This window comes from Larkinella terrae (assembly GCF_009668025.1).
Lineage (GTDB): Bacteria > Bacteroidota > Bacteroidia > Cytophagales > Spirosomataceae > Larkinella > Larkinella terrae.
Genome location: NZ_WJXZ01000006.1, coordinates 282,851 through 340,521 on the forward strand (window position 1 = coordinate 282,851; position 57,671 = coordinate 340,521).

At 51.4% G+C, this 57,671-nt stretch carries 38 protein-coding genes (2 of these 38 running past the window's edge); 24 read left to right on the plus strand and 14 right to left on the minus strand.

All coding sequences use genetic code 11. The features are described 5' to 3' along the window. The 5 genes from GJJ30_RS11865 to GJJ30_RS11885 form a co-directional block, all read right to left on the minus strand. A protein-coding gene (locus GJJ30_RS11865; RefSeq protein ID WP_154175369.1) for a SusD/RagB family nutrient-binding outer membrane lipoprotein crosses the window boundary here: on the minus strand, nucleotides 1-389 show its start. It extends 1,252 nt beyond the left edge of the window; the window shows 389 of its 1,641 coding nt (coding positions 1-389); the start codon lies at nucleotides 387-389; its stop codon lies off the left edge, out of view. A gap of 21 nt (nucleotides 390-410) precedes the next feature. Then, complete coding sequence (locus tag GJJ30_RS11870) at nucleotides 411-4,061, minus strand: SusC/RagA family TonB-linked outer membrane protein (RefSeq protein WP_229313088.1); 3,651 nt, start codon at nucleotides 4,059-4,061, stop codon at nucleotides 411-413. 154 nt (nucleotides 4,062-4,215) lie between these two features. After that, nucleotides 4,216-5,256, minus strand: a complete 1,041-nt coding sequence (locus GJJ30_RS11875; RefSeq protein WP_154175371.1) for a FecR family protein — start codon at nucleotides 5,254-5,256, stop codon at nucleotides 4,216-4,218. Nucleotides 5,257-5,436: 180 nt separating this feature from the next. After that, nucleotides 5,437-5,976 (minus strand): RNA polymerase sigma factor, encoded by a 540-nt coding sequence (locus GJJ30_RS11880; RefSeq protein WP_154175372.1) that lies wholly within the window; start codon nucleotides 5,974-5,976, stop codon nucleotides 5,437-5,439. Between the two features lie 181 nt (nucleotides 5,977-6,157). Next, nucleotides 6,158-7,552, minus strand: coding sequence for a purple acid phosphatase family protein (locus tag GJJ30_RS11885; RefSeq protein WP_154175373.1), 1,395 nt, complete (start codon nucleotides 7,550-7,552; stop codon nucleotides 6,158-6,160). 264 nt (nucleotides 7,553-7,816) lie between these two features. Between GJJ30_RS11885 and GJJ30_RS11890 the strand changes: the two genes are divergently transcribed. From GJJ30_RS11890 to GJJ30_RS11965, 16 genes are all read left to right on the plus strand, one after another. Continuing rightward, nucleotides 7,817-10,063: a ligand-binding sensor domain-containing protein gene (locus tag GJJ30_RS11890; protein ID WP_154175374.1), complete on the plus strand. Its 2,247-nt coding sequence runs from the start codon at nucleotides 7,817-7,819 to the stop codon at nucleotides 10,061-10,063. A 119-nt stretch (nucleotides 10,064-10,182) separates the two neighbouring features. Further along, entirely contained in the window at nucleotides 10,183-11,238 is a 1,056-nt protein-coding gene (locus tag GJJ30_RS11895) for a polysaccharide deacetylase family protein (protein WP_154175375.1), read from the plus strand. Nucleotide 11,239: 1 nt separating this feature from the next. After that, a complete protein-coding gene (locus GJJ30_RS11900; protein ID WP_154175376.1) occupies nucleotides 11,240-12,418 on the plus strand; it encodes a sialidase family protein in 1,179 nt (392 codons plus the stop codon). A gap of 94 nt (nucleotides 12,419-12,512) precedes the next feature. Then, nucleotides 12,513-14,738: a hypothetical protein gene (locus GJJ30_RS11905; protein WP_154175377.1), complete on the plus strand. Its 2,226-nt coding sequence runs from the start codon at nucleotides 12,513-12,515 to the stop codon at nucleotides 14,736-14,738. A 285-nt stretch (nucleotides 14,739-15,023) separates the two neighbouring features. Beyond that, nucleotides 15,024-17,243 carry a hypothetical protein gene (locus tag GJJ30_RS11910; protein WP_154175378.1) on the plus strand — a complete coding sequence of 740 codons (2,220 nt, stop codon included), beginning with the start codon at nucleotides 15,024-15,026 and terminating at the stop codon, nucleotides 17,241-17,243. 208 nt (nucleotides 17,244-17,451) lie between these two features. Continuing rightward, nucleotides 17,452-18,090 carry an RNA polymerase sigma factor gene (locus GJJ30_RS11915; protein ID WP_154175379.1) on the plus strand — a complete coding sequence of 213 codons (639 nt, stop codon included), beginning with the start codon at nucleotides 17,452-17,454 and terminating at the stop codon, nucleotides 18,088-18,090. Next, a complete protein-coding gene (locus GJJ30_RS11920) occupies nucleotides 18,087-19,160 on the plus strand; it encodes a FecR family protein (protein ID WP_154175380.1) in 1,074 nt (357 codons plus the stop codon). Before GJJ30_RS11915 ends, GJJ30_RS11920 begins: the two co-directional genes overlap by 4 nt. Nucleotides 19,161-19,405: 245 nt before the next feature. Further along, nucleotides 19,406-22,699 (plus strand): TonB-dependent receptor, encoded by a 3,294-nt coding sequence (locus tag GJJ30_RS11925; RefSeq protein WP_154175566.1) that lies wholly within the window; start codon nucleotides 19,406-19,408, stop codon nucleotides 22,697-22,699. Between the two features lie 31 nt (nucleotides 22,700-22,730). Continuing rightward, entirely contained in the window at nucleotides 22,731-24,386 is a 1,656-nt protein-coding gene (locus tag GJJ30_RS11930; RefSeq protein ID WP_154175381.1) for a RagB/SusD family nutrient uptake outer membrane protein, read from the plus strand. A 301-nt stretch (nucleotides 24,387-24,687) separates the two neighbouring features. Beyond that, a complete protein-coding gene (locus GJJ30_RS11935; RefSeq protein ID WP_154175382.1) occupies nucleotides 24,688-25,881 on the plus strand; it encodes a sialidase family protein in 1,194 nt (397 codons plus the stop codon). Between the two features lie 89 nt (nucleotides 25,882-25,970). After that, on the plus strand, nucleotides 25,971-26,660 hold the full coding sequence (locus tag GJJ30_RS11940) for a 3-keto-disaccharide hydrolase (protein ID WP_154175383.1): 690 nt from the start codon (nucleotides 25,971-25,973) through the stop codon (nucleotides 26,658-26,660). Between the two features lie 763 nt (nucleotides 26,661-27,423). After that, nucleotides 27,424-30,591 carry a WD40 repeat domain-containing protein gene (locus GJJ30_RS11945; protein ID WP_154175384.1) on the plus strand — a complete coding sequence of 1,056 codons (3,168 nt, stop codon included), beginning with the start codon at nucleotides 27,424-27,426 and terminating at the stop codon, nucleotides 30,589-30,591. 6 nt (nucleotides 30,592-30,597) lie between these two features. Continuing rightward, nucleotides 30,598-33,255 carry a TonB-dependent receptor plug domain-containing protein gene (locus GJJ30_RS11950; RefSeq protein WP_154175385.1) on the plus strand — a complete coding sequence of 886 codons (2,658 nt, stop codon included), beginning with the start codon at nucleotides 30,598-30,600 and terminating at the stop codon, nucleotides 33,253-33,255. Continuing rightward, nucleotides 33,243-33,824, plus strand: coding sequence for a GNAT family N-acetyltransferase (locus GJJ30_RS11955; RefSeq protein ID WP_154175386.1), 582 nt, complete (start codon nucleotides 33,243-33,245; stop codon nucleotides 33,822-33,824). The genes GJJ30_RS11950 and GJJ30_RS11955 overlap by 13 nt, the downstream gene beginning before the upstream one ends. Beyond that, nucleotides 33,799-36,369, plus strand: coding sequence for a HEAT repeat domain-containing protein (locus tag GJJ30_RS11960; protein WP_170299173.1), 2,571 nt, complete (start codon nucleotides 33,799-33,801; stop codon nucleotides 36,367-36,369). The genes GJJ30_RS11955 and GJJ30_RS11960 overlap by 26 nt, the downstream gene beginning before the upstream one ends. An 84-nt stretch (nucleotides 36,370-36,453) precedes the next feature. Continuing rightward, nucleotides 36,454-40,107, plus strand: a complete 3,654-nt coding sequence (locus tag GJJ30_RS11965) for a sensor histidine kinase (protein WP_154175388.1) — start codon at nucleotides 36,454-36,456, stop codon at nucleotides 40,105-40,107. A 56-nt stretch (nucleotides 40,108-40,163) separates the two neighbouring features. On the opposite strand, the gene GJJ30_RS11970 is transcribed toward GJJ30_RS11965, so the two are convergent. Further along, nucleotides 40,164-40,910: a toxin-antitoxin system YwqK family antitoxin gene (locus GJJ30_RS11970; RefSeq protein WP_170299174.1), complete on the minus strand. Its 747-nt coding sequence runs from the start codon at nucleotides 40,908-40,910 to the stop codon at nucleotides 40,164-40,166. 181 nt (nucleotides 40,911-41,091) lie between these two features. On the opposite strand from GJJ30_RS11970, the gene GJJ30_RS11975 reads away from it, so the two are divergent. Continuing rightward, nucleotides 41,092-42,645, plus strand: a complete 1,554-nt coding sequence (locus tag GJJ30_RS11975) for a glycoside hydrolase family 43 protein (protein WP_154175390.1) — start codon at nucleotides 41,092-41,094, stop codon at nucleotides 42,643-42,645. 93 nt (nucleotides 42,646-42,738) lie between these two features. Here GJJ30_RS11975 and GJJ30_RS11980 read toward each other — a convergent pair whose 3' ends face one another. From GJJ30_RS11980 to GJJ30_RS11995, 4 genes are all read right to left on the minus strand, one after another. After that, the gene (locus GJJ30_RS11980; RefSeq protein ID WP_154175391.1) at nucleotides 42,739-43,134 is read right to left on the minus strand and encodes a hypothetical protein; all 396 of its coding nucleotides are present in this window, start codon (nucleotides 43,132-43,134) and stop codon (nucleotides 42,739-42,741) included. A 145-nt stretch (nucleotides 43,135-43,279) separates the two neighbouring features. Then, nucleotides 43,280-43,444 carry a lmo0937 family membrane protein gene (locus GJJ30_RS11985; RefSeq protein ID WP_124872763.1) on the minus strand — a complete coding sequence of 55 codons (165 nt, stop codon included), beginning with the start codon at nucleotides 43,442-43,444 and terminating at the stop codon, nucleotides 43,280-43,282. A 311-nt stretch (nucleotides 43,445-43,755) separates the two neighbouring features. Further along, nucleotides 43,756-45,390, minus strand: a complete 1,635-nt coding sequence (gene groL / locus GJJ30_RS11990) for a chaperonin GroEL (protein WP_154175392.1) — start codon at nucleotides 45,388-45,390, stop codon at nucleotides 43,756-43,758. Between the two features lie 93 nt (nucleotides 45,391-45,483). Then, a complete protein-coding gene (locus GJJ30_RS11995; protein WP_154175393.1) occupies nucleotides 45,484-45,777 on the minus strand; it encodes a co-chaperone GroES in 294 nt (97 codons plus the stop codon). Nucleotides 45,778-46,072: 295 nt separating this feature from the next. On the opposite strand from GJJ30_RS11995, the gene GJJ30_RS12000 reads away from it, so the two are divergent. The 3 genes from GJJ30_RS12000 to GJJ30_RS12010 all read left to right on the plus strand — a co-directional run bounded on the left by GJJ30_RS12000 (nucleotide 46,073) and on the right by GJJ30_RS12010 (nucleotide 48,579). Beyond that, entirely contained in the window at nucleotides 46,073-46,813 is a 741-nt protein-coding gene (locus GJJ30_RS12000; protein WP_154175394.1) for a hypothetical protein, read from the plus strand. A 12-nt stretch (nucleotides 46,814-46,825) separates the two neighbouring features. Then, nucleotides 46,826-47,332, plus strand: coding sequence for a GNAT family N-acetyltransferase (locus GJJ30_RS12005; RefSeq protein ID WP_154175395.1), 507 nt, complete (start codon nucleotides 46,826-46,828; stop codon nucleotides 47,330-47,332). A gap of 128 nt (nucleotides 47,333-47,460) precedes the next feature. Then, on the plus strand, nucleotides 47,461-48,579 hold the full coding sequence (locus tag GJJ30_RS12010) for a DUF2911 domain-containing protein (RefSeq protein WP_154175396.1): 1,119 nt from the start codon (nucleotides 47,461-47,463) through the stop codon (nucleotides 48,577-48,579). Nucleotides 48,580-48,769: 190 nt separating this feature from the next. Here the strand turns inward: GJJ30_RS12010 and GJJ30_RS12015 are convergent, their stop codons facing one another. The 4 genes from GJJ30_RS12015 to GJJ30_RS12030 all read right to left on the minus strand — a co-directional run bounded on the left by GJJ30_RS12015 (nucleotide 48,770) and on the right by GJJ30_RS12030 (nucleotide 53,464). After that, nucleotides 48,770-49,519: a DUF4386 domain-containing protein gene (locus GJJ30_RS12015; protein ID WP_154175397.1), complete on the minus strand. Its 750-nt coding sequence runs from the start codon at nucleotides 49,517-49,519 to the stop codon at nucleotides 48,770-48,772. Nucleotides 49,520-49,542: 23 nt separating this feature from the next. Continuing rightward, the gene (locus GJJ30_RS12020; protein WP_154175398.1) at nucleotides 49,543-50,013 is read right to left on the minus strand and encodes a hypothetical protein; all 471 of its coding nucleotides are present in this window, start codon (nucleotides 50,011-50,013) and stop codon (nucleotides 49,543-49,545) included. A gap of 135 nt (nucleotides 50,014-50,148) precedes the next feature. Then, nucleotides 50,149-51,012: a GNAT family N-acetyltransferase gene (locus GJJ30_RS12025; protein ID WP_154175399.1), complete on the minus strand. Its 864-nt coding sequence runs from the start codon at nucleotides 51,010-51,012 to the stop codon at nucleotides 50,149-50,151. Between the two features lie 67 nt (nucleotides 51,013-51,079). Then, the gene (locus GJJ30_RS12030) at nucleotides 51,080-53,464 is read right to left on the minus strand and encodes an ABC transporter permease (protein ID WP_154175400.1); all 2,385 of its coding nucleotides are present in this window, start codon (nucleotides 53,462-53,464) and stop codon (nucleotides 51,080-51,082) included. Nucleotides 53,465-54,039: 575 nt separating this feature from the next. On the opposite strand from GJJ30_RS12030, the gene GJJ30_RS12035 reads away from it, so the two are divergent. From GJJ30_RS12035 to GJJ30_RS12050, 4 genes are all read left to right on the plus strand, one after another. Continuing rightward, the gene (locus GJJ30_RS12035) at nucleotides 54,040-54,702 is read left to right on the plus strand and encodes a hypothetical protein (protein WP_154175401.1); all 663 of its coding nucleotides are present in this window, start codon (nucleotides 54,040-54,042) and stop codon (nucleotides 54,700-54,702) included. Between the two features lie 283 nt (nucleotides 54,703-54,985). Further along, nucleotides 54,986-55,693 carry a DUF3244 domain-containing protein gene (locus GJJ30_RS12040; protein ID WP_154175402.1) on the plus strand — a complete coding sequence of 236 codons (708 nt, stop codon included), beginning with the start codon at nucleotides 54,986-54,988 and terminating at the stop codon, nucleotides 55,691-55,693. A 155-nt stretch (nucleotides 55,694-55,848) separates the two neighbouring features. After that, nucleotides 55,849-56,187 (plus strand): PadR family transcriptional regulator, encoded by a 339-nt coding sequence (locus GJJ30_RS12045; RefSeq protein ID WP_154175403.1) that lies wholly within the window; start codon nucleotides 55,849-55,851, stop codon nucleotides 56,185-56,187. A gap of 102 nt (nucleotides 56,188-56,289) precedes the next feature. Further along, nucleotides 56,290-57,671, plus strand: the 5' portion of a protein-coding gene (locus GJJ30_RS12050) for an ABC transporter permease (RefSeq protein WP_205880557.1). 1,198 nt of this gene lie beyond the right edge of the window; only the first 1,382 of its 2,580 coding nucleotides appear in the window; it begins with the start codon at nucleotides 56,290-56,292; the stop codon falls past the right edge of the window.

The window sequence follows — 57,671 nt, forward strand, 5'->3', positions numbered from 1 at the left end:
AACCCGTAAACCATCGATTTCATGACCAGTGAAACACCCTGGTGAAATTCGAGTTTCTGCTCAACCGCGCGGTCATACAATAGCTGGTTGTTCCGCAGAATGTCGTAATAACCGCTCCAGCTCTGGCCATCGGTCCAGTCGTAGTCGTTGTGACCACTCGACCAGGCGTCTTTCTGCGTATGCTGCATCACCCCGGCGATGTCCATGTAGCCGAGGTTGACATATATTTTACCGGTTTCCGTCAGGACCGACGGCATCACCAGGTTCGGGTTCACCGTTTCGGGCGCAACACCGTTAGGGTTTACGTTCAGTTCGGTTAAGTCCTTACAGGAAAAGAAGGTCGTTAACAGAGCGACGAAAACAATGGATTTTCTGGATAAGATCTTCATTTGGATGAAGTTTATAATGGCTTAAAATGTTAAGTTAAGCTTGAAACCGACCGGCATCACCCAGGGCATCACGTTGTAGCGTTCGATCCCCTGTTTGAACTGCGTACCCGCCTGCGCACCCGCTTGCGGCTGGAATGCCATCTCCGGATCGATACCGATTTTGGCCGCCGTCCACAGGATGATGTTCCGGCTGTAGACGCCGATCTGGGCATTCTGGATGCCAATCCGTTTGGTGAACGTGGTCGGCAGGTCATACGCCAGCGAAACTTCTCTCAGCTTGATAAATGAGGCATCGAACAACGCAGCGCGGGTGAAATCCCAGGGATAGTTGTCGCCGTACGGAATGATTTTCGTTCCGGTTCCACCCAGGTTTTCCTTGTAACCGGTTACCTTGCCTTCTGCGTCATACGTTGCAATCACACCGGGGTTGAACACGCCATACGCGTACGTATTTCCGCCGTACTCAAATGGGAAACCGCCGTACTCAGCCGTTGGGCCACCCACGATCGGGAAGTGGTTCCCCGTGATTTTGATGTATTTGTCCGGATTCGATTTCAGCATGTTCGCCAGTGCATCGCCCGTCAAACCGTTCGGGTTGATCAGTTGATCCAGGAAGCGCTGCGATTTCAAGTCCGACTCGCTGTACCGGTAGGTTTGGGAAACGAAGTCCCCGCCATTCCGCCAGTCGAACGTCATGTTCAGGTGGAAGTTCCGGTACGAAATGGACGATTGCAGACCGAGGATGAAATTCGGGTTGAAGTTCCCGATTTTGTTCCGGGAGTTGCTGGCGCTGACGCTTTGCCACGAACCATCTTTGTCCAGAATCGGGTAGCCGTAGTAAGGTGAATTTTTGTCTTCGACCGTAACGATCTGTGAATCGTAGATATCACCGATTTTTTCACCCACGTAGGTCCAGGCACCTCCTTTGGCATCCGTCCACAGCGTGTAGAAATCCAGACCCGGCGACAGTTCTTTGATTGTCGTTACGTTCCGGCTGATGTTCGCGTTCAGATCGACTCTCCAGCCGTTTTTCTCGAATGGCGTACCACCCACGTTGAATTCAAAGCCTTTGCTGACGAGCAAACCGGCATTGATGTTTTTAGAGGTATAACCCGAAGAAGGCGGCAGTTTGGTCGGGATAATCTGGTTGCGGTTTTCCATCACGTAGTACGAACCCGATACCCGCAAGCGGTTGCGGAACATGGTCAGGTCGGCACCCACTTCGTACGAAGTCGCGATTTCGGGTTTCAGGTCCGGCAACAGGATGGAGCCGGATTTGGCCAGACGGGTCAAACCGTCCCACGATTCGTAGCTACCCAAGGTATTGATCAAACTGTACGGACCGGTATCATTCCCCGACCGGGCTACGTTTCCTCTGATCTTCAACATGTTGACATTGTTGGACATCGGAATCAGTTCGTTGACCAGGAAGCTCAGCGAAGCGGCCGGGTAGAAGTAAGACCGGTTGGCAACGGGCAGCGTGCTTGACCAGTCATTCCGAATCGACGCATCGAGGAAAATCATGTCCTTGTAACCCAGGGTCGTCAATGCATACAAACTATTAACGCCTTTCTGGTTCCAACTGCTTTCGTACTGAATGTTAGCCGTTGCGATGTTCTGCAGCGTGAACAAACCGGGAATGACCAAACCCGTACCGGATTTGCTGGCGTTGTTTACGTCGGTGTATTTCTGGTACCGCAGGTTACCACCACCCGAAACGGACAGGCTGAAATCTTTAATATCTTTCTTGTACGTCAACAGGAAGTCGGCGTTGCGCTCATAACGTCCCAGGTTCCGGATGCCGTAAAAACCGCGTGGTTCGCCGGTGTAGCTGTTGGCCATCGTGGTGGTGCGGCTTTCCTGATACGTATCCAGCGCATAGCGCAGCATCAGGTTCAGGTCTTTGGTGATCTGCCAGTCACCTTTCACGTTTCCGAAAAGACGGTCACGGGTGAAGGCGTTGTTAACTTCGTAAGCCAGGAAGTACGGGTTGTTGTAGTTTCCGATGGCCTGCGATTTCTGCTGCAGACCTTCTTTACCTGGCACCCAGTAATCTCGCAGTTCGTTGATGTCGATGTGCGGAGAAACCGCGTAAGCCCACTGCAGCGGGTTCGTACCCCGTTCGCTGGCGGGGCGGTTATTGGAATTGTTGCGGCTGAAATCAAGGTTGGTGCTCACCCGCAGTTTGTTGCTTAATTTCACCGAAGAACTCAGGTTCAGGGTGTTTCTGAACAAATCTGAATTCGGAATAATCCCCCGGTTGGTCATGTTTGAATACGATAACCGGTAGGTAACCAGGTCATTGCTGTTGGAGATTGAAATCCCGTTGGTCGTCGTAATACCGGTTCTGACAAAATCCCGGACGTTGTTCGGGTGCGCGACCAGCTCCGTCGGAATCGATTTGCCACTGGCATCTTTCGGGCTGTTCCACTGAATGGCTTTGTAACCTTTGTTCAGTTCCGGACCAACACCACCCGCCGATGCTTCGTCGATCATCAGGACACCGCCCGGATACGGGTTGTTATCAGGCGTAAACGGCAGAATCCCGGTGGCAAACTTGGAGTGCATGTCCAGGAATTTGTAAGGCCGGTCGAAAACCGTATTAGACGTAATGTTAACCGTCATTTTCTTCGCTGAGCTACCACTTTTGGTCGTAATCAATACAACCCCGTTACCCGCGCGTGAACCGTAAAGAGCGGCCGCGCTGGGGCCTTTCAGAATCGAAATGCTTTCAACATCGTCCGGGTTGATGCTGGAAATGGCGTTCCCGTAATCGACGCGGTTATCGCTACCACTCTGGCTGACGTTGTTCAGGGTGTTGGCGATGGGCACACCATCCACCACGAACAGCGGCTGGTTGTCGTTGCTCAACGATTTGGCACCCCGGATAATCATGCTGACCGACGAGCCCGTTCCACCGGTTTGGCTGATCGTTACCCCGGCTACTTTACCGGCCATCGAGGTTAGTACGTTTTCCGGAGCAATCCGGCTTACTTCTTTTCCTTCCACTTCACCAACCGAATAACCGAGCGACCGTTTCTCCCGTTTGATCCCGAGGGCGGTGACGACGGCTTCCTGCAGCGTTTCCGCACTTTCTTCCATCGACAGGTCAACCGTGTTGCGGTTGCCCACGGCGATTTCCTGGCTCACGAAACCGATATACGAAAACACCAGCGTTGGGTTGTTGCCGCTGATGTCGATGGTGTACCGGCCATTTCCGTCGGTGTTCGAACCGGTTTGGGTGCCTTTCAATACGATGTTCACACCCGGCAGCGCTGAGCCGTCCTTGCTTGACGTAACGCGACCGCTGATCTTGCGGGTTTGTTTGGCGTCGCCCGGTTCGGCCGCCCCGGTTTTTTTCCGGATAACGATATTCTTGTTTATAGCCTTGAATTCCAGCGACGATTGCTGCGAAATACTGGCGAGGATACTTTGTAGATTTGTGCCATTCTCAATTTTAACGCGTTTCTCCAGCTCAGCTTTCAGGTTGTCTTCAAAGAGGAAAACATAGCCGGTAACTTTGGAAATTTTATCGATGATTTTGCTGATCGATCCTTCCTCCCGGACAAGGGTTATTTTAACGTTTTCCAGATCGACTTCGGGTCGATCTGCCCATGCTGCCGGGAAACAGAGGCCCGTCAACAACGCTACTGTAAACAAATGCCTTAGCATTCGTGGAATAATAGAGTTCGAGTTCATAGAAGTATTGATTAGGTAGTAATTATCTGTAGATAAAAATGGATTTAATTTTATCCTTTACGCTACGAGCAGATCAAATTAAGAGGTGTTTTCGTTCATATTCATCTTTTCGCCTTTTAAGATATTGTTAATTCCTGATCACGACACTTTTTCCGTTTATTTCGTAGTGAGCATCAATAGCATACGTAATGGATTCCAGCATGGAATCCAGACTTTCATTCAGGTGAACGCCGGTAAATGATGTTTTGTAAAGGGCTTTATCTTCAATAATTATATCGACGTCATACCATTTTTCTATCGTTCGTTTGACGTTCAGCATGGGCGTGTTATTAAATTGCAGTGATCCGTTTACCCAATTGCTTTCCTGCTCCGCATTTACGTCCGTTATTCGGAACGCTTCCGTGGATTTATTATAGATTAATTTCTGATCTTTTATCAGAATAATGGGGTTGGAAGATTCGGAGTTTAAATTGACACTAACCTTGCCGGATTTGACGGTTATTTCGACTTCATTTTCGTCGTCATAATTCTTCACGTTAAAAGAGGTTCCGAGTACTTTTATCTTCAGATCTCCGACGGAAATAACGAACGGTTTTGTTTCGTCGCGCTCTACGTTAAAAAACGCTTCGCCATTCAGGGAAACCGTGCGGATATCCCGGCCAAACGGTTTTGGAAAACTTAGTTTTGTATCCGAATTCAGCTTGATTAAACTGCCATCACTCAGCCGGACATTCTTTCGTTTTCCCCTCGGAGCGGTTTCTTCTTTGGTATCCGGACTGGCAATTCGGGCGATCGGATTTTGCGGAGTTGCGACAATTTGCTTGAGCGAAGCGGTGGGCGGCACGAAATAATAAAGTGCACTGACACTGAACAGCAGGGCCGCAAAAGCCGCAATCACCCGGTAATCCCGGTAAAATGGGAGCGCAGGCCGGGCGGCAAAATTCGGTTGATCAGCAGCTGAATTATCGTTCTGGTTTATGTTCAGTTCAGGCTTGTAATTCGTTCGATCTTCTTCAACCAGTTCATTGAAATATTTCTCCAGGATCGGGGAATATTGCTCCAGCATCTCCTCCTTGCCCAACCCTTCCAATAATTCATCCAATTCTTTCTCAGACAGCGTATTGCTGATGAGTTTATTTATTAAATATTCGGCGCGGGACCGTACCATTCTATCGGTAGTTTGGTAAGTTGCCTATAATACTCTGACGCTTACGTAAAAGGCTATCGTTCAGCGAAATATTTTTGACGAAAACCGCCGGTTATTTTTTAGTATAAAAAGAAAAAAGCCGTTCAGACTCGGATCCGAACGGCTTTTTGAAAATGAAATCAGGGGCGGGTTAAAATGCGGCTACAAAGCGGCCAGATCTACTTTTTCGCGCAGAAACTGCTTCGCCTTGACCAGTTGATTCTTGACGGTATTTTTGGAGATCATCAACATCTCGGCAATTTCCTGATACGATTTGCCTTCCTCGATATTCAGAAACAGAATTTGCTTCCGTTTCTCAGACAACAGATTGACGGCCGAATACAGAAGCTGGAATTTCATTTCCTTGTCTTCCACCTCTTCGTCGCGGGCGGCTGCCATCTTCTCCAGGTAATGTTGTTTGAGCTGGTTGTTCTTTTCCATCTTTTTCAGATGATCGAACGCCATGTTGCGCAAACAGGTAAATAGGTATGAGGTAAAGTTAAGGGTAGGGTTAATTTGTGAGCGCCGATCCCAGATTTTAATGAATACTTCGTGGATCATATTTTCGGCCTCTTCCTCGTCTTTGAGGAGGGTAATGCAGAATTTAAGGGCCGGTGTCCGGTAGTACTTATATAACTCCGCGAAAGCAGCCTGATCGCCCTGGATCACTTTGCGGAGAATACGTTCATTTAGACAATCCATTGTCGTGGGAGATTAGGAATCAGTTAAAAATTACGGGAGGTTGTTATAAGTACTTCTTTTAGGTATTGACCAACCAGCTAACGGGCTGTTATTAACTTAAAGTAGGTCAAAATTTTTCAGAAATGCGTCGTAAAATGCGTAAATCTATCCTCAATTTGCGTAATGTGCTTTTTCGGTGATCTTATTGATTTTTTCGGGCTTTATATTCCTTGTATTTGCGATTATATTCTTCGAGTTGTTCGGGTTTGAATCGTTTCTGGTATTCAGTCGGTAGATCCAGCCGCTCGGGTTTCAGGGCGGGCGAACGGTCCGTCAACTGGTTTTGCCCTTTGGCGTTCTGCGTCAGTTCAAAGGAGTCGTACAACTCACCGGTTACCGTAAATGCCTGGTAAGAAAGTTTGCTGCCGTCGATGGAAATAATCTGGTACAGCTGCGTATTCGAAGCCGCCCGGTCCATCCAGTCCTGCAAACCAATGTCGTACATTTTCGGCCCGCTCACTGACACGACGTAAACCGGACCATCGGGGTATTTGCGGCTTTTCCCCAGCGGCATGTTCAAACCGCGTCCGTAAGTATGGTCGTGGCCCTGCAAAACCAGATCGACTCCGTACTTTTTATAGATGGGCTCCATTTTGGCCCGCCATTCTTCGTTGTCTCGACCGTTTTTGGTCGAGTAAATCGGGTGGTGGTGCGTCACGACCGTCCAACGGTTGGGGTTATTTGTCAGCACTTTCACGAGCCAGTCGGCCTGCTGGTCCAGAATCGAGGAATCCAGCAGAGCTGCCTGCGAGTCGAGGGCGATAAACCGGGTGCCCTGGTAATCAAGGTAATAAGCGGTTTCCTTTAATTTTTCGGGACCGTTTTCGGGTAAAACGAACGACGGTCGCCAGTGCCGCGACACTTTCGCTTTGCCGTCGGTGTCTTTAAAGTATTCGTGGTTGCCGGGCGTCGCCAGCGTCGGCACCATGCCGTTGATCCAGCCACCGGCTTCAAACCATTCGCCCCACTGCCAGTCGGCGTTGGAGGTGGTAATCAGGTCACCCGCGTGAATCATTAACGCAGCCTTCGGCATCGTAGAGTATGCCCCACGAATGGCCCGCGACCAGAGTGAACGAATGTCGTTCTGGGCATCACCAAAATAAATGAAGGAGAACGGAACCGGTCCATCGCTGGCGGTGGTAAACTGAAACCACTCGGTCCACTCTTTTCCGTTGCCTACTCGGTAATTGTATTTGGTCGCCGGTTTCAGGTTTTTGAAATGAACGGTATGGTACACTTTCGTCGTGCCATCGAGCAAAACGGCCTGGCTGGTAGCCGGAACAAGGGTCGCTTTCGAGGCCACATCGGGCGACGGGTCAGCTTCGGCAATGGCGCCTACCGCATTGGTGACGGTCGAATCGGTCCGCCAGTTGACCGACTGCGAGGTGGTTGGGTTTTCCTGCCAGCCCAACGTGAGTCGGTCGGGATAAACCGTTGGCAGATAAGGCTTATGGTCCTGTGCGACTGCGGGAATAAACGTTAGGAGACACAGGGAAAGCAGGCTGGAAGGTAAGAAAACGGGAAGGAGAAATTTCATATGGACTCTATTTTACCAATGGTTATACGGCCAAAATTGCCAAAAGGACTATTACCGGTACGTTAAACTTTTCGTTTTCGGGAAACCTGCAATTTGCCGCTGCGGTCTGATAGCCCGGAATCCGGCTTGCAGAGTATACTAGGGTAGACAATCTGACAAAAGAGAAAAGAAGTAAGAGTATTTTGCTGAATTGTAGGTAATTACACTTTTATCTATTCTCCTTCTTCCCTTGTCTGAGTATCAGAAAGCGTTCCCCCGATTTCCATGAACCGAAGCCGAACCGTTTCCGGTATTGCTGTTTTCCTGCTTGTTGCCCTGATCGGGTCGTGTCGGCCTGATCCGCAGGTGGAAGAGGATGCAGTTTATCAGGATGCGCCGTTCTGGCAGGAATACCACGAAGCCTATCCGATCAGCTCGAACCCGGATGAGAACCAGGTTCGGAGCGTCGCCGTCGATTCGAAGGGGACGGTTTGGGCCGCTACGGCTTCGGGCATTTTCCGGAAGAAAGACGGTCAGCGCAATTGGGAAAGCGTCATGGCAGAAGCCGATAAAGGCCCGGCTTTCGCCGTTGAAACCGGTTGGGATTCGGCCGTCTGGCTGGGGACCTGGAACGGTGTTTACCGGTTTAAAAATGATCGACTGGAACGCATGACCGGACCGGCTGCCCCCGTTTCGGCCTTTTGTGTGGCTCCGGAGGGCGTTTATGCCCTTGGGCCCAAGGGCAGCTGGCTCCACACGGCTTCGGGCTGGCAGGCTAAGAACTATCCCATCGCCCGTTCCATTCGGGATGTGGTTTCGGATCAAAAAGGCGGTATCTGGGTGGCAACGGATGTGGGTTTGTTCCACAGCCAGCCGGATTCAACCGAACATTTCTACAAAACTGATCACCTGATCAGTGCGTATAGTAAAGGTATCGCATTTGATGCCGATCAAAAGCTGTGGGTTGGTGGATTGGGTGGCGTAACGGTTTTGAATCAGCGCAAAAAAGAAAAAACGCTCAGGCCGGAAAACGGCATCCCGTCCAATTTCGTCACCTGCGTCGAAATGGCACCCGACAGTTCGATGTGGGTTGGCTCGGAGGTTGGCGTGGTGCGGTATCGCCCCGACGGCAGTCATTCGCTGCGGTTTAGCCGTCGCTGGCTGCTGGACGACCACGTCAGCGACATCGCGTTCGACGCCGACGGCAATGCCTGGATTGCAACGCCGAAGGGCGTAAGTGCCATCAAAAAACGGAAAATGACCCTCGCTCAGAAGCACGATTATTTCTATGACGTGCTGATGAAACGCCACATTCGTGCGCCCTGGATTGCCGGTCAGTGCAAACTCACGACGCCCGGCGACACGACCACCTTTCTGCCCGAAGACGACGACAACGACGGCGAGTATACGGGTAATTACCTGGCGATGGAATGTTTCCGGTACGCAGCCACCAAAAATCCGGATGCAAAGGAAAAAGCCGCCAAAGCCTTCCGGTTTTTGAAACTGCTGCAGGAAGTGACCGACACCGACGGTTTTTTTGCCCGTACGATTGTGCCCGCCAGATGGACGGCGGTTCACGACGGAAACCGCACCTTCTCGGAACGCGAAAAAGCCGACGAACTGGTGAAGGAACCGCGTTTCAAACCGGTCGAAATCCGGTGGCGAAAATCGAAGGACGGGCAGTGGCTCTGGAAGGGCGACACCAGCAGCGACGAACTCTGTGGCCACATGATTGGCTACTACCTGTATTACGAACTGGTGGCCGATGCCGCCGAGAAAACCGTTGTGCGCCAGCACATTGCCCGGATTGTGGATTACCTGATGAAGCACAATTTCAACCTGGTGGATGTCGACGGCAAACCGACACGCTGGGCAGTTTGGTCGCCGGAATACCTGAATCACGACCCGGAATGGACGCCCGACCGCAGCCAGAATTCGATGGAAATGCTGGCGTTTCTGAAACTGGCGCAGCACGTAACCGGGCAGGAAAAATACGAGAAAGAATACCGCCGACTGATCGACAAGGAGCATTACCTCGACAACATGGCGCAGATCCCGCAACAGAATCCGGCCTGGTTCATCTATTTCGACGTCATGTTGCAGGCTTACGTCTATCCGATTCTGATCCGCTGCGAAAAAGATCCGAAACGGGTTGCGTTTTACGAAAAACACATGGATGAATGGATGGAACGTCGGCGAAACGACCGGAATCCGCTGGTCAATTTCTTTTACTGTTACGCCCGCAATAAGAAAACCGATCTGGCTGCGTCGATGGAGTTTCTGGTCGATACCCCGCTCGATCTGGTAAACTGGACAGTCGATCACACCAAACGAGAGGATGTCCGAATTACGCGCGACCCGGTTTTGGATGAATTGCAAGTAAACGAATTGCCGCCCTCCAGCATCCGGACCGTCGTGCGCTGGGATAAAAACCCCTGGGCAGCCATCAACGGCGATCCCGGCATCGAGCGCGAACCGGTTTTCTGGCTGCTGCCGTACTGGATGGGGCGGTATTTGAAAATGATCGAATAAGTTTTGAATTATTTCGCGGAGATGAGCAGAGTAAAAAAAGAGATAAGCGGAGTAAAAAAATAATCTCTGCATACCTCCCTTTTCTCCGCTCAACTCTGCGAAACAACTTCTGTAAATCTATGAACAAGCTAAAAACACTTTTACTCATCACCGCTCTTACCACCGTATCCGCGCAGGCTCAGACGACGTATGCCGAGAAACTTGGCTACCCGAAAGGCAAGAAAATCGTGATTTTTCACGTCGACGACGCCGGGATGTACCTGACCGCCAACCAGGGAACGATCAAATCGATTGAACAGGGCGTGGCAACCTCCACCAGCATCATGATGCCCTGCGCGTGGTCGGCCAGCTTTATTAATTATGTTCTGAAAAATCCGACGATCGACGCCGGTATCCACCTGACGCTCACCTCTGAATGGAAAGATTACCGCTGGTCGCCCCTGGCCGGAATCAAGCAGGTTCCCAGCCTGACCGATAAAGAAGGGGCCTTGTGGCCGGCAGTGGCCGACGTGGTGAAGAATGGCAAACCCGACGAGCTGGAGACGGAAATGCGGGCACAGATCGACCGGGCGATTAAAATGGGACTGAAGCCGACGCATCTCGATTCGCACATGGGAACGCTGTTTGCTACCCCCGCTTTTCTGGAAAAATACATCAAAGTGGGCGTCGATTATGGCATTCCGGTCATGTTCCCGGGCGGGAATAATACGTTGCTGGTCGACAGCGAAATTCAGCCGGTAATCGACAAACTGAAAGCCGAAGGCAAATACAAGGAAGGCATGAACCTGCCCATTCCGGAATCGCTGAAACAGGCCCCGGCCATTGGCGAAAAAATCTGGAAAGCCGGTTTGCCCGTTCTCGACGACCTGTATGCCGATACGGGTCAGTGGAAACCGAAAGATACGCCGAACCCGACACCTGAAGCCTGGGGAAAGTACAAAACCCAGCGGTTTAAGGAAATTTTGACCAAAATGAAACCGGGTGTTGCCATGATCATCATTCACAGCAACGAGCAGAACGACACTTTCAAATTCATCAGCGGTTCGGGCGGTTCACGCTACGCCGACATGCTGTCGATGATGGACCCGGAGCTAAAAGCATTCATTGAATCGCAGGGCATTGTGCTGACTACCTGGCGCGAACTGATGCAGCGTCGGAAAGCCGTCAAAGAATAGGATGAAAAAGCGAAGTCTGTTTTTGTGCCTTATCGTGCTGACCACCAATGTGTTGCTGGCGCAGTCGCCAACAGCGATTGTTCAGGAAGAGCTGATTTTCCCGTATCAAAGCCAGCATGTTCACGGCAGCAGCATCGTGGCTTTGCCCAACGGCGACTTTCTGGTGGCCTGGTTTCAGGGCAGTGGCGAACGCTCGGCGGACGATGTTCGCATCATGGGCGCGCGGCTGACCAAAGGACAGAAAAGCTGGAGCGAACCGTTTCTGATGGCCGACACCCCCGGTTTACCGGACTGTAATCCCGTTCTTTTCCTGAATCGGCAAAACAAGCTGTTTCTGGTCTGGATTGCGGTTCAGGCCAACCGCTGGGAGCAGTCGATTCTGCGATTTAAAACCGCCGTCGACTACGCCAAAACCGGTGCGCCGGTCTGGAATTGGCAGGACAATATTTTGCTCAAACCCGACGACCGGTTTGCGAAAGACGTGGCCTTAAAAATGAAACAGTTACCCGAAAATACCGCGGGCTGGGCTGAATACGCACCCAAATACGACGATATGATTGTTGAAGCCAGCCGCGATCTGCGGAAACGGAGCACGGGCTGGATGACGCGCATCAAACCGCTCCAGCTCGACAACGGCCGGTTGTTACTGCCGCTCTATTCCGACGGTTTGAATATGTCGATGATGGCCATTTCAGATGACGACGGAACGACCTGGCGGCCGAGTCTACCGATTGTTGGTCGTGGTCCGATTCAGCCCGCGCTCGCCCGCCGGAGTGACGGCACGATTGTCGCTTACATGCGCGACAGTGGTGATCAGCCCAGCCGCGTTCACATCAGCGAATCGAAAGATCAGGGTGAAAGCTGGACTGCAACCGTGAAATCAGATATTCCAAACACGGCCAGTGTCGAACTTCTGCGGCTTCGGGATGGTCGATGGGCTTTTTTCGGGAATGATATCGACGATGGTCGCTACCGGCTGAGTCTGTTTCTATCCGATGATGAAGGGAAAACCTGGAAATGGAAAATCCGGATCGAAGACAAAAAGAAGGACGAAGGCGGTTTTTCGTATCCTTCGATGATTCAGACGGCTGACGGACTCATTCACCTGACATACTCGTATCACGTCGGAAAAGATCAGAAATCCATCAAATATGTCACAGTAAACCCTGTCAGCGGTTGAAAACCCTGACAGCGGTTGGCAATAGTTTAGTTGATTCATTCACCTCTTTCACCGCTGTCAGGGTTTTCAACCGCTGACAGGGTTTACAATCCCCATGCGAACATCAATTTACGGAATTCTCTTAGCCTTCAGTTCAGTCTTTTGCTACGCCCAGACGCAGCCGGTTTACCAGGATAAACCCTATTGGCAGGATTACAGCATCAAATATTACGTGGACAAATCCACCGGCGAACCGCGCCACGCCGGAGTCGATCGCAACGGCGTGATTCAGATTTTGACTTCGAAAGGAGAACTCCTGCACCCGCACGACGGCCAGTTTCTCTACCCCGGCACCTTGCAGCCCGACAACACGTACCGGTTTATGAAAGATAAAAAGCTGGTGGCGCTGGGCGAATACAACCAGCAACTGGTTTACCTCAGCGACCAGGTTGTGTTTAGTAATGCCTGGGCGGGAAAGCTTTTTTCGGAACATCAATTGCCGAACGCCAGATTCTTTTTGGGCGGGCCGGAGTTCACCTTTTTAGTTTCGGATGGTTCGTCGGTGAGTCTGGTGAAAGATTCCAAAACCGTCTGGAAAGGCAGTTTGCCGGGTGATGAAGTGGTAGGAGTTCGGTATCAGCCGGGCGCGAATGTGTTCTGGATTCTGGGCAAAAAGTCGTTGAACTCGCTTTCGGTTGCGACGCCTAAGCTAACGAAAGTGCTGGACGGAACCGGTTTTACGGCCTTCGATTTAGCCGCTCAGGGCAAAAAAGCAATTGTTGGGACGAACGACGGATACCTGGAATTCGATCTGGCGACCAAAAAACCGGTTGGAGCGATTCATCAGAAACTTCCCTGGACCGAGATTACTTCGGTTTCCGAAGTCGATGGGAAACTGTGGTTTGGGTCGACAAAAGGCGCTTTTTCGTTGCGCAAGGATGGAAAGTTCGATTATTACGCCGGTGAACGCTGGTTGCCCGGGGATGTGGTGATAAACATTTCGAAAGGGCCGAAAAACTCCGTGCTGATTCTGACGCAGGCTGGTTTGGGCCAGATTGTATTCAAGCAGATGACGCTGCACGACAAAGCCGTCTTTTTTGACCAGCAGGTGCGGAGTCGACACATTCGGGTGGGATTCAATTCAACGCTCGATCGTATGGAAAAAGGCAATTTGTCGACCGGTTTTCTGGAAGATTCGGACAACGACGGTTTGTGGACCTCGATGTACCTGGGTGGTGAAATTTTCCGGTACGCCGTGACGAAAGATCCCGAAGCGCTGCAAAACTGCCGGGAGTCGCTCGATGCGATGGAGCGGCTTTACACTATCACGCCGGTTCCCGGTTTTCCGGCCCGGTCGTTCGAACGCAGCGGTCACATCAAGGAGCTTTCTGATTCGGAACGGTGGCAACACGCCAAAGATAAGGAGTGGGACTGGAAATCGACGACAAGCAGTGATGAAGTCATCGGGCACATTTTTGCTTTTGGCGCGATGGCCGAACTTATCCCGGACAAAAACCTGAAAAGCCGTGCCATTACGCTCATCGACACCCTGATGAGCCACATCATTACGCACGATATGTACCTCATTGACTTCGACGGAAAACCGACGCAGTGGGGCAAGTGGAATCCGGCCTATGTCAATTCATTTCCACCGAACGTGGGCGATCGCAAGCTGAATTCGTCGAATATTGTTGCCATGCTGCAAACCGCCTATCATTTCACGAAAAAGGAAAAGTACAAAAAGAAAGCATTTGAGCTGATGCAGAAACACGGTTATCTGGCCAACATGATGGGCTCGATGCAGAATATCGGGAAAGCTCCGGCGGATGCGGATGAACACGCCAAACACATGTCAGACGGCTGGAATCACTCCGACGATGAGATGTATTTTGTTGGTTACTGGGGTTTGTATCGGTATGCTTTTAACGATACCCTGAAAACAAAATACAAACAGCAGATCATTGATCACTGGCAGGCCGAGCGTCCCGAGAAGGAGGGAGCCTGGAATATTTTCACGGCCTTGACCGGTACGAAAGACTTCGATCTGAATGAGGCTGTCTGGTATTTACAGGAACATCCGCTCGATCTCATCGACTGGTCGGTGCGCAACAGCCACCGCAAAGACATCGAATTGATCCCGGAAAACTTCCGCCGGCAAACGACCAAAGAAGTTCTCCCGCCCGACGAGCGACCCATTCAACGGCACAATGGAAACATGTTTACCCTGGATCGGCAGGGGCGCAGTGGCGGCTCGGAACACAGCGCGGGCGACATCTGGCTGTTGCCCTACTGGATGGGACGGTATCTGGGAGTGATCTCAGCGCCGGTTGCGGCCAAGTAAAAAGAAATTGTTTCACAGAGTTAAGCGGAGAGAAAAGGAGTTAAGCAGAGAAAATCCAACTCTGCTTAACTCCTTTTCTCTCCGCTTAGATGCTGTCTAAATTTTATTATTTCCCGTATTAAAATTGCCCCCAAACCCCCTAAAGGCCGGGCGGCCGGTGCCGGGCTTTGTTCCACCGATTAAAGCCCCCTTTAGGGGGTTGGGGGCGATATGAGAACAGTTATAATTTCATTTTTAGACAGTCTCTTAACTCTGCGAAATAACTCTGTTAACTTATCAGTTACCATGAAATTTGTCGTCTTACTAGCTACTCTTTTTGCCGAAACATTGTACGCGCAAAAACCAGTTTATCAGGATATTTCATACGTTCAGGACTATAGCGTCAAGCATTACCTGAAAGACACCACGACGGTTTTGTCTAAAGTGTTTGCCGATCGAAATGGAACCATCCAGATTCTGTCGTCGAAGGGATTGCTGCAACCCAGCGGTGGTCAGTTTCAGTATCCGGGGACGCTGGAGCCGGTGCGGGCCTACCGCCCGATGGCGGATAAAAAGCTGGCGAGTCTGGGCATTCACCAGAGCCAGTTTGTTTACCTGGACGACCAGACCGTACTCAGTAATGCCTGGACCGGGAAACTGCTGACGCGGCACGGTTTGCCGCAAGCCCGCATTTTTTGCCCGGGATCCGACCGGTTTTCGTACCTGGTTTCGGACGGAAATACGTTGAAATTACTGAAGGATTCTACCGTTATCTGGACCGGCAACCTGACTTGTGATCGGGTGAAAGACATTCGGTTTGATGCCACGAAAAACCAGTTCTGGATTCTGGGTGAACAGTCACTTAGTTCGCTTTCGTTGTCTGGTAATAGCTTGAAAACTGCCTTTCGTCAGCCGGGCCTGACGTGTTTTGAACTGGTGAAAAATCAGCTTTACCTCGGAACGCACGATGGCTACCTGGTTTTTGACCCGACTCAGAACAAGACCGTCGGAAGCATTCAGAAAAAGCTTCCGGTTACGGACCTGACCACCATTGCGTACGTTCATGGCAACGTCTGGTTTGGATCCAATCTGGGAGCTTTCATGCTCCGTCCGGATGGAAAGTTCAATTATTATTATGGTGAACGCTGGGTGCCGGGAAACCGGATTATTCATATTTCGGAAGGTGAAGGGAAAACCGTATTGATTCTAACCAGTAAAGGCCTGGGCGAAGTCCGGTTCCGGGAAATGACGCTGCACGATAAAGCCTTAGTATATGAAAAACAGGTTCGCCAGCGGCACATTCGCTATGGTTTTAACTGCGATGTGTCGACGCTGCAACACGGCGATTTGTCCACCTTTGAAATGGGTCAGCGCGACAGCGACAATCTCTGGACGGCCATGTATTTGGTCAGTCAATTGTATCGGCATAAAGTAACCGGCGATCCGGAAGCGTTGCAGAACTGGATGGAATCATTCGAAGCGATGGAGCGGCTTTTCACGATCACCAGCATGCCCGGCTATTTTGCCCGCGGATTTGAGCGAAAAGGTTACTTCAAGTTTAAGCCGGAAAAATGGGACGGCGGGTTGACCAACGGCTGGACCCACGCCAAAGATACCAACTGGGACTGGCGCGGAACGACTAGCAGCGACCAGACCGTCGGCCAGTTTTTTGCCCTGACCCAAATTGCCGAACTGACGGAGGGCGACACCCGAAAACGCGCCATTGACCTGATCGACAAACTGATGACCAACATCATCAGGAACAACTGGTATCTGATTGATTTTGACGGGAAACCGACGCTCTGGGCCAAATGGAATCCTGAGTACGTCAACGGTTTTCCGACGATGGTGGGTGACCGGAAAATCAACTCGTCCAACATCATCGCGTTTTTGCAGGCGGCTTACCATTTTACCAAAAAGCCGATTTATAAGGAGAAAGCCTACGAGTTAATGGAAAAACACGGCTACCTCGAAAACCTGATGCGACCGATGGGCGAAATTGGCAAAACACCCCCGAACGCCAGCGACTGGGCCAAAATGCTTTCGAAAGAGTGGAACCATTCCGACGACGAGATGTATTTTCTCGCCTACTGGTGTCTGTATCCGTATGCGTTCGACAAGGAACTGCAAGCTAAATTTGGGGCAACAATCAAGGAACATTGGGAGTTTGAACGACCGGAGAAAAACGGTCTCTGGAACCTCTGTTACGCGATGACGGGTGCCAAAAACTTCGATCTGGCCGAAACCGTCTGGCATTTGCAGGAATTTCCGCTGGACATGATCGAGTGGAGCGTGATGAACAGCCACCGCAAAGACCTCGATTTTGTGCCGGAAAACTTTCGGGAACAAACCACCACCTCCGTTCTGCCACCCGACGAACGGCCCGAACTCAAGCACAACCGCAACCTCTTCAAACTCGACCGGCCCGGCCACAACGGGATGAGCGAACTCAGCGCCGGAGATTCGTTCCTGTTGCCATACTGGATGGGACGGTACCTTGGCGTCATCTCGGGGCCGGTGAAATAACTTACGTTTCGCAGAGTTAAGCGGAGTAAATCAGAGTTTAGCAGAGAAAAATGCTCTCCGTTTAACTCTGAAAACCTTCGCTTAACTCTGCGAAACAACTTTTTTCCTCTACTCCGAAATATTTTCATTTTTTTTCAGGACAAATTCCTATTTCATGCCTCTTACCAATATGAAGCAGGAGAGTGTTGCCTGAAATGAATCTGTTCCTATGCCCAAACCTGACCTTTTTTCCTGGCAATCCGGAGATTCTTCCGTTTTCTCCGACGGTGGTCAGGAGCATGTGCTCTGGCAAGCCTTCAAACAGGGTGATCGGGAGGCATTTGCCAATCTCCTTAACCGCTATTATCCGCTACTGTTGAATTACGGGGTGCGGTTTCAGCGGGACCGGGAGTTTGTCAAAGATTGCCTGCACGACCTCTTCATCGAACTCTGGAACCAGCGCGAACGACTGGATGACGTGCGGATGCTGAAACCGTATTTGCTGACCTCGTTGCGCCGGAAACTGCTGCGGGAAACGCGCCGGTTGCGCTGGTTTCGGGAAGCCGACGAAGTAACGGACGAGTACGCGTTTGAAGTGCAGTTTACGATCGAGTCGTACCTGATTCACAACGAAATCCAGCACGAGGATTTGAAGCGCCTGCACGTGCATCTGGATAAACTGACCCGACGCCAGCGCGAAGCCATTTACCTGCGGTTTTTTCAGGAAATGGAGTACGACGACATTGCCCGGGTGATGGGAATCAATTACCATTCGGCGGTTAATCTGGTCTATGAATCGCTTAAGCTTCTGCGGAAAAACTGGTTTCTCACGCTGTTCCTGGCGCTTGTCTCAACGTTACTCCCATGAAAAACTATTCACAGTATCAGCCGGATGACTTTGTGCAGGACCCGTATTTCCGGAAATGGGCGCTGGGGGAACTCCCGCCCGACGACCGCTTCTGGACCACCTGGCAGGCCACGCATCCCGAACAGTACGAGGTGCTCGAACAGGCCAAAACGCTGGTGATTGCCCTGAGAATTGAGTCACCGACGTTTGATCCGCAGGAAACCGAGTCGGCCATTCAGCAAATTCTGGCGAAAACCGAGATTTCACGCCACATACCCTTTTATCGGTTGCGCTGGTTGCAAATCGCTGCGACCATTTTGCTGATTTCGGGACTGGGTTACGCTTTTTGGCTCAATCGCGAAGAAGCAGCCATTTCCCAAACTTCGTTGGTTCAGCGAGCTAGCGACCAGCCACGGGAGGAATTCAATTCGTCGACTGTTCCCAAAACGGTTCGGCTGGCTGATGGCAGTACGGTGGTGTTGGAACCGGCCAGTCGGCTGCGCATTCTCGCCGGTTTTGGCGACACCAAACGGGAGGTTCAACTGGCGGGCGAAGCGTTTTTTGAAGTAGCCAAAAATCCGGAAAAGCCGTTTCTGGTGTATACCGGAAATGTCGTCACCAAAGTGCTCGGAACCAGTTTCCGGATCAAAGCCTACGACACTGACGCCAATGTTTCGGTGGCGGTTCGGACGGGGAAGGTGACGGTTTTTAAACAAAAAGACCAGCCGGAAAGCCGCGCATCGCTGTCCGACGAAATTATTCTGACGCCCAATCAGCAGGCGGTTTTTGTGAAAGCCGACGAGCGGCTGGTGAAAACGCTGGTTGAAAAACCGGTGATCGTCAGCAAACTTCCGGCGCTTCAATCGTTCGATTTTACGGAAACGCCGATTCCGCAGGTGTTTGGAGCGCTCGAAAAAGCCTACGGCGTGAAGATGGTTTTTGATCCGGATTTGCTGAAAGACTGCAACCTGACCGGTGCGCTGACGAGTGGCACCTTCTACGAAAAACTGACCCTGGTCTGCGAAACAATCCAGGCCCGCTATGAGATCGTCGATGGGCAGGTTGTGATTTACGGAAAAGGTTGTAAATGAGCGGCTTATTACTACTAAACCATTCGCCTATGACCAAATCCTACTAAGTTTTCGCTTCACAAAAAAGGCCAGCAGTGCTGCGAACGCTGCTGACCTGGTTATCCCGAAACGGCTGCGAACCGCCTGACTTCAGGTGAACGGGATTGCTTTTGCCCAACCTTTCTAAAATTGTTCAAAAACAGCTTGTTAAGCATTCCAAATGTATGGAAAAACCCTTACAACCGCATGATCTGTTCCTGAGAATCATGAGAATAAGCTTTACCCAATTGCTGCTGGCGGTTTTGTGCGTGAGTCTGGCCTACGCCATTGATTCGCCCGCGCAGGATTTGCTGGAAAAACGCATTTCAATCCGGCTGGAAGATAAATCGCTGAAAACCATTCTGGCCAAAATCGAAAGTGAAGCCGAGGTGAAATTCATGTACAGCCCGAAAGCCATTCAGGCCGACCGTCGGGCCAGTGTTCGAACCCGCAACCAGTCGGTCCGCGAGGTGCTGGAATCGGTGCTGAAACCGTTCAACATCAATTACCGGGTGGTGGGTACGCAGATTGTGCTGAGTTTGCAGGTGCCAGTTTCACCCACTTCTGACGAATCGACGGGCAGCCCGCCGTCTATGGAAGCCGCCGAACGAACGATTGAAGGAACTGTTAAGGACGAGGCCGGGGGGACTTTGCCCGGTGTCAGCATCGTGTTGAAGGGCACCACGCGTGGCACCACCACGGGCGCCGACGGCAAATTTAACCTGGCCGTGCCCGATCAAAATGCCGCCCTGATTTTTTCCTTTGTGGGGTATTTGCCGCAGGAAGTGGTGGTCGGAAACCGGACTTCCGTCACCATTACGTTACTGGTCGATACGAAGGCGCTGGAAGAAGTAGTGGTGGTGGGCTACGGTACGCAATCCCGGCGAAATGTTACCGGGTCGGTCACAAAGGTCGACATGAAGCAAACCGAGAACCTGCCAAATACCAACGTGACGCAGTCGTTGCGGGGGCGGGTGGCCGGGGTCCAGTTTACGGATAATGGCCGACCGGGCCAGAACGGCAACATCCTGATCCGTGGTCCCCGGTCGCTGAGTGGGGGCAACAATCCGCTGATCGTGGTGGATGGGATTTTCTTCAACGGCAGTCTGGCCGACCTGAATCCCAACGACATCGAGTCGATGGAAGTTTTGAAAGATGCCAGTTCAGCGGCCATTTACGGGGCTCGGGCGGCCAATGGCGTCATTCTGATTACGTCCAAAAAGGGCAATACGGAAAAACCGACTATTCGCGTGAATGCCTTTTACGGGTTGTCGGACTGGAGTTACAAAGTCAACCTCCTGACGCCCGATCGCTATTTACAAAAAACGCTGGACGTTCGGACGCAGAATGGCCTGGAAGCCGACCCGGCCAAAATCACCGATTACCTGACGACCTCCGAACTGGTCAATTACAAGGCGGGCCGGATTGTCGATCCGTGGAAAGGTGTGTCGCAGCAGGGGCGCATCAGTTCCTACGATTTGAGCCTGTCGGGGCGCACCAGCCTGACCAATTATTACCTCTCGGCGTCGATGGCCAACGAGCAGGGCCTGATTTTTAACGACAACCAGAAGCGGCTTTCGTTGCGGGCCAACATTGAAAACCAGGTAACCAAGTGGCTGACCGTCGGCCTGAATTCGACCTACATCCGGCGCGATCTGTCCGGGAAAGAAGCGGATTTGTCGGCGGCTTATTACTCGACTCCCTACGGCACCTGGTATTACGACGACGGAGAGCCGACCTGGTACGTGATTGCCGAAGACCAGATTCCGCTGACTCCGACCCGCATGGCGTTACTGACCAAAAACGAGGAAATTTATAACAACCTGTTTACCAATTTCTACGCACTCCTGAACGCGCCTTTTCTGGAAGGACTTTCGTACCGGCTGAACTATTCGCCTAATTACCGCTGGCAGCACAACTATAATTTTGTCCGGCAGGATCGCCACATGCTGGCCACCAACAACACCAGTGCCAGCAAGTTTAACCGCGAAGATTTCGACTGGGTGCTGGAAAATATTCTGACCTATAACCGCCAGATCAATCAGGATCACGCGTTCGACGTGACGCTGCTCTACGGCCGGAATCACCTCGGTTTCGAATCGACCACCGCCAACTCGACCCGGCTTTCGTCGGACGCCATTGGCTGGAACGACCTCGGTCTGGGCGATCTGCTGACCAACACCTCGACCGCGAGTGCCGCTGACGGGGTTTCGTCGATGGCCCGGCTGAACTACCGGTTTAAAAACAAATACCTCCTGACGCTGACGGCCCGGCGCGACGGCAGTTCGGTTTTTGCGGCCAACAACAAGTACGCGGTTTTTCCGTCGGGCTCACTGGCCTGGATTGTATCCGATGAGCCATTTCTGAAAAAACTGCCCTTTATCGATATGCTGAAACTGCGGCTTTCGTACGGAGCCGTTGGCAATCAGGCGATTAATGCCTACCAGTCGCTGAGTTTGTCCACCACCACTCGCTACGTTTACGGCGATGGCGGCTCGTCTTCCCTGGGCATTTATCCCTCGAATATGGCGAATGCGAACCTGAAATGGGAGACGACCTATACCGGAAACGCAGCCGTGGATTTCAACCTGTTTCGCGGGCGGTTGGGCGGCACCCTCGAACTTTACAAAATGAACACCCGCAACCTGCTCGTCCGGCGTTCGTTGCCCACCATGACCGGCTACGATTTTGTCTGGACCAACCTGGGTGCCACCAGCAACAAAGGGCTGGAGCTGACGCTCAATTCGGTTAACCTTCGGAAGGGAAAGTTTGAATGGAGCACCGACCTGGTTTTTTCGACCAACAAAAACAAGATTGTGCACCTGTATCAATCCGATACCAACGGCGACGGCAAGGAGGACGACGACCTGGGAAACCGCTGGTTTATCGGACAACCAGTTAACGTGGCTTACGATTACGTGTTTGACGGAATTTACCAGGAAGGCGACGAATTGCCGACGGGCTATAAACCCGGTTTTGTGCGCCTGAAAGATTTGAACGGCGACAAGAAAATTGACGCCAGCGACCGGACTATCATCGGGCAAACCGGGCAGCCGAAATACCGCTGGGGCATTACAAATACATTTCGCTACGGCAATCTCTCGCTCTCGGTTTTTCTGAACGCCATGCAGGGCTGGATTTCGAGCTTCAACTCCGTGGATTACAGTGTTTCGGGAGGCAATTACCCGCACCGCCCGCTGAACATGATCGACGCCGGATGGTGGACCGCTGCCAACAAATCGAACACGCGACCGTCCATCGTTTATCCCAATCCGTACGGACATGGGTATTATTACAGCCGGAATTTTGTCCGGATTCAGGACATCGCCCTGACGTACGATTTGCCTAAAACGCTGACTAACAAAGCTAAACTGTCGAATTTGCGGGTTTTCCTGAGCGGCAAAAACCTCCACACCTTTACCAAGTGGATTGGCCCCGATCCGGAAAGCGGCTACACCAGTCCGGGTGATTTTTACCCGACGTCACGCTCGATCACCTTAGGCATTAATGCCGGTTTTTAACCTTCCTGACCCTTCCAACATGAATACGAAGATGAAACGAATCGTCACGCGTTATTTCCGGGCGGTTTTCGGCCTGGGAAGTTTGCTGATCCTGAGTCTCTGGCTGGTGGCCTGCAAGGATAATTTTCTCGATGAAAAACCGCTGGCCTCACTCAGTTCGGACGTTGTCCTGACGACCAAGGCCGGTTTTGATAACTACATTACGGCACTGCACCAGGCCGCCCGCGAGGAACTGTCGTATGAAGACAATCACGACTATTATTTTACGTTGCACAGCGGTACCGACATTGCCACCACTGGCCAGGAAGACGCCCGACCGTTTCGGAACTACGTTACCTACCTGACGCCCGCAGCCAATACGGTGACCAAATACTGGATGTGGGCCTACAAACTGATGCTGGTGCGGGCCAATACGATCATCGTTTACGCCAACAAACCGGAACTGAAGGGCATCTGGACCAGTGAAGCCGAGAAAAATGCCATCCTTGCCGAAGCCCGGTTTTTTCGGGCCTACACGCACAACGCGCTGGCGAATCTCTACGGCGGGGTGCCAATTGTGGACACGATTTACACCGGTCCCAAGACGGATTTTGTCCGCAACACCCGGAAGCAGGTCTACGAAGCGGCCCGGGCGGATCTGGAGTTTGCTTCGCAGTGGCTACCTGCAACCGTGGATAAAAGCCAGGAAGGCCGGATTGTGAAAGCGGCCGCCGATCACCTGCTGACGGAGGTGTACATGAGCCTGGGTGAGCACGATAAAGCCATTGCCAGTGCCTCGCGGGTGATCGATTCGGGTTTGTATAAACTCATGACCTCGCGGTTCGGGAGTGAAAAAGACCTGCCCGGCGATGCCTATTCGGATCTGTTCAAGCTGGGCAATCAAAACCGGAGTTCGGGTAATCTGGAGTCGATTTATGTCTGGCAATTTGAGGATCAGACGCCCGGCGGACAGGGTGGAACGGCCGGTAACAACATCCTGCGCGGCTGGGGGCCTTGGTACATCAACCTGCGCGATCCGGAAGGAAAAGCCGGGATGATTATCGTGGACAGCCTGGGGCGCGGAGTGGGCCTGACCCGACCAACGACCTATTTTCTGTACAATCTCTGGGAAGGCAACTGGACCAACGACATGCGGAATTCGCCCTACAACATCCGCCGGACGATGTATTACACCAATCCCGCGTCGGCCTTTTTCAGAAAGCCCGTCGAAGCCAAAACCACCCGGATCGATACGATGCAGAACCTATATCCGACGCTCCGCAAAATTGAAGGAAAAGTCGGCAAATCAGGCAATAACACGACGGGAAGGACTTTTTCGGATTTCATCGTGTACCGGTTGGCCGAAACCTATCTGCTGCGGGCCGAAGCCCAATTTCGGAAGGGAGACTTAGCTAAAGCGGCAGCGGATATCAACGTGGTCCGGGCGCGGGCGAATGCCAAACCGGTAGCTGCCAGCAGTGTTACGATTGATTACATCCTCGACGAACGGGCGCGAGAACTGATTGCCGAAGAACCGCGTCGCCGGACGCTGATTCGGATGGGCAAGCTGGTGGAACGGACCCGCAAATACAACATGCGCGAAGATACCCGCAGCAGCATTCAGAATTACCACGAGTTCTTCCCGATTCCGCAAACGGCCATCGACGCCAATTTTAGCGCCAAGCTCGAACAGAATCCGGGGTATTAAAGGCCATGCTTTTTTGCCCCCACCCCCTAAAGGGGGCCTTACACTTCCGACAAAAAGGCCCCTTTAGGGGGTGGGGGCACCAATTGAAAAATTTAACGGCCTTTAAGAGGCTGTTTAAAAATGAAATTACAACCGTTCTCAGATCGCCCCCAACCCCCTGAAGGGGGCTTTTAAAATTGGTGAAGTTAAGCCCCCTTTAGGGGGTTGGGGGCAAAAAGCCAAGGGGTAATTGAAAAATTAAACAGCCCTTAAAACCGGTCAACATTCAATCCGCAATTTCATCATTGAATTCTTCAAACGAATGATAGCATTTTCTTTTCGATCCATTTACACCAAACTTTTGTCGGTTTTAGTGCTGGGGCTGACCGCTGCTCACGCCCAGACGGATTTAACCAAAACCGACGCACGTCGGGCCACGGCGGGCCTTATTCTCGAACAACCCGTCAACGATCCGCGCATCAAAAACCGGCAGCACGAGCTGGTGTCGTCTATTGCGGCCTCGGCCGATGGCAAACAGATTTACCTCGTCTGGTATACGGGCGGGAAGGGCGAAGGGCCGGGCAATTACGTCACGCTCGCCGTTAGCCTCGACAATGGCAAAACCTGGAAAAACGATCAGTTGGTGATTTACCCGAAAGATTCGACCACCCGGTTTTTTGACCCGGTGCTCTGGCGCGATAAAAACGATCAAATCTGGCTGTTTTACGCCGTTTCGATGGATAACAAACACTGGGATCTGAAGGAAGGTGTCAATGCCATGCCATTGTCTTGGAACGGTTCGAAGGTGGTTTACGAACAACCCCGGCTGATTTCATACGGCGTGATGATGAACAAACCGGTTTACATTCCGCAAAAGGACATGGCACTGTTTCCGGTTTCTGTCTGGCAACTCGGCAAGGATCATTCGCAGGAACCCGGTTATATCCCCGATGGAACGTTCGTTCACCGCTTCGATTTCAGCAAAAAGGCCCGCCGAATCGATAGCGTCGAACCGCACGGTTTTGTCCCGGTTTTGCCCGACAGCATGCGGACCTTCGACGAACACCAGGTTGTTCAGACCTCCGACAAAGGGGACCTACTTTGCCTCGTTCGGACCAAAAGAGGTGTCTACAGCTCGAAAAGTAGCGATTTTGGCAAATCCTGGACCAAGCTCGAACCCTTCACGGCGACGGGGCCAACCACGTCCAGCCGGTTTTACATTGGCAAACTTCGTTCGGGTAAACTGTTGTTAATCCTGAATAACAGCAAAACCCGCAACAACATGACGGCGTTTCTGTCTGAGGACGGCGGGAAAACCTGGCCCCATAAACTCCTGCTCGACAGCCGCGAGAAGGTTTCGTATCCGGATATGGACCAAACCCGCGATGGGACTATTCACGTCACCTTCGACCGCGACCGGAGCGGGGCCAGGGATATTCTCTACACCCGGTTTCGGGAGGAGGATGTGATCAAAGGAAACGCCCCAAATTTGGTCATCACCCGGGTTAATCCTTAATTTGGAGTGGAACACGGTTTGAACGGATTTTACCAGATTTACGCGGGTCTGTTCAATCCGTGTTCCCATCTTTAAAATGATAACGATCAATGACCTTTAAAAACATTGGATTATTCCTCATTTTGATCCAATTGATCAATTGCTCCGGCAAACCGACGCACCTGGGAAGAGCAAAGTGGATCACGCTGTTCGACGGAAAATCCCTGGCGGGCTGGCACAGTTACCTGAAGCCGGACGTGTCGCCGAAATGGAAGGTGGAGGACGGCTGCATTGTCCTGACCGAAAAAGGTGCAGGCGACCTGCTGACCGACAACGAATACGAAGATTTTGAACTGGAGCTGGAGTGGAAAATTTCGGAAGGCGGCAACAGCGGCATTATTTACCACGTGAACGAAGCGCCGGAGTTTAAAACCGCCGATGTCACCGGACTGGAAATGCAGGTACTTGACAATGAACGACATCCGAACGCCAAACAGGGGGCTGACCGCACGGCGGGTTCGCTGTTTGACCTGTATGCGCCCACGGATTCATTGGCCTGTCGTCCGGCGGGGCAATGGAACAAAGCCCGGATTGTAGTGAAACAGCGGAAAGCCGAACATTACCTGAACAACCGGAAGATTGTCGAATACGCTTTGGACGGGCCGGAATGGGACCATCGAATCAGCGACAGCAAGTTCAAAAACTGGACGAGCCTGGGAAAATTCCCCCGTGGCCACATTGCATTGCAGGATCACGGCGACCGGGTTTGGTACCGTCGAATTCGAATCCGGGAATTCTAGTTTTTAAGTTAGAAAAGCAAAATCGGCTCACGCTGACAGTGCCTGATCGCCATTACGGTTTGGGCCATCGTCAGTAGTGAGCCGTATTTTTGTGTAACCCCTGTTCAAAAAGATGCAAAAGGGATTGACGAAAATTCTGTTAATCAATAGATTATAGCGTTGTTAGCCTCTTTTTTAACACACTATTTAGGTTAGAAAGTAGCGGTTTTTACTTATATTTTTTGCGGTTTTCCACCGCCTAATCAATTTGGTAAGTAAAAACAAACATTTTTCTAGTAACATATTTCTTCCGGGTGTAAATTTGATGGTATATTTTGTAGTATTTGACGTTGAGTCTGCACAATTACTTTTTAAAGTTAGGTCGGTTAAATTCAACAAAACCGGAATATCTACCGGAAAGAAGTGATACCGAAAAATATAAAGAAGTTTAAACCGCATTTGATTGCCCATTTTTAGAACCGTTTTGAATTGCTATTTCCTGAAAAGGTTTATAATTAAATAGGATTTTTTAAATATAAAATAAGTCAATGTTTTAGGAACCGGCTGTTAAAATCGTCTTTCTGGTTTTCTAAATTCTCTTTTGGAACAAGCGTGATAGTTTTTGGAACAGAATTGATACTCAAATGCATAGGGCTGCGCTACCTTTGTATTGGGTAAACACCGGATTGGTGGGTCGGTTGGGAATGAAAACCGCAAACCTGCGGAGATTTAAATACCGAATCGTAATTAGAGCGGGCTGTCGGAAGTCCGTAAGTGACTGGGAATGACTGAAACGTATACGAAAGTTGCCTTTGCAAACCCGTTTCCGGGCTTACGAAGTTTCGAGCCGGAAGATTCTCCTCTGTTCTTTGGGCGTGAAAACCAGATTCACGACTTGAAAGAACGGCTTGCTGATGCACACTTTTTAGCCATTGTGGGCTCGTCCGGAAGCGGTAAATCCTCGCTGGTCAAGGCCGGGCTCGTTCCACACTTACTGACCCACAACGTTGCCTCCGCTACTTTCAACGCCTGGCAGGTCGTTTCCTTTAGCCCCGAAGCAACGCCGATCCGGAACTTCTCTCAGGCGCTGCACCAGACCTTTGGGCGGCAAAACCGCTCGTTCTCCGACCGGTTTTCGGCCGAAACGATTGAGAAATTGCTTCGCACGGAACCCGCAACGATTCTGGAGTGGAGCGAAAGCGCCAATTTCCTGATTGTGATTGATCAGTTTGAAGATGTTTTTCGCTACCTGTCGACCGAGGACGGGTACGAGGAAGTTGCCCTGTTCATCAATCTAATTCTGGAAATGAGCCGGAAGCCGGACGAATCCGTGTACGTCGTGCTGACGATGCGCTCGGATTATCTGGACGATTGTACGGATTATGAGGGACTTACGGAAGCCATCAACAATGGCTACTACCTGTTGCCCAAAATGAACCGGGAAGAAATCCGGCGGGCGATTGTCACCCCGATTCAGGTGATGGGCGCTGGCATTTCCGATGAACTGACAACCCGACTGCTCCAGGATATTGGCAACAAAGCCGATCAACTGCCGATTCTGCAACACGCCCTCATGCGGACATGGAATTACTGGCAATTGAACCGAAAAATCGATAGTTTGATCGATCTGCCTGATTATGAAGCTATTGGTACGATGCGGAAGGCTATTACCGTCCACGCGGAAGAAGTCTTCGGTGATTTACCGGATGAAAAAAGTCAGTTGGCAACCGAAAAGCTTTTCAAAGCGCTGATTGTGTTGGGCGAGGGTAATACGAGCATCATTCGGCCCATTCCCATCAGCACGATTAGTGAGGTGTCCGGTGTCATTGAATACCTGCTGATCGATGTGCTGAACCGGTTTCGGGAGCGTGATGTCGCTTTCCTGACGCCTTCGATAACCGTCCACGCTGACCCGAATCTCATCATCGACATCAGCCACGAACGACTCATGACGTTGTGGGAACGGCTGCAAACCTGGGTCAAGGAAGAAACCGATTCGGCCAAATTCTACTTGCAGGTCAGCAACTCGGCCACGTTGTACCACGAAGGAAAAACCGGCTTGTGGGTGAATCCCGAATTGCAGATTGGTCTGAAATGGCTGGCCGAAAACCGCCCGACACCGGCCTGGGCAAACCGCTACGACCCTTACCTCGAACGTTCAATTAACTTCCTGGAATACAGCCGGAATCAGTATGAGTTTGAGGTCCAGAACAAGGAAGAAAGGCAGAAAAAAGAACTCCGGCGCGCCCGGTTTTTTGCTGCTTTTCTGGGAGCTGGTTCACTGATTTCGCTGTTTTTCCTGATCGTTTCGGCGGTCTTACGGACGGAAGCGCTGCAAAGCGAAGAAACCGCCATTGCCGAGAAAAAAATTGCACTTTTTGAACGAAACCGCGCCGAAAGCCAGACCCGGGAAGCCATCACGCAGAAGAAAATTGCCGAGCAGCAGGGCATCATTGCCGAACAGCAAAAGCGATTGACGGAGGAGCAGCGGGTCATCGCCGTTCGGGGGCAGCAGACAATTGAACTGAAACGGCAGGAAGCTGAAACCGCTCGTGGGTTGGCCGTGGCGCAAACCCAGCGGGCGGAAGAGGCCCGAAATGACGCCCAGCGGCAGCGGCAACAGGCCGATGGGGCCCGCAAAGACGCGGAACAGCAGAAAAGCCGGGCCGAAGGTGCGCAGAAGGAAGCCGAGTCGCAGCGGGCGGTGGCGCAAACGGCGCAGCAATTCGCTGAGCAGCAACGCGGAAAAGCGGTGGCCCGAACGCTGGCGGTTCAGTCGTACCAGCTCAACGAAAACGCCCAGGATGATTTGCAGGCGTTGCTGGCGCTGGAAGCCTACAACCTGAATTTGAAAAATGGCGGACTGAACGATAACCCGGACATTTTCAATGCCTTATCCAAAGCCGCCGATGCCAATACCGTGTTGCGCCGTCATTCCGATATGGTGCGAACGGTGGCCGTACAACCCGGTTCGGGCAGTCAGTTGCTGGCCACGGGAAGCGACGATGGAACGATTAAACTGTGGGCGGCCAACAACCTCAACGAAGCGCCCCAATCGCTGAAAACGCCCCGGCGCAGTGCCAACGGCGTTCGGACGGTATTGTTCTCGAACGATGGAAAAACCGTGTTTGGGGGTGGGGAAAGTGGCTGGCTATACGGCTGGAGTACGCAGCGAACGGACGCCATTCCGACTTCGATCAAAGGGCATTCTGTTCCGATTCTGGCCTTGTTGCCGGTGGATGATTTTGCGCGGCTGGTGTCCGTCAGCGCGGACGGACAGGTTCGAAGCTGGAAACCGGTAGCCAACCGGCTCGATTCGTTGCAGAATACCCATTCCAATTTTCCGATTTACTGCGCTCAGGCCAGCCGCGACGGGAAACGGCTGTTTTGCGGCTCCAACAACGGCCAGATTCTGAGTTTTGACCTGGCTGACCTGACCAAAAAACCGGAGGTGATCAAGCGTCGGCAATTCGGAAACCGGGTGACGGCCCTGGCGTTCAGTCTGGACGGAACGCAGCTGATTACCGGAACCTCCACCGGTTTGCTGTATGCCTGGAAAGTTGCCAACAACGAATTCGAATTCGTGGGTAGTTTGTTGTCGGGGCGGCACACGTCCACCGTGAGCGATATAGTTTTTTCGCCAAACGGCAAACTCGTCGCCAGCAGCAGTGCCGACTGGACCATTCACATCTGGGATTACGACAACCTGAGTAAGCAGCAGCAACCCATCGTGATCAACGATTTTGACTCCTGGGTAATGGCCATCCGGTTTACGAACGACAGCAAACGGTTGATTGCCTGTGGTGCCGACCGAACGGTTCGAATCCGGAACATCGACCCGGCCGAGTTGTATGCCGAACTGACGCGGAAAGTGAAGCGAAATCTCACCAACGAGGAATGGAATAAGTACATCGGGAAAGACATTCCGTACGAAAAAACGAAGCCTGACTGACTTTATATGAATAAACTTTACCTTTTTGGTCTGGTAATGAGCCTTTTACTGCTGAGTCGACTGCCGACGCTGGCGCAGGGGAACTGCGATGAGTCGGCGGTTATTCCGGAAGCAGAAAAGCGCTACGCGACCGGAAATTTCGACGATGTGTTTGCGCTGCTGATGCCTTGCGTCGACAAAGGGTTTAGCGAATTTGCCCGCGTTCAGGCTTACAAAATTCTGTCGATGACGTATCTGGCTATTGATTCCATTCCCCAAAGCGCCCGATCGATCAGTCAGTTGTTAACCCTGAACCCGAAATTTGAACCCGACTTTTCCGCTTCGCCCCGCTATAAAACGCTTTTTCAGCAGGTTCGGGAATCAAAAGAACAGATTTTGCAGGTAACGTCCGTTTCCAAAAAAGCGGAAAATCTGTTGTACGTTCCGGCCACGGTGGCGGTTTTGAATAGCAAGGATTTTGCGCAGCGGGGCTACAAAACGCTGGAAGAAGTGCTGCATGACATACCCGGTTTTGACGTCATTCGGGGCAATGGGGTCGGGTATTCGAATTTTTACCAGCGCGGTTATCGGTCGACCTCCAATGACCGGACGCTGATTCTGATCGATGGTGTCGAGGAAAATGACCTGGTTTCGAACACGGTTTTGATTGCTCCGCAGTACCCTTTGTCCGACATCGAGCGGGTCGAGGTGATCTACGGCCCGGCATCGACGCTGTACGGTGCCAACGCTTTCATGGGGGTTATCAACATCATTACCAAGAGCTTCCGGAATCTGCCGGGGCCAGCCAAACAAGTTGCCTTTAACGGACACGCCCGAACCGGAACGCTGAACCGGAACTACATCGACGGGGTGTTGACGGCCAAAAACGCCGACGTGGCCCTGTCGATTACGGGTCGTGTGTTTCACGCCAATGAATACGATCTTTCGCGCTATCCCGAATGGAATTACGACGCCCGGACGGCGGCCGATTACACCGGCCAGTTTGACCAGGTCGGCACGGACGCCAACGGCAATTACCGGGCGCAAACTTACCTTCAGCGAACCAACCTGACTAAACTGTATCCGAACAGCAAATCGTATAAGGTCGATTACGCGCCGGATGGCAAGGCGACCGCTTTGCGGCTGACGCCGGAAGGAGCCCAGCGCGCGGCCGGTCTGGATAACCGCCTTTTCGGGAACACCTTCAACGGCAATCCGGTCCATTTCAGCAATACCAAACGCGATTGGTATTTCCGGGGGAAACTGGAGTTTAAAGACCTGACCATTTCGTTTCTGAACTGGAAAACCGACGACGGCGCCACGCCCTGGTATTCCAACCGTTCGGCCATTTCGACGGAGAAAAACCCCCGCTGGGTTACCCAGGACCGCGCTTTTTCGATTACGTACAGCAAGGTGTTTACGGATAAATTCCAGATTCTGAATATCTCCTCGTACCTGTTTCACGAAATCAACGGCAGCACCAGTTTGGTGACTTACAACGGCTATTACAATGGCAAACTCGGTTTTCTGGAACTGGAAAAGGATTCAATTCCCAAGGCGACGGCAACTTACCAATACCGCGTATCGACCCAGTTCCGGAACGAACTTCGGCTGTTCTGGAGTCCGCTGTATAACCTCGATATCAGTGGGGGAATTGAGCTTCGGAGCGGTTTGATTCAGGGCAACTACATTACATCCATTCAGGATTTTGCCGACGAAACCGGGGCTGTTGCCACCGCGACGGGGCTGGCCGGTGGGAATAATTTCAAAGCCAACGACATTGGAGTGTATTCGCAGGTCAACTACCGACCGCTCAAGGACCTGAAACTGGTGGCCGGTTTGCGGGTCGATAATAACCGGATTCGGACCAATGGCGGTTACGGCACGGTGGCAAACCCCCGGCTGGCGGCCATTTTTAACCGGGGCAAAACGATTTTCAAGGCGATTTACGCCGAAGCGTTCAAGGATGCCTCGTTTTTGCAGAAATACGGCACCACCACCACCCGCCGACTGCCGAACCCGAATTTATTGCCCGAGCGGGTGAAGAACATGGAAATGAGTGCCTACCTCCAGGCTACCAAACAGGTATCGTTCAACGTTGTGGGCTATTACGCCCATTACAGCAATGCCGTCGGAACCGCTCAGGTAGTGCTTGAAAACGGCACGAGTACGCAGCAGTTTCAGGGAATCGGCAAACGGCGGATCTGGGGGTTACAGGGTGAAGGCAATTACCGTTCCAACCGGCTGAACGTCTGGTGGAATTTCACCTACACCAACCCGTTCGATGAAGATGCCGGGTTACGAATCAGCGATATTGCGGATTTCATGACCAATGCCGGAGCCGATTACCAGATTACGCCCCGGCTGAATTTTTATCTGGCGGGCAATTACGTGAGCGCCCGAAAAACCGGTGCGGGAACGGCGGGCAGCAACAATCCCGCCCAGCGTTTCGATCCGTTTCTGGTCCTGAAATCGAACCTAACGTATCATAACCTGCTGAATGGCTTATCGATACAATTATCGGCAAACAATTTGCTCGACAAGGAATATTTCGTTCCGGGAATCCGGGAGGCTGATAACAATACCTACGCTTCCCGTTTCCTGATGGATCGCCGGACGTTTTCGCTGGCGGTTTTTTACACCCTTAAACCGAAAGAATCGACCCCTGTGTCATGGAATCAATAATTACTGAAACGTATCGGCTGGAAAAAGTAATGTATCCGAACCGGATGGATGAAATTGGGGTGCTGCGGGTTCGCGCCTGGATCAACGAGCCGGGGGCCGATCCGGTTTTCTTTTCCCGCCGGGTCTGGATCGAAGCCCTGGACGAGACGGCGTTTCACTGGATCATTACCCGGAACAATGTCGTGGTGGCTGCGGCCCGGATGAATATCCACGAAACCATTGACTCCGCGCCATATGCGTCTCTTTTGCCGAAAGACGAAGCTCGGTTCCGGTTTGAAAATCAGCGGGTTGCCTCGTTTAGCCGGATGGTGATCGACCCGCAGTTTCGCGGGAACGGTTTTGCCGAACAGCTTGACCGGGCGCGCATCCGAATGGCCGAAAAGAAAAACGTCGACGTGATTGTGGCATCGACCCAGCTGAATTTCCGGATCAGAGCCCTGACGAAACTCGGTTTTTCGACGGCCTGCGAACTGCGAAATGCGCCCGAACGCCCCGACTGGCCGCTGTATTTTATGCAGTACGACCTCAAAAAACAATTGGCAGATGTTCCGGCGGGACTCAATCTATAGATTTCTCAATCTGCAGACGGGCGAAGGCAAAACCGTGTTGCTGTTCGTTGTTTACTCCCTGCTGATGGGAGGAGCGGTCGCCCTGTTCTTCGCCAGTACCACCTCCTTATTCCTCATTAATTTTGAACGGACGCAGTTACCGATTGCGTTTATCGCCAGCGGTTCTCTCGTATACGTTTTGGGTCTGGCCGTCCAATATTTACGCAGAAAAGCGTCTTTTCTGCGGGTAAATGGCTATTTGCTGGCTTTCATGCTGCTGTCGGTGGCCGGACTGCTGGTGGCTTCGGCCAGTTTTCAAAACAAGTGGGTTTATTTTGCTCTCTACCTCTGGAACCGGGTGTTTGTGTTCATCCATGGCATCACGTTTTGGGCCACCGCCGGGCGGGTTTTCAACTTTGGGCAAACCAAGCGGCTCCTCAGTTTCATCAGTACCGGCGACGTGATTGCCTCCATGCTGAGCTATTTCTCGGTGCCTTTGCTGCTGACTTTCGTTTCTACTGACGATTTGCTGGATATGGCGTTGGTGCTGCTGGTGTTGTGTGTGCTGCTGATGACGTACATTTACAAGCGCTTTCAGCCGCAGCTAACGACCGAATTGCCGGAAAAAGCAGCCGAAAAACCGGTGGCCGAAACCGTCGCGATGGTCAGTAAATCGTACGAGTCGCTGCTGTCGACCCTGGCGTTACTGACGGTTTTCGGGCTGATTTACGTCGAGTTCATGTTTACGATTCAGTCGAAAGAGGTGTTTCCCAACAAGGAATTGCTGGCCGGTTTTCTGGGAATATTTTTTGGTATTTGTGCGGTTATTGAACTGTTTGTTAAGTCGTTTTTGTATAATCGGCTGCTGAGTGCATACTCCATCCGGGCGGGTATCGTGATGTTGCCGGTCGCTTTACTGGTTAGTTACAGTCTGGGCGCCGTCTATGGAACGGTGTACGGAACCACTTCATTCTTTTTTGCTTTGATTGCGCTAAGCCGCTTTTTTCTGAGTTCGGTTCGACGGTCGATCAGCGAACCGGCTTTTCAGGTCCTTTTTCAACCCATTCCGGCGGCCGAACGAACCTTGATCCAAAGCCGGATCGAAGGCGGGCCGAAAGCCATTGGAAGTATTCTTCCGGGTATTATTCTCCTGATTTTGACCAGTTTTAGTTTCATTACGCTCGTGCATTTGAGTTACCTGTTTCTGGCGGTTTTGATTTTCTGGACGGTGGTTTCGTTTCGGATTCAGCCCGAATACCGGGCGACGCTCAATGCCGCCGTCATCCGCTCGGCTACTTTGGCCTACAAAAAGGTAATTGGTCACAACCTCGTTCGACCTACAGCCGAACGCTCGCTCAGCTCGGCTCAGGCATTCTCCAGCATGTTGCGGCTGGCCGAATCCGACAATCCTGACGACCGGGCGCTGGCGGCAACGGAACTGGGCTACTCGGGCCGTTATTACGCTTACACGCACCTGCTGAGGTTGCTGCATGATGATCATCCGCTCGTTCGCAAGGCGGCTTTGAGTGCTTCCGGCGCTTTGCGAAAACCCGAATTATGGCCCCGCCTGTTCGAACACCTGCTCGATGAACAATACCGAGATGCGGCCACTTCAGCATTGTTATCGATTGGCGACGCCGTCATTCCGTCCCTGTCCCGGTTTTTCACCCACACCGTTCTGTCGACAAAACAGCAGGTTCATATTGTCGGAATCATCAACGAAATGGGCGGTGAAGCGGCCATCCGGTTTTTGCGGGCGCGAATCAACCACCCCGTTCAGGCCGTGCGGGATGCGGTTTTTGAAGGATTGAACCACCTGAATCACCGGGCAACGGTTTTAGAACGGCCCCATATTCTGCTCCAGCTCGACGAGCAGGTCGGTTTGCTGGTGTGGCTAACGGCCGCCCGGCTCGATCTGGACAGTTTTCCGCGAAACGCTCCGATGATCAATGCGCTGCGGCAGGAAAAAAATATCGTCATTCCCAAAGTATTCAACCTCCTGGCTACGCTTTATGGCGATAACCGGTTTGATCTGATCAGCCAGCTCATCACGCGGGAAAACGACGAAATCAAAAGTTACCTCATCGAATTGCTGGGCACGGCTTTGCCGGAAGAGGTAAAGGACCGTATTTTGCCGCTGTTTTCCGACATTAGTTTTGCCGAACGGCTGCGCAAAAGTTCGGTCAGCCATCCGCAGCAACAATTGTCGATCGAGGAGCGGCTGCACGATATTATTAATAAAGACTTTAACAAATTAACGCACCGGTTAAAAGCCGTTGCGCTGCGGGAACTGCTCGTCTGGCACGAAAACGATCCGACGGCCATTCTGGTGGCCAACGTCACGTCGCCGGACGAGCTGATTGCCGAAACCGCCTTTTACGTTTTAAAGGTCCTGAACCCGACGCGGTTTGGAGAATTGCACCGGATTCTGGCGTTGCAGTCCGATTCGGATCGGTACCGGCTCGCGAGTCGGGTGAACGGTTTTCAGTCGGAAGCGGAACTGCTGCTCTACCGGTCCGAACAGCTTGAAATAGAGGAAAATAATACGCAGTTAAAATCTATTTAAGGTTTACGATTTATGGTTTTTCGGGTGTTTGAGGGTGACTCATTTTAAACCGGAGCTCGTAGACTGACCCACAATTTAGCTATCATGATTCGGCTTACGTTTCCCTTTTGCTGGCGCTTTCTGTTCCTTTTCGTCCTTGCCGTATCGGCATTCGGCCAAAAGAATGGGGCAGATGAGGGCGAGCCGCCAAGCCGGATTTACCAGCCCAGTCAGTACAACGCCCACGGACAGAATTTTGCCCTGACCCAGGACCAGCGCGGAGTGATGTACATCGGGAATTTCGCCGGGGTTTTGGAATACGACGGACTGAACTGGCGGACCATTCCGACCACAAACATCACCAAAGTATCGGCCTTGTTGCGGGCGAAAAACGGGTCGATTTACGTCGGTGCCAACGGCGAATTTGGCGTATTAAAACCGGACAGCACCGGAACACTCGGTTTTGTGAGCCTGAGCCAGAAGGTTAAAAACCGCTTTAGCGAAATTCTCGCGGTACTCGAAACCACCGATGGAATCTATTTTGTTGCCCGTAAATTCGTCTTCCGCTGGAATGGCAAATCCGTCAACGAATGGTCGACAACCCACGAAATTCAGTCGGCGTTTCAGGCCAATCAGTCGGTTTATCTTTTTCAGAAACAGGTCGGGTTAAACCGGTTTGCGAACGGGTCGATCACGGCGGTCGACCAGAAAGTCAGCGTGCCGGTGCTGTTTGATATTCTGAAAATGGTACCACTGGGGGGCGGAAAATCACTTCTCATTACGAGTAATCAGGGATTATTTCAGCTTTCCGACAACGCCATTGACGTTTTCAAAAGTCCGGTTAATTCGTATCTGGCCACCAGCCAGGCTACCAGTGGCGCGTTGCTGAGCGACGGCTCGATTGCCATCGCGACCCTGCACGGCGGTATTCTGGTGCTTTCGCCCGATGGGCAGCTAAAGCAAACGATTCGCGGGATCGATGGGGTGACCGACCAACTCGCCAACGCACTCTTTACCGATCGGGAGGGGAATTTGTGGCTGGCGCTCAACAACGGTCTGGCGCAGATTGAAGTGCCGTCGCAACTTACGCTGTTTGGCGCGTCGTCGCGGCTGACGGGCGAAGTCATGGACATCCGGCGCGTGGGCAATACGGTTTTCATTGCAACGATTAATGGACTTTTTCAACTGACCCGTTCAACGATCCAGCCGGTTTCGGGCCTGAACGCCAGTTGTTTCTCTTTAGCCGAAGCCGCCGGTTCGCTCTTCGTGGCCACCAGCAAAGGCGTTTATCAAATAACCGACGGCCGTCTTCAGGCGCTGACGCAGGCTTACACGCTAAGTTTAGCAACTTCCCGGAAAGATCCGGCCCGCGTGTACGTCGGCACCGAAAACGGAGCGGGCATCCTGACGGTTTTGCGCGGGAAATCCGCCAGTTATCGCCCTATTTCCGGTTTGACGGAGCGGATCGTGGGTATTCACGAAGACCAAACCGGTGCGGTCTGGCTGGAAACACTGACGGCCGGTTTGTATCATCTGATGCCCGCAACGAACCAGATTCAGTCGTTTTCCAACTTGCAGGGGTTGCCAACCCTGTTTTATAACCGCGTAGCCACCACAACGCAGGGAGTGCTGGTGTACAACGAAAAAGGCATTTTTAAGTACGATGCGACCAAAAACCGGTTTTCGCCCTACAGCCCGTTTGGACTGGGAAAACCGGGTACGGCGTATTGGAAAAATAACCTCGTCGAAGATCGCAACGGAAATATCTGGACGGTGGAAGGTGACAAGAAACGCATTACACTCTACCAGAAACAAGGTTCTGGTTTTAAGGAATTTATAACGCCTTTTCTGCCGGTTTCCACCTCGCCGATCAATTTGATTTATCTGGACAATCAGGGGTTGGTCTGGTTCGGTGGGCGCGATGGCGTGATCCGGTACAATGCCGCAGTTCCCAAAAAATACGGGTTGCCGTATCAGGCGTTGATCCGGAAGGTGCAGACGGTTCAGGAGAAAGACCAGCTCAACGACATTAGCTTCGAATATTCGGCGGCCAGTTTTCCCGTTGCAAAAGGCATTGCTTTTCAGTACATGCTCGAAAATTATGACAAAACCTGGTCGGACTGGACGACGGAAAGCAAGAAGGAATACACGAACCTGCCGCCGGGCAACTACCTGTTTCGGGTCCGGGCGCGCAATATCTACGAAACCCCCAGCCGGGAAGCCACCTACTCGTTTACCGTACAGCCGCCCTGGTACGGTCGCTGGTGGGTGATTGCGCTGTTCGTACTCGGAACCGGGTTGCTGATCTATCTGGTGGTGCGCTGGCGGCTGAACCGGGTGTTGCGGGAAAAACAATCGCTGGAGAACCTGATTCAGGAGCGCACCGAGGAGGTCGTCAGTCAGAAGTCAGAACTGGAAAAACAATCGGAGGAACTGGCGATCAAGAACGATCAGCTTGAAAAAATTGACCTGATTGTGCAGTCGATCAACGCCGAAATTGACTTCGCCAACCTCTTCCAGACCATTCTGACCAAGTTTTCGGTGATTCGGAACATGAACAGCGCGAGCTTTCTGGTGTACGACAAACCGACGAATTCCTACCAGTTCAAGGCGTTGCGCAGCAACCGGGAACTGGCTCATGTCGAGTCGGTTCAGCTCACGCGGGAACAGGCCGAAACCCGCTATCTGTCGCAAACCGTGGAGATTTTTGAGGATATCTACCTCAAAAACGACGTTTATTACGAGCCGCTAAACAGCCCCATCGACGATCTGGATACGCCCAAGTCGCTGATTACCATTGTAATCGAAAACGAAGGGCATATCGAAGGATTCATTACGCTCGAAAACACCGTCCGGTCCGGTGCGTTCGATCAGCGCGACATCAGCATGATCGGGAACTTGCGCGAACACCTGATTGCGGCTTTCATCAAAACCCGGCTGTTGGAAAACCTTGAAAATACGCTGCACGATCTACGGAATACCCAGAACGAATTGATTCGGCAGGAAAGGCTGGCGTCAGTCGGGCAATTGACCAAAGGAATTGTTGACCGGATTCTGAACCCGCTCAATTACGTCAGCAACTTTTCGCAATTGTCGGAGGAGCTTATTGAAGAAGTGATCGATGGGTTGAAAAAAGAGCCGGACTCGCTGGACGACGTTCTGGATGATCTCGGCGTGCTGAAAATGAATCTCGCTAAAATTCAGGAACATAGCGGCAGCACAACCCGGATCTTGCAGGACATGCAAGTGTTGCTCCGGGAAAAATCGCGGGATTTTCAGGAAACCGATCTCAATCAGTTTGTCGAGAACAAAGTGCGGGTTGTGTTGAACAAGCTGAAAACCGATTATCCGGATTTTGCCATCCAACTGGCACTGAATCTGGATAAAAAAGCCATTCGAACCAATCTGCTCCCCAACGAATTCGGTCAGGCCGTTCAGAATATCGTGAGTAACTCCTACTATACATTATTCGAAAAAAGTAAACTTGCTAAAGACTTCACACCCGAAATCCGGATTGTTACCAGCCTGCGGGATGATCAGGTTATTTTGCAAATTCGCGACAACGGGAAGGGGATTCCGCAACGGGAAATCAACAACCTCTTTAACCCGTTTTTTACCACAAAGCCCACGTCCAAAGGCACCGGTCTGGGTTTGTTCATGACCAAAGATATCGTCCAGCTTCACCGCGGAAAAATCGAGATTCACTCGAAAGAAGGGGAATTCACCGAAATCCGGATGGTGTTGCCGGTATTGAATTAACTTTTTTTCGGTATGCGCGGTTCAACGGAAGGTGTTGACTACGTTGGTCGTGCGGCTTAGAAATTGAGCCCGTAGCTTCCGGTGTAGACCTTGCCGTTGCTGAAAAAAATGTTGATCAACAGATCGCTCTGCACCGTCTGATCATCGAATACGACCGGTTTCCAGCGGGGCATGTCGTGTAGAGATTCCACCACCTGCTTCGAAAACCGGCGTTCGGAATCGGGGCGTTGTTCCATATAGGGTAACGTCTGCAGACCAAACAGAATCCCGTCTTCCGACAGCGTTGCCCGCAGCGTGAAAAAAAACGACGGATTCTCCGGTTGCAGGTGACCCAATCGACTCCGCAAAAATTCAATAAATTTCTTCTGACCGCCCTCAAATTCCGCTTTTTGCGACAAGGGCTGGCACGAAACAGCCGTGCCTTCCGGCGAAAAACATTCTCCTTTCCGAACCGTACCGCGACGATAAAACTCCTTTCGTTTCAGTGTGCCGTCTTCGTAATAGGAAAAGAAGGGGCCGTTAATTTCGTTTTCTTTAAAATCACACGTCCAGTGAAGTTGCCCGTTTGGGTACCAGCAGCGGGTCTGGCCGTGCCGGACGCCCAGTTGAAAATCGTTGTAATGCTCTTCCGAAAGCCGCTGGTTGGCTTTGTCATACATTCGAACGGTAGCTACTTTTTTCCACCGGTCGTGGTACGTAATTTCTTCAATCAGGTTGCGGTATTCCCGGACTTCCACACGGTTTTTCATCCGGCGATTCTTTTTCGTGTCATCGTCGGGGTTGGAGACCAGCAGGGAAGCCATGACCAATAGAAAAAAAGGACTCATTTATTCGATGAATCGGACGGAAAACTGTGTAAAGAAGGGGCACTCGCGCCGGTAATACTCATTGTTTTGGATAAAACACGGCGTAAAACCGGTTTTTTTCTTTATTCCGACGTACTACTTCTTACTTTTGTTTACTAAAATAAATCAACAGGAACGAATGAAGTTTGTTTGTATCGGCCTCCTTTTTACCCTCTTTTTTACTCCCTGCCATGCCCAAAAAACCGCTCCAACGGCTACCTATCGCAATCCGGTCATCGCGGGCGATTTTGCCGATCCGTCGGTCATCCGCGTGGGCGACACCTATTACGCGGTCGGTACGTCCTCCGAATGGGGACCCGCTTACCCCATCTATACCTCGCGTGATCTGGTGAACTGGTCGTACGTCGGGCCGGTTTTTTCGAAACTTCCGGACTGGACGATGGGCAGTTACTGGGCCCCGGAGTTGTTCCACCGGAACGGTACCTTTTACGTGTATTACACCGCCCGCCGGAAATCAGATAAACGCTCGTTCATCGGCGTTGCAACCACCCGCGATTTGACCAAAGGATTTACGGACCACGGGGTTATCATCGAGTGGACTTCCGAAGCCATCGACGCTTTTGTGATCGAAGATCAGGGTAAACTGTATATTTCCTGGAAAGCCTACGGCCTGGACAAGGGTAAGTCGATCGAACTGCTCGGCGCCGAACTGGCACAGGACGGGTTGAAAGTGATCGGCAAAGAGTTCACAATGCTGACTGCCGACCGCAACAACTGGGAAGCCGGTGGGGCAGAGGGGCAGGCGTTGTTTAAGCGCGGGAAGTATTTTTACATGCTGTATTCCGGGAATGCCTGTTGCGGGGAGCGCTGCAATTACCAGGTCGGTCTGGCGCGGGCGGAAAAATTCCAGGGGCCGTGGGAGAAGTTTGCCGGAAACCCGGTTCTGGTCAGCGATGATACCTGGAAATGCCCCGGACACGGCACTGTGGTCACGACGCCGGACAACCGCTATTTCTACCTGCACCACGCGTACAACGGAACCGATTTTACCTTTGCCGGTCGGCAAGGCGTTCTGAGTGAGCTGGTTTGGGATGAAAAAACGCAGTGGCCGGTTTTTCGCTACGGAACCGCCGTGCCAGCTCAGGCCGAATCACCCTCAAAAACCGCTCAGAAAAAGGAGCTGAATCTGGCCGTCGATTTCGCAAAACCGGTGACCGACGATTTCTGGGTCTGGGATGTGAGTTTGCCAAAGCCGGAGTTTACCGTCGGAAATGGTTCGTTGAAGCTGACAAATACCGCGACAAATGCGACCGGGAGCTTTCTGGGAATGGTCATTAAAAAAGGAAATTTCACCTTTTCAACCACCGTCGAACCACAGTCGGATTTGCTCCAGAGCATTACGTTGTACGGCGATGCTGCCAACGCGCTGGGATTCGGCGTACGGAGAGGAGCGATTGAACTCTGGCAGGTGAAAGACGGCGTTCGAACGGTGATTCAATCAAAATCGTTGCCGGAATCGACGTCTCCCGTCCGATTGCAGGTCAGAAGCCGGGTGGGACAGTTTTATGATTTTTCCTGGTCGGTGGCAGGCAGTAAACCCGAGTCAATCATCCAATCGCCGGTAAACGGTTCGTATCTACCGCGCTGGGACCGTGCCCCTCGGATTGGCCTTAGCGTTTCAGGGAGTAACGGACAAGGCAGCGTCAAGTCAGTAACTATACAATACGAGTAATTCATGGAAGCTATTCAGGAATGGAATTCGGCGGGCAAGGTATTCAATTCCTGAAAAAAGAAAAAGGACGCTGGGTTGCGTCCTTTTTTCGTATTAGCTACGGCGGTTTTGTTGCTCCAGCTGGAAAAGTCTTTCGCGTTGGCTGGGTGTCAGCACGGACATCAAATCCTGCCGTTTTTGTTGCTGCAATTCGCGGTAATCGCGCCGGTCGTTGCGTTCGTCGCGGGTCAGCCCCCGTCTTTCGTAGCGATCCTGAATATTCCTGATTTCGCGTTTCTGGCGATTGGTGAGCCGCAGTTCGTTTTCCCAGCGGGCCAGTTTATTTTCCAGCGGAATTTCCCGAACGTCCGGATTATCGTAGCGGCCATACCGACTGTCGCGCCGGTCGTAGCGATCATACCGGTCATTCCGGGTTGTTGTCGTGCGTTGCGAAGTACAACCGCCAATCAGCAGTCCAACAGCCGCAATCATTATCAATGCCTTTTTCATGTTCGTATCTGTTTGTTTTTGGAGTTGGATCGATCTTCCGGGCGAAGGTTTAAACGCGCGTAGAGAATTGATTCCATAATTAAAAAGCCTCCGGAAAACTCCGGAGGCTTTTTCACTTACTTATATTCAAGTTGATTCCTGGTATCTACACAACCCGATCTCCACGGATCAATCGCAAAATGATGGCAATAACGGCGATCACCAGTAGCACATGGATGATGTTACCCATTCCAAAACTACCGAAGCCCAACAATCCGACTAACCAAATGATGATTAATACTACCGCGATGACATAAAGCAAATTTCCCATGACGTTCCCAAGTTTTGGTTTAAGTTGATTGAACTACGCTAATGAGAAGGAAAAATGCGTGCCAATTCGTAAAAACCGCCTTTTCAGGCCTAAAAGGGTGGTTTTTAATTTTAAATAAGTAAAGTTGTACCCAAATAGTGTGTCGAATTGTAGAAAATAATTCACATCAGTCAACTAATAATAAATGTAAAATGATGAATGCTAAATGTAAAAGTGAGGTATTCTAAGACACTTTTACATTTATTATTAAGAACAAAAGCCCCCGACACGCGGCCGGGGGCTTTCAGTTTATCCGAAAAACGGAGGGTTTTTTACATCATTCCGCCCATTCCGCCGGGGTGGCCGTGTCCGGCTCCACCTGCGGGTGCTTCTTCGGGTTCGTCGGCAACCACACATTCGGTGGTCAGCAACAGACCGGCGATTGAAGCCGCGTTTTCCAGCGCCAGACGAGATACTTTCGTCGGGTCGATGATACCTTCTTCAATCAGGTTTTCGTAGCGATCTTCGCGGGCGTTGTAGCCATAGTCGCCTTCGCCAGCTTTCACGGCGTTAACCACTACGGAGCTTTCACCACCGGCGTTCGCCACGATCGTCCGCAACGGAGATTCGAGGGCAACCCGGATGATGTTCACACCGGTTTTTTCGTCTTCATTCCGGGTCTGAACCGCATCCAGCGATTTGATAGCCCGGATGAAAGCCACACCACCACCGGCAACGATACCTTCTTCAACGGCTGCACGGGTTGCGTGCAGGGCATCATCCACGCGGTCTTTCTTTTCTTTCATTTCTACTTCGGTAGCCGCACCGATGTAGAGGATGGCTACACCGCCTGACAGTTTTGCCAGACGCTCCTGCAGTTTTTCCTTATCGTAGTCCGAAGTCGTGTTTTCGATCTGTGATTTGATCTGATTGACACGGCCCGTAATGTTTTCTTTCTCACCGGAACCATTGATAACAGTCGTGTTATCTTTGTCGATGATGATTTTTTCGGCCGTTCCCAGGAAGTCGATGGTCGTGTTTTCCAGTTTGAAACCACGCTCTTCGGCGATCACCTGACCACCGGTCAGAATCGCGATGTCTTCCAGCATGGCTTTCCGACGGTCGCCAAAGCCCGGCGCTTTCACCGCAGCCACTTTCAGGGCACCCCGGATTTTGTTCACCACCAGCGTCGCCAGAGCCTCACCATCCACGTCTTCCGCGATGATCAGCAGCGGACGACCGGTTTGGGCCACCTGCTCCAGAACCGGCAGCAATTCTTTCATCGAAGAAACTTTTTTCTCCGAAATCAGAATGAACGGACGATCCAGTTCCACTTCCATTTTGTCGGTGTTGGTCACGAAGTAAGCCGACAGGTAACCCCGATCAAACTGCATCCCTTCCACGGTTTTTACTTCCGTTTCCGTTCCGCGCGCTTCTTCAACGGTGATTACACCTTCTTTACCTACTTTTTCCATCGCGTCAGCGATCATGCTGCCGATTTCTTCGTCGCTGTTGGCCGAGATCGTGGCTACCTGCGCAATTTCTTTCGACGTTTCGATGGCGCGCGACTGTGAACGCAGGTTGTCGACAACGGCAACAACCGCTTTGTCGATACCGCGTTTCAGGTCCATCGGGTTCGCTCCGGCGGCCACGTTTTTCACCCCGATCGAGTAGATTGCCTGGGCCAGAACGGTAGCTGTCGTAGTTCCGTCACCGGCTGAATCAGCGGTTTTGGAAGCTACTTCTTTTACCAGCTGAGCGCCCATGTTTTCGATGGCGTCTTTCAGTTCAATTTCTTTGGCAACGGTAACACCATCTTTGGTGATGGCCGGTGAGCCGAATTTTTTATCCAGAATAACGTTCCGGCCCTTAGGTCCCAGCGTTACTTTAACGGCGTCGGCGAGGGTATCAACACCCTTCTTGATCCGGTCGCGGGCGTCGATATCAAAAAATATTTTCTTAGACATGAGTGAAAAGGAATTAATGGTTTTAACGAGTAATGCAAACGGTTTTCCGGTTGGTCAAAAGGCGGATGCGCCGGTTTTGACTGGAAAAGAACCTTAGATAATGGCAAAAATGTCCGATTCCCGCATGATAAGATACTCCTTACCATCTACGGTGATCTCGGTACCGGCATATTTACCGTACAAAACGGTATCGCCAACCTGAACGGTCAGGGGCTCATCTTTTTTGCCCGAGCCAACGGCTACGATCGTTCCACGTTGTGGTTTTTCTTTAGCTGTGTCGGGGATAATGATACCAAATGCGGTTTTTTCTTCAGCAGGTGCTGCTTCAACCAGCACCCGGTCAGCCAACGGTCTTACGTTTACTTTACTTTCCGTTACTGCTTCCATAATGGGCTTGTGTTTTAGAAGTTTAACTTGTTTAATGCTTGATAAATAGCCGACCCTCAACTGACCGTATTTCAGGCCGGGCTTGACGGTCGACACTGGTCACTTATTGTGCCAGACCACTTTTTTCTGGTAATACTGACAAAATTTCCGATTTGTAATGTCAGTTTGGTAATCAACGGGTTAGAGCGACTATTTTTTTGCGGAAGAAAAATTTGACCAAACACTATTTGGCAGAAAGCGTTTTTTCGTTACCTTACTAAACAACAAGACTCACCGTTTTTCATTGGATTTGTCTATGAAAAAACTTCAGAAAGACTGGTTGACACAAGGACTGATTGATTTGGAATACAAAAAGTTTGTTGTTCTGGCTTACCTGCAAAACGTTCAGCAACATTTTTCTGACAAAAAGCTCTACCCGGACCTGACGGAGTTGCGCGATCATTACGAAAGCAGCCTCCGATTTCGGAACCGCAAAGGTACGCTTTCTGCCTCATTTCCCAAGGACGCCACTGGAATTGACCCCGAAAGTCTTACGGTACGGTACCAGCCCCGGCAGGAGGAAGAGGATTATATGGCAGAAATCGACTCTATTCTCAATTTTGCGCTGCCCCGGTTTGGTCAAACGCTGACGAAAGGTCAGCAAATGGCCGACGAACTGGCTGCCAACTTAACCCTGACACCGATCGGAATGCTGCCCCTGCGCCGGGACGAAGGGTACCTTTTTCTGCACTGGACGGCTCATTCCCAGACCCATATCTATTATTTTAACCTGAGCTGGACGGGGCTGGCCCTGCCCGGTTTTACCTTTACGAATACCAGCCAGACCACTACCCAGCCCCTCAGGACGCGGTATATCGACTCCGTTCGGAAAGGAATTGGCGTAACCTACGAAACCCTGAAACTGGAATTGATTCGCCGTCGGCCGTTCCTGCCCAATCCAGCCACGTTTATGGTGGAATCAAAACGCCGATTGCCGCTGGAAGAAACGCTGCTGCCGATGGCGGAACGGCTGGTCGAACGGCAGGTTTTGGAATAAAAACAACCAGGAATGACCTATATATTTCGGAATGACCAACCGGATACCTTTTTGAGGATCGTCCGGGAAGTAGGCCAGTGGCTCGTCGACAGCGGACAAACCCTTTGGAATATTGACTCGCTGACAGCCGAAAACCTGTTCGACGCATACACTACCGGCAATTCTTACGTGATGTACGCCGTCGGTGACGACGGGCTGGAAGTCCCGGCGGCTACGTTCACGCTGCAGTGGAAAGATCCGCTTTATTTCGGTGACGTTCCTGATCAAACCGCCGGGTTCATCCATAAGCTGGCCATTCGGAGGCAGTTTGCGGGCCAGAATCTGTTTCAGTCGATCCTCGAATTCTGCCATGACGTTTGTCGGCAACGGGGCATTCACGAGATCCAATTGGAAACTGATGCGACGCGGCCCCCGCTGATGCGGTTTTACGAACGGTACGGGTTTCAGCCTACTTATCAGAAAACCATTCACGAATTTGGCCAGACCTTTACCTGCCAGTATTATGTGATGCGGTTTTGATTTTTGCGCTTTCCAAACTTTATTCGGCTAAACAGTTCGTTCTCAGCACCTAAATCCCCCAAACTGCGGGAGATGCAAGCGGTTTTCATGCTTTTATTTTATGCGGAATTCACTTTATCGACATAATCATGAAAGCACGTTTTATCTTCCTCTTCGCATTTTTTGCAATCTGTTCGCTCACCGTTTCGGCCCAACAGCTTACGGCCATTCCGGGTGGTGGTAACAAAGGAGCATCGGTTTCCGAGCAAATTGGCCTCACTACCATCACGATTCATTACAACCGACCCGGCGTTAAAGGTCGCGAAGGCAAAATCTGGGGAACGTCGGTGGCGCATTACGGGCTGATTGATCCGGGCTTTGGCAGCAGCAAAGCCGCTCCCTGGCGGGCCGGGGCCAACGAAAATACGACCATTTCTTTTTCGGATGATGTAAAGGTCGAAGGCAAAGACCTGCCCGCCGGAACGTACGGTTTGCACATGCTGCTGGGCGAAGCCGAGACGACGGTTATTTTCTCGAAAAATGCCACCTCCTGGGGCAGTTTCTTCTACGAACCCACGGAGGACGCTTTGCGGGTTACGGTTAAAAATCAGTCCCTCGACAAAAGCGTGGAGTGGCTCAAATACGAATTCATCGACCAGACCGACAACTCGGCCACGGTGGCGCTGGAATGGGAAAAGCGTATGATTCCGTTCAGGGTAGAAGCCGATGTGGTGAAAAACCAGATTGCTTCCTTTAAAAAGGAATTGCGTAATTCCCAGGGCTTTACGTGGCAGTCGTTCGTTCAGGCAGCTACCTATTGCGTTCAGAACAAAACCGATCTGGATCAGGCGCTGGTCTGGGCCGATCAGGCCGTAAATTTGCCGTTCATCGGTCAGAAAAACTTCCAGACGCTCAGTACGAAAGCCATGACTCTGGTGGCACTCAACCGTTCGACTGAGGCCGATGCGGTGATGAAAGAAGCCGTTCCGATGGGAAATATGAACGAGTTGCACCAATACGCCCGCACGTTACTGCAGCAAAAACGGACAAAAGACGCGTACGAGGTTTTTAAGATCAATTACGACAAGAACCCCAATGTATTTACGACCAACGTCGGAATGGGTCGCGGTCTGTCAGCCCTGGGCGATTTCAAAAAAGCGCTCCTGTATCTCAAAGCCGCCCTTCCGCAAGCGCCTAACGAACTGAACAAGAACAGTGTAGCTGGCATGATTAAAAAGCTGGAGGAAGGGAAGGATGCGAATAGTTAAGTTTAAAGGAGTCATTGCGCGGAGATAAGCAGAGTAAAAGGGAGTTAAGCGGAGAAAAATCTCATCTTCTACCATAAAGGTCCGCCCCCAACCTCCTAAAGGGAGCTTTGCCATACCGATTAAAGCCCGGCACCGGCCGCCCGGCCTTTAGGGGGTTGGGGGCAATCTGAGAACAGTTGTAATTTCATTTTTAGACAGCTCTTAACTCTGCGAAATAACTTTTCTTTTCAAGAAGATTACCAAGTGTTCGAAATTTCACCCCGATTAAAACCAGCCAAACCAGCCACAACGTGCTACCAATGAATCCCGCCAGATCAAAAACCGGGAAGTTGGGAACAACCGTGGCAACTAGCTCGGTTTGAGCTAATAGGTAAATACCCGAAGCCACGTAGCCGAAAACCGCTACCCAACGAGGAAACACCCGGAGTTGATCGAAGACCCGCGAAATCATGACCGTCCAGATCACGGTGAACAACTGCCCGATGTGTTCGCCCAGCAATACCCCGCCAAACTGGTGGACGGCCTGGAAGATAACCCCAACCGATTCCCGAACGGCCGGGTCCGCCGAGTGAACGTAGCGGTCGGCCAAAACCGGCACAACGAACGTCCAGCGTAACAGGCCAATGATCTGGGCAATGCCCGAAATGATACCGATCGTTGTCACCCAGCGGACGGATTTGTGCTGGTTTTCAAAGTATTGCCCCAGCTTGACATAGGCAATGAGCAGCAGCAAGCCGGTGATGGCGAAGGTCCACCAGACGGCAATGAGCTGCGGACCACCTGCGTGAAACCGGGTCAGGATGACCCCTGGTTCCTGGCGCAGAATGTTCGGGTAATCGAAAACGACCGTCAGGATCGTGTAAGGGACCAGTACTGCAATGGAACCGGCAATCAGGAGGTTGCCAACGGTTTTGAGCGAAGGAAGAGATTGCGTTTTCATGACTGAAATGCGGTTTGAATGAATTAATTGAAGAAAAAGGAATAGCTGAGTCCGCCGGTGGGATTGAGTTTGATCGTATGGTTGGGGGCGGCCAGCACCGCTGCACCGATTCGGGCATTCAGGCCTTTCCAGATCATCCAGCGAAAACCGCCATCGACCATCAGGCCGTTCTCGTTTTTATAGGTGCGGTCGAGCCCGCGGACGTAGGAGAGGGAGGTGTAAAACGATGAGGGATTTTCTTTGCGGCCAACGGGTAGAAACCATAGGCTGACACCCGTACGGAAAAAGGAGGTCGTCTGCGGACTGCCTTCGCTGTTTTTGGAAACTGCAGTCGGGTAATAACCGGCGTGAATGGAAAGCTGCCGATGGCGGAACTCCAGGCCGATCGACGGATTCCGAAAGGCGTTGATACTCAATTCGTTTTTGGAAAAGGAACGCTGAGCGAATGCGCCGGTGGCTGATAACAGCAGGGAGAATAAGATGATTTCTTTCATGACGACTTTTGTTGGATTGAACGCTGCAAAAGTCGGGATGCCAGCAGGGAGTTTACTGGACAAATGTCTATAAATGAGTGCTTAGTGAAAATAGAATTGTTTCGCGAAGTTAAGCGAAACAACTTCTCTCATTTATTATAAAGCCAGCCGGAAATAATCCTGCCCCATTTGAATTTCAAAACCGGTTTTTTGGTAGAGGTGCAAAGCCGCTTCGTTGCTGGAATCCACCTCGATCAGAATTTTATCGGCTTCGGATTCCTGAAGAATCGCCAGAATCCGGAGCAGGATCGTCTTGCCGATTCCCTGACCCTGATGCTCGGGACAAACGCCCAAACCGATGATCCAGGCGTCGTTTTGCACGAAATTGGTAGCCACCATGCCGACGGTTTTTCCCGCCAGCGTTGCCACATATTGCGTGAGGTGGGGCGTCTGGATGGTAGTTTCCAGCAACTTCCGGGCTTCTTCGAGCGTACCGCCAAAGATGGCCTGACTTAATGTCGTTAACGACTCCAGGTCGTTCAATTCAGCTTCGACAAGTTGAAGGGATTGAGTAGAACCGGGCACTGAGGGGAGCAAAACCGGTTTCCAGATCAACTGGTATTCTGTATTGGAATGCTGGGCGCCCAACTGTCGGACAAACGCCTGACCCCCCTCGGAGGACTGTTCAGAAATCAACAGGGCGTGTTCATAGTCGTATTTCCGGGCTTCGTCGGCGGCAACCTCCAGCAGCGTGGAGTAGCACCCTTTGCGCCGGGCTTTGGGGAGCGTATAGCCGTTAAATTCAATCTGCGTAGTGGTGGGCGCAAAAGCCGACAGAACACTGATCAGGGCATCATTTTCGTAAAGTAAAAACCAGTGACGCATCGACTGAAAATAATTCATGGACTTGTCCCAGTGAATATGTCCCAGCAACGCATCGTCGGCTTTGCAACGAAGTTCGAGGGCTTGGATAGACAGATATTGTTCTTCGTTCAGGTCGGTCAGGGAAAGAATCTTCATGCTGCAAACATAAACGAAAAAACCGGTCGAAAGACCGGTTTTTTCGTTTGCAATGGGCCTTGCAAACCTATTCACTCCGGAGCGACTTCACGGGGTCGGTCAGGGCGGCTTTGATACTTTGGAAACACACGGTCAGAAGGGCGACGACCAGTGACAGGAAACCTGCCAGGGCAAACACCCACCAGGCCGGAGCCTGTTTGTATTCGAAACTCTGGAGCCACTGACTCATGGCGTACCACGCCAGGGGAGAGGCAATAAGAATTGAGATAACCACCAGTTTCAGGAAATCTTTGGACAGCAGCAGCACAATGCTGGAGACCGATGCGCCGAGTACTTTCCGAACGCCAATCTCCTTGGTTCGTTGCTCGGCGGCAAAAGCCGTCAAACCGAACAGGCCAAGACAGGCAATAATGACGGCCAGAATCGTGAAGGTCAGCAGGATCTCGCCCTGTTTCTGTTCGGCTTTGTACTGCTTCGAAAAATTTTCGTCGAGGAAGTGGAAGTCCAAGGTGTTGGCCGGATCGAAGGTCCGGTACGTCGATCGGATAAAGGCCAGGGCTTCGGTCACCTTGGCGGGCTGAATCCGGACGTATAGATTGTCTTTATCGGCTGGCGCGGGCATTTGCAGCACCAGCGGCTCAATTTTATGCTGGAGTGAATACGTGTGGAAATCCTTTACTACGCCCACTACGCGGGCTTCGGCGGTATTCTTATCATTATCAATGTAGTATTTCACCCGCTTGCCAACGGGATTCGTCCAGCCGAGTTTTTTTACCAGCGTTTCGTTGACCAAAACCGCATCCGTCAAATCGCTTTTGAAGGACTCCGAGAAGTTTCTGCCGCTCACCAGTTTGATTTCCATGGTCTTCAGAAAATCCGGGTCGACCGTAAATTTCTGAACCGCCTGCGTACTGGCCGAAATGGCTCCATTTTGCTCAAAGAACATGCCGTTGCCTCCGATGTTATTATTGCCAATGGGATTGCTGGCTGCCGATGCGTTCTCAATCAACGGGTTACGCATCAGAGCTTCCTTCAGCGCTTCAACGCGCAGGCGGGTTTCCTGACTGCTGATATGAAACGTAAGCACCTGTTCTTTGTTAAAACCGAGGTCTTTGTGCATCACGTAATTCAACTGACGATAAACAATCCCGGAACAGGCAATCAGGGCAATGGTGGCTACAAACTGAAAAACCACCAGTGACTTTTTGAAAAACAAACTGCCCGACTGGTCGCCCAACTGCCCGCGCAGGGCCGACACCGGCCGGTAGCCCGATAGCAATAAGGCCGGATACAAACCGCTCAGAGCGCCCACTGCCAACGAAAGAGCGGAGATGATCAGAAAGGTATTTGGCAAACTGTCGATTGATAACTGCTTGTCGGCCAATTGATTGAAATAAGGGAGTGCGATGCTGATGAGGCCGGTGCTGACCAAACCCGCTACGAACGTCATGAGCATCGACTCGGCCAGAAACTGACCGATCAATTGCTGCCGGAACGAGCCAATCGCTTTCCGAACGCCGACTTCGCGGGTTCGTTTCAGTGAACGTGCCGTATAAAGATTAACGTAATTGATGCAGGCAATCACCAGAATCAGAGCCGCCACCACCGAAAAAATGGAAACCGTACGGGCGCTGCCATTGGCACCGATCTCGTAGTCAAGGTGGGAATTAAGGTGGATCGACGTTAGCGGCTGAAGTTCAATTCGGTAGTCGACATCACCCAGCTCTTTTTTGAGGTATTTCTGAAAGAATCCGGGCATTTTGGCTTCCAGGGTTTTGAAATCGCTGCCTTCGGTCAGGAGCAGGTACGTAAACAGTTCCGAATTCTGCCAGCCGCCGGTGTAATTCGTCGGCAAAGAGCGAAGCGCGTGGAAATGCAGATGGGAGTTCGTCGGCACGTCCTCGATGACGCCCGTCACGGTATTCGGGAAATTATTGCTAAACAGAACGACTTTTCCAACGGCCTTTTGGGGATCGCCGAACAGACTTTGCGCCACACTTTTCGTCAGAACGATGCATTGCGGTTTGGTCAGCGCAGAAGCCGGATCCCCGTACAGAAAGGGATAGGTAAATACCTCAAAGACCGACGGATCAGTGAAAAAGATATCATTGACATCGATCTTCTTGTCGTTGTACGTTATCTGCCCGCCCCCTTCCGGATTGAAGCGCACGGTTTTTTCGACCTCCGGGTAATCGTTTTTAAGAGCCGGAGCAAAGGGTGCGGAGGTTGGAGCCAGTTTGATATTGCCCCCTGACCACTGAATGTACTGAACGACGCGGACAATCCGGTCAGCTTTGGCGTGAAAACGGTCGAAACTCAGCTCATCAAAAACGTACAACGCCATCAACCAGACGGAAGCCAGGCCAATTCCCAGGCCGACAATATTAAGTCCGCTGAACAGCTTGTTTTTCCAGAACGTGCGGAGCGTCACTTTGATATAATTCTGTAACATGAGATGAGAACCGTTAGGGGTGCGAAACCGGGTTTAGATGTAATCAAGCAATTGCCAAAAGCCGTACCAAAATTTAAAATGTTGACAATGAGAGGTTTATTTTTAATTTAGTTGCGGTTTTTGTCCGCAAATGGACGGTTTGCCTGACCGATTGTGGACACTCAAAAACGACCGGATTTTACCAAAACCGGTATTTCTGCAATATAAGCAGTCCGGCGGTTTTCGGCTTAAATCCTATTCCCTGGTTTGCAGGAAACAATTTGATATCAAAAAACAGGGCAGGGGAGATGCAACGTTTCCGGCTGTCGCTTCATCTTTCATTTAAATTCATCAGCACGCTCGATTCTACTGTCCATTCCAGGACGTCTGGTGTCCAATAATGGACGAATTGTCTTCAACCTAAACGGAAATTCCCGGTTTTTTGACGAATTAAGGCACTTTTTTCGGATTGGCAACAGATTTGTTCTGCAAATATTGAATTAATAATAACTTCCCTAACTCCCGTAAACAACAGCACAATACTCATGAAAATCCAGCTCAAAAAAAACGTTTGCAGATGCCGGCATCTGCTGGTTATGTGTTTCGTTCTCAGCGGTTTTGTGGCCGCAGCCCAGGCTGATTATTACGCCAAAACCGATTCGTCGAAAGCTTACTGGAAAATCCAGACCGATGCAGCAAGCCAGCAAACCAAAATTCGGTTTTTTAACAGCCATCATGAACCCATTTATCAGGAAACCCTGTCGGGGCGGTATGTAAAATTGACCGATCACAACATTCGCTTGTTCGACTCGATGCTGCAGCGGTTGCTGACCAACCAACTGCTCTCGGCGGAAGTAAAAAGTCACGAGTTGGTGGCGACCACCACCGGAGTTCCAAACCATGTTACTTCAACGCCCCTGTCGAAACCGGTTTCGACCTCTTACGTGCTGGCTTCGCTGAACGAACCGCTGGAAACCAATCCGTTACGCTCGGATGTTGCCATCAATACCGACGGCAGAATGAAAATTCAGGTGGTGAATCTCCGGCAGGAGCCCATGCTGGTGATGATACTGGATGATCAGGGGCGGTACATTTTCAAGGAGAAATCGACACTGACACACTATGTCCGCAACCTGAATCTGACCCAATTGGCGGAAGGGAAATTCCGGGTTGAAGTTTCGGGGGTTCAGAAATCCTATAATTACAAATTACTGATTCGATCCAATCCGCAATCGTATCGATTGGTAGCAATTCCCTGAGGTGTCTCCAAACAACTGGTAACCCGGAAATGGCTTCTTGTCACATTTTTCCGCCTTTTCGTCAACTTCATTTAGCCGTCTGAAAACAAATCGGCTGCTTTGTAAACCGAAATGAATGTCCTCCTAAACAGACAGATTCTGTGCGGTTTCGGACAGGCGATTTTGCTAAAAAGTCCATTATTTAAGCCTGAATACCTTTTTTCGTTTCTGGCAACCGATTTGTTTTACAAATTTTGAACTAATAATAACCAAATTAACAACCTGTAAACAACAAGCACAATCCATGAAAACCGTTCATCAAATTGCCGATCATTCTCTCCGGGCCCTGCTCGTGATTGTTCTTCTTTTCACCACGCTGGTAGCCACTGCTCAGCCGGATTTTCGTTCGGGAAACGATCAGGGAAAAGGGTACTGGAAAATTCAAACTGATTATGCCACCCGGAACACGGTCATCCGGTTTTTTAACGCCCGGAGTGAACCCATTTATCAGGAAACGATTCGGGGCAAATATGTCAAATTGACCAAACGCAACATGCGGCTGTTTGACGAAATGCTGAACCGAATGGTGAACAGCGAACTCCTGGCGTCGCAGGTAAAATCATATGATTTGCTGGCGACCAACGACTTCCGTTACAGCAGCGTCAGTTCATCGAACCGGTTTGTGCCCTCAGAAAAACCGGCGGAGGAATTTGTTCCGATCGAAAACCGCCTGTTTATGGCCAATCCATTTATCTCGGAATCGGCCAAACTTCGCGTCAGCTTCGCCAATCCGGAGCAGAAAAAGGTGCAGATCGAACTCACGGATGATGAATCGACGACCGTCTACTACAACGAATCGAGCTACTTGGCCGGTTACAACCGCTACTTCGACATTCGGCACCTGAGCAGCGGCAAATACCACCTGAAACTCAAAAGCCCCGATCAAACCCTGAATTACCTGATGACGATCAATAAACCGTACCAGGAATACAGCCTGAAAGCCATTAAATAAACCCTGAACCAGGTCCCGGCTGTTCGGGTTCGGACATTCCAACTGTACGAATTCGGACAGCCAACTTTCCAGAAATCGGTCAAATGGCCTTGTTGGGCCATTTTTTGTTTCTGGCAATAGATTTGTTCTACAGAAGTTAATTATATCTCTTTTCCATGAGACGATCCTATTTAGGCGAGTTTGAAGAAGTGGTTCTGCTGACCGTAGCGGTTTTGGCCGAAGGCGCTTACGGCGTTGCGATCACCGACGAACTGGACCGGCAAACGGGCCGGACGGTCAGTATCAGCGCCGTTCACGCGGCTTTGCACAGGCTGGAAGAAAAAGGCATGCTGAAGTCGCACCTGGGAGATGCCACGGCTGAACGCGGTGGACGACGCAAACGGCTCTTCTCCGTCACGGTGCTGGGCAGCCGAACGCTGCACGACATTCGGGCTGTCCGCCAGCAGCTCTGGGATTCCATTTCCCCGCAGGGCCTGCCGGTTGTAAGTTTATAAATGAACAATTAACAATGAATAATGAACAATGATCGGATTGTATAATTCTGAAAGTCAGTTGAATAGGTCTGGAAATTCATTGTTAATTGTTCATTATTCATTATGAAAAACGAACCTCCCCGCTGGGCTTACCGACTTCTGAGCTGGTTTTGCGCCCCTCACTTGCTGGAGGAGATTCAGGGCGATCTGCACGAGCGGTTTTTGCGCAATGCAAGGCTGTTTGGGGAGCGGGAGGCCCGCTGGCAGTATGGCTGGGAAGTGCTGCAATTTCTGCAACCCCAATTTTTGAAACGAAAACCGGATTATTCCCCAAAACCGCACGCTACTGATATGCTACGCAACTATTTCAAGATTGCCTACCGGACGATTCTGCAGCAGAAAAGTTACTCCTTTATCAACGTGACGGGGCTGGCGCTGGGGCTGGCGGCCTGTATTTTGATTTTTCTGGTGGTTCGGAATGAACTGAGTTACGATGCCTTCAACCGGAAAGCCGACCGGACGTACCGGGTAACCGTTCACGGTCTGGATTACAACCCGAGCGTTTCGTTTGCCGTTGCTCCGGCTTTCCGCACCGACTTCCCGGAGGCCGAGCAGGTTTCACAATTTCTTTACCAGCGGGAAGCCCAGATTCAGGTTGGTAATGAAAAATTTCTGGAAGAAAGCTTCGCTTTCGCTGACGGCAGCTTTCCGCAAGTGTTTGATTTTGAGTGGCTGTCGGGTAATCCCAAAACCGCATTGCGGGAACCCAACAACATTGTTTTGACCCAAACCATGGCCCGCAAATACTTCGGCGATGTGGACCCGATGGGAAAAACCGTCCGGCTGGATAACGAGAAAGACCTGCGCGTGAGCGGTGTGATCCGGGATTTGCCGTCTAATACGCATTTGAATTTCAATTTTCTGGTATCCTGGGAAACCGTCCGGAAAGACATGAATTTAAAGAATTTCTGGTCGATTCAGGGGGGCTATCTCTACGTGGTTTTGCCGGAAAAACTGCAGCCCAAACGCGTGGAAGCACGATTTCCGGCTTTTATCCGGAAAAACTGGGGCCAGGAAATTGCCAAAGATGCCGCATTGCTGCTGCAACCCCTGCGGGAAATTCACTTCGACAAACGTTACCTGACGCAGATTACGATGCCGCGCTCCAAAGAAACCATTTACGGATTGGCGGGTGTTGCTCTCGTTATCATTCTGACGGCCTGCATCAACTTCGTGAATCTGGCGACGGCGCAGGCGGTTCGGCGGTCAAAAGAAGTCGGAATTCGGAAGGCGTTGGGCGCTTTTCGAGGCCAACTCGTTGGTCAGGTGCTGGGCGAAACCACCCTGCTGGTTGGCATGGCCACGGTGCTGGCGCTGCTGGCGGTTTTGGCTTTTCTACCCTTCACCAAACCGCTGCTGGACATTCGGCTCGACGCCAGTCAGCTTGCCGAGCCTGCAGTGATTGCCATTATTTCCGGTATCGTGCTGATAACGATTCTGTTAGC

Coding starts and splice junctions, on each gene's coding strand:
- GJJ30_RS11970 (WP_170299174.1), bottom strand. CDS start 40,910: ATGGCTTCCCTGCTGGTCTCCAACCCCGACGATGACACGAAAAAGAAT.
- GJJ30_RS12045 (WP_154175403.1), top strand. CDS start 55,849: ATGAGACGATCCTATTTAGGCGAGTTTGAAGAAGTGGTTCTGCTGACC.
- GJJ30_RS12010 (WP_154175396.1), top strand. CDS start 47,461: ATGAAAGCACGTTTTATCTTCCTCTTCGCATTTTTTGCAATCTGTTCG.
- GJJ30_RS11950 (WP_154175385.1), top strand. CDS start 30,598: ATGAATAAACTTTACCTTTTTGGTCTGGTAATGAGCCTTTTACTGCTG.
- GJJ30_RS11910 (WP_154175378.1), top strand. CDS start 15,024: ATGAAATTTGTCGTCTTACTAGCTACTCTTTTTGCCGAAACATTGTAC.
- GJJ30_RS11895 (WP_154175375.1), top strand. CDS start 10,183: ATGAACAAGCTAAAAACACTTTTACTCATCACCGCTCTTACCACCGTA.
- GJJ30_RS11980 (WP_154175391.1), bottom strand. CDS start 43,134: ATGAAAAAGGCATTGATAATGATTGCGGCTGTTGGACTGCTGATTGGC.
- GJJ30_RS11925 (WP_154175566.1), top strand. CDS start 19,406: ATGAGAATAAGCTTTACCCAATTGCTGCTGGCGGTTTTGTGCGTGAGT.
- GJJ30_RS11935 (WP_154175382.1), top strand. CDS start 24,688: ATGATAGCATTTTCTTTTCGATCCATTTACACCAAACTTTTGTCGGTT.
- GJJ30_RS11965 (WP_154175388.1), top strand. CDS start 36,454: ATGATTCGGCTTACGTTTCCCTTTTGCTGGCGCTTTCTGTTCCTTTTC.
- GJJ30_RS11930 (WP_154175381.1), top strand. CDS start 22,731: ATGAAACGAATCGTCACGCGTTATTTCCGGGCGGTTTTCGGCCTGGGA.
- GJJ30_RS12005 (WP_154175395.1), top strand. CDS start 46,826: ATGACCTATATATTTCGGAATGACCAACCGGATACCTTTTTGAGGATC.
- GJJ30_RS11985 (WP_124872763.1), bottom strand. CDS start 43,444: ATGGGAAATTTGCTTTATGTCATCGCGGTAGTATTAATCATCATTTGG.
- GJJ30_RS11880 (WP_154175372.1), bottom strand. CDS start 5,976: ATGGATTGTCTAAATGAACGTATTCTCCGCAAAGTGATCCAGGGCGAT.
- GJJ30_RS12015 (WP_154175397.1), bottom strand. CDS start 49,519: ATGAAAACGCAATCTCTTCCTTCGCTCAAAACCGTTGGCAACCTCCTG.
- GJJ30_RS11900 (WP_154175376.1), top strand. CDS start 11,240: ATGAAAAAGCGAAGTCTGTTTTTGTGCCTTATCGTGCTGACCACCAAT.
- GJJ30_RS11960 (WP_170299173.1), top strand. CDS start 33,799: ATGTTCCGGCGGGACTCAATCTATAGATTTCTCAATCTGCAGACGGGC.
- GJJ30_RS11915 (WP_154175379.1), top strand. CDS start 17,452: ATGCCCAAACCTGACCTTTTTTCCTGGCAATCCGGAGATTCTTCCGTT.
- GJJ30_RS11875 (WP_154175371.1), bottom strand. CDS start 5,256: ATGGTACGGTCCCGCGCCGAATATTTAATAAATAAACTCATCAGCAAT.
- GJJ30_RS12025 (WP_154175399.1), bottom strand. CDS start 51,012: ATGAAGATTCTTTCCCTGACCGACCTGAACGAAGAACAATATCTGTCT.
- GJJ30_RS11945 (WP_154175384.1), top strand. CDS start 27,424: ATGACTGAAACGTATACGAAAGTTGCCTTTGCAAACCCGTTTCCGGGC.
- GJJ30_RS12035 (WP_154175401.1), top strand. CDS start 54,040: ATGTGTTTCGTTCTCAGCGGTTTTGTGGCCGCAGCCCAGGCTGATTAT.
- GJJ30_RS12030 (WP_154175400.1), bottom strand. CDS start 53,464: ATGTTACAGAATTATATCAAAGTGACGCTCCGCACGTTCTGGAAAAAC.
- GJJ30_RS11920 (WP_154175380.1), top strand. CDS start 18,087: ATGAAAAACTATTCACAGTATCAGCCGGATGACTTTGTGCAGGACCCG.
- GJJ30_RS12000 (WP_154175394.1), top strand. CDS start 46,073: ATGAAAAAACTTCAGAAAGACTGGTTGACACAAGGACTGATTGATTTG.
- GJJ30_RS11905 (WP_154175377.1), top strand. CDS start 12,513: ATGCGAACATCAATTTACGGAATTCTCTTAGCCTTCAGTTCAGTCTTT.
- GJJ30_RS11870 (WP_229313088.1), bottom strand. CDS start 4,061: ATGCTAAGGCATTTGTTTACAGTAGCGTTGTTGACGGGCCTCTGTTTC.
- GJJ30_RS11995 (WP_154175393.1), bottom strand. CDS start 45,777: ATGGAAGCAGTAACGGAAAGTAAAGTAAACGTAAGACCGTTGGCTGAC.
- GJJ30_RS11955 (WP_154175386.1), top strand. CDS start 33,243: ATGGAATCAATAATTACTGAAACGTATCGGCTGGAAAAAGTAATGTAT.
- GJJ30_RS11975 (WP_154175390.1), top strand. CDS start 41,092: ATGAAGTTTGTTTGTATCGGCCTCCTTTTTACCCTCTTTTTTACTCCC.
- GJJ30_RS11940 (WP_154175383.1), top strand. CDS start 25,971: ATGACCTTTAAAAACATTGGATTATTCCTCATTTTGATCCAATTGATC.
- GJJ30_RS11885 (WP_154175373.1), bottom strand. CDS start 7,552: ATGAAATTTCTCCTTCCCGTTTTCTTACCTTCCAGCCTGCTTTCCCTG.
- GJJ30_RS12020 (WP_154175398.1), bottom strand. CDS start 50,013: ATGAAAGAAATCATCTTATTCTCCCTGCTGTTATCAGCCACCGGCGCA.
- groL (WP_154175392.1), bottom strand. CDS start 45,390: ATGTCTAAGAAAATATTTTTTGATATCGACGCCCGCGACCGGATCAAG.
- GJJ30_RS12040 (WP_154175402.1), top strand. CDS start 54,986: ATGAAAACCGTTCATCAAATTGCCGATCATTCTCTCCGGGCCCTGCTC.
- GJJ30_RS11890 (WP_154175374.1), top strand. CDS start 7,817: ATGAACCGAAGCCGAACCGTTTCCGGTATTGCTGTTTTCCTGCTTGTT.